Annotated in this window: 56 protein-coding genes and 6 tRNA genes (1 of these 62 only partly in view); 28 read left to right on the top strand and 34 right to left on the bottom strand. The window is 53.9% G+C overall.

The features are described from left to right. Positions 1-311 precede the first annotated feature (311 nt). The gene (locus QSK07_RS11080) at positions 312-1157 is read right to left on the bottom strand and encodes a substrate-binding domain-containing protein (RefSeq protein WP_285720694.1); all 846 of its coding nucleotides are present in this window, start codon (positions 1155-1157) and stop codon (positions 312-314) included. A gap of 164 nt (positions 1158-1321) precedes the next feature. Continuing rightward, positions 1322-1394: transfer RNA gene (locus tag QSK07_RS11075), tRNA-Lys, on the bottom strand. Positions 1395-1596: 202 nt separating this feature from the next. On the opposite strand from QSK07_RS11075, the gene QSK07_RS11070 reads away from it, so the two are divergent. Beyond that, positions 1597-1854 (top strand): hypothetical protein, encoded by a 258-nt coding sequence (locus QSK07_RS11070; RefSeq protein ID WP_098051006.1) that lies wholly within the window; start codon positions 1597-1599, stop codon positions 1852-1854. Between the two features lie 132 nt (positions 1855-1986). On the opposite strand, the gene QSK07_RS11065 is transcribed toward QSK07_RS11070, so the two are convergent. The 6 genes from QSK07_RS11065 to uvrY all read right to left on the bottom strand — a co-directional run bounded on the left by QSK07_RS11065 (position 1987) and on the right by uvrY (position 5528). Then, positions 1987-2073 (bottom strand) — tRNA-Leu (locus QSK07_RS11065). Positions 2074-2083: 10 nt separating this feature from the next. Continuing rightward, a tRNA-Cys gene (locus QSK07_RS11060) sits at positions 2084-2157 on the bottom strand. Between the two features lie 40 nt (positions 2158-2197). Next, a tRNA-Gly gene (locus QSK07_RS11055) sits at positions 2198-2273 on the bottom strand. A 152-nt stretch (positions 2274-2425) separates the two neighbouring features. Continuing rightward, positions 2426-2974, bottom strand: a complete 549-nt coding sequence (gene pgsA / locus QSK07_RS11050) for a CDP-diacylglycerol--glycerol-3-phosphate 3-phosphatidyltransferase (protein WP_098051007.1) — start codon at positions 2972-2974, stop codon at positions 2426-2428. Between the two features lie 69 nt (positions 2975-3043). After that, positions 3044-4876, bottom strand: coding sequence for an excinuclease ABC subunit UvrC (uvrC, locus tag QSK07_RS11045; protein ID WP_285720695.1), 1833 nt, complete (start codon positions 4874-4876; stop codon positions 3044-3046). After that, positions 4869-5528: a UvrY/SirA/GacA family response regulator transcription factor gene (uvrY, locus tag QSK07_RS11040; RefSeq protein WP_013357383.1), complete on the bottom strand. Its 660-nt coding sequence runs from the start codon at positions 5526-5528 to the stop codon at positions 4869-4871. Before uvrY ends, uvrC begins: the two co-directional genes overlap by 8 nt. A gap of 431 nt (positions 5529-5959) precedes the next feature. Here uvrY and QSK07_RS11035 point away from each other — a divergent pair, with 431 nt between their 5' ends. Further along, positions 5960-6184 (top strand): DUF2594 family protein, encoded by a 225-nt coding sequence (locus QSK07_RS11035; protein ID WP_003849983.1) that lies wholly within the window; start codon positions 5960-5962, stop codon positions 6182-6184. Positions 6185-6217: 33 nt separating this feature from the next. Here the strand turns inward: QSK07_RS11035 and QSK07_RS11030 are convergent, their stop codons facing one another. The 4 genes from QSK07_RS11030 to QSK07_RS11015 form a co-directional block, all read right to left on the bottom strand. Continuing rightward, complete coding sequence (locus tag QSK07_RS11030) at positions 6218-6829, bottom strand: acyl-homoserine-lactone synthase (protein ID WP_098051009.1); 612 nt, start codon at positions 6827-6829, stop codon at positions 6218-6220. A gap of 122 nt (positions 6830-6951) precedes the next feature. Next, complete coding sequence (locus QSK07_RS11025; RefSeq protein ID WP_285720696.1) at positions 6952-7674, bottom strand: autoinducer binding domain-containing protein; 723 nt, start codon at positions 7672-7674, stop codon at positions 6952-6954. A 138-nt stretch (positions 7675-7812) separates the two neighbouring features. Beyond that, entirely contained in the window at positions 7813-7947 is a 135-nt protein-coding gene (locus QSK07_RS11020) for a hypothetical protein (protein WP_275219742.1), read from the bottom strand. Positions 7948-8861: 914 nt separating this feature from the next. Beyond that, entirely contained in the window at positions 8862-9557 is a 696-nt protein-coding gene (locus QSK07_RS11015) for an extensin-like domain-containing protein (RefSeq protein ID WP_098053167.1), read from the bottom strand. A 286-nt stretch (positions 9558-9843) separates the two neighbouring features. Between QSK07_RS11015 and cycA the strand changes: the two genes are divergently transcribed. Then, a complete protein-coding gene (gene cycA / locus QSK07_RS11010) occupies positions 9844-11238 on the top strand; it encodes a D-serine/D-alanine/glycine transporter (protein WP_098051011.1) in 1395 nt (464 codons plus the stop codon). Between the two features lie 47 nt (positions 11239-11285). Here the strand turns inward: cycA and QSK07_RS11005 are convergent, their stop codons facing one another. Then, entirely contained in the window at positions 11286-12260 is a 975-nt protein-coding gene (locus QSK07_RS11005) for a metal-dependent hydrolase (RefSeq protein WP_285720697.1), read from the bottom strand. Positions 12261-12298: 38 nt separating this feature from the next. After that, positions 12299-12934: an HTH-type transcriptional regulator RutR gene (rutR, locus tag QSK07_RS11000; RefSeq protein WP_098051013.1), complete on the bottom strand. Its 636-nt coding sequence runs from the start codon at positions 12932-12934 to the stop codon at positions 12299-12301. Between the two features lie 306 nt (positions 12935-13240). Between rutR and rutA the strand changes: the two genes are divergently transcribed. From rutA to rutG, 6 genes are read left to right on the top strand one after another with little or no spacing between them, the layout of a single operon-like run. After that, positions 13241-14332: a pyrimidine utilization protein A gene (gene rutA / locus QSK07_RS10995; RefSeq protein WP_098051014.1), complete on the top strand. Its 1092-nt coding sequence runs from the start codon at positions 13241-13243 to the stop codon at positions 14330-14332. A gap of 38 nt (positions 14333-14370) precedes the next feature. Beyond that, on the top strand, positions 14371-15045 hold the full coding sequence (gene rutB / locus QSK07_RS10990) for a pyrimidine utilization protein B (protein ID WP_133116558.1): 675 nt from the start codon (positions 14371-14373) through the stop codon (positions 15043-15045). A gap of 20 nt (positions 15046-15065) precedes the next feature. Further along, positions 15066-15461 carry a pyrimidine utilization protein C gene (gene rutC / locus QSK07_RS10985; protein ID WP_285720698.1) on the top strand — a complete coding sequence of 132 codons (396 nt, stop codon included), beginning with the start codon at positions 15066-15068 and terminating at the stop codon, positions 15459-15461. Further along, positions 15461-16270, top strand: a complete 810-nt coding sequence (gene rutD, locus QSK07_RS10980; protein WP_285720699.1) for a pyrimidine utilization protein D — start codon at positions 15461-15463, stop codon at positions 16268-16270. Before rutC ends, rutD begins: the two co-directional genes overlap by 1 nt. Positions 16271-16289: 19 nt before the next feature. Then, a complete protein-coding gene (gene rutF / locus QSK07_RS10975; RefSeq protein WP_285720700.1) occupies positions 16290-16802 on the top strand; it encodes an NADH-dependent FMN reductase RutF in 513 nt (170 codons plus the stop codon). 49 nt (positions 16803-16851) lie between these two features. Continuing rightward, positions 16852-18180, top strand: coding sequence for a pyrimidine utilization transport protein G (gene rutG, locus QSK07_RS10970; RefSeq protein WP_061062101.1), 1329 nt, complete (start codon positions 16852-16854; stop codon positions 18178-18180). Here the strand turns inward: rutG and QSK07_RS10965 are convergent, their stop codons facing one another. Both QSK07_RS10965 and QSK07_RS10960 read right to left on the bottom strand, forming a co-directional pair. Next, on the bottom strand, positions 18181-19095 hold the full coding sequence (locus tag QSK07_RS10965) for a DMT family transporter (RefSeq protein ID WP_285720701.1): 915 nt from the start codon (positions 19093-19095) through the stop codon (positions 18181-18183). Positions 19096-19191: 96 nt separating this feature from the next. Continuing rightward, the gene (locus tag QSK07_RS10960) at positions 19192-19365 is read right to left on the bottom strand and encodes a con-10 family general stress protein (protein WP_013357370.1); all 174 of its coding nucleotides are present in this window, start codon (positions 19363-19365) and stop codon (positions 19192-19194) included. 301 nt (positions 19366-19666) lie between these two features. Between QSK07_RS10960 and wrbA the strand changes: the two genes are divergently transcribed. The 3 genes from wrbA to QSK07_RS10945 are packed head-to-tail and all read left to right on the top strand — an operon-like array spanning position 19667 to position 21944. Continuing rightward, positions 19667-20266, top strand: coding sequence for an NAD(P)H:quinone oxidoreductase (gene wrbA, locus QSK07_RS10955; protein ID WP_285720702.1), 600 nt, complete (start codon positions 19667-19669; stop codon positions 20264-20266). 20 nt (positions 20267-20286) lie between these two features. After that, complete coding sequence (locus tag QSK07_RS10950) at positions 20287-20517, top strand: YccJ family protein (RefSeq protein ID WP_285720703.1); 231 nt, start codon at positions 20287-20289, stop codon at positions 20515-20517. A 53-nt stretch (positions 20518-20570) separates the two neighbouring features. Continuing rightward, positions 20571-21944, top strand: a complete 1374-nt coding sequence (locus QSK07_RS10945; RefSeq protein ID WP_285720704.1) for an NAD-dependent succinate-semialdehyde dehydrogenase — start codon at positions 20571-20573, stop codon at positions 21942-21944. Between the two features lie 64 nt (positions 21945-22008). Here the strand turns inward: QSK07_RS10945 and agp are convergent, their stop codons facing one another. The 3 genes from agp to QSK07_RS10930 all read right to left on the bottom strand — a co-directional run bounded on the left by agp (position 22009) and on the right by QSK07_RS10930 (position 24238). Further along, on the bottom strand, positions 22009-23724 hold the full coding sequence (gene agp, locus QSK07_RS10940; protein WP_285720705.1) for a bifunctional glucose-1-phosphatase/inositol phosphatase: 1716 nt from the start codon (positions 23722-23724) through the stop codon (positions 22009-22011). A 272-nt stretch (positions 23725-23996) separates the two neighbouring features. After that, a tRNA-Ser gene (locus QSK07_RS10935) sits at positions 23997-24084 on the bottom strand. Positions 24085-24150: 66 nt separating this feature from the next. Next, positions 24151-24238 (bottom strand) — tRNA-Ser (locus tag QSK07_RS10930). Between the two features lie 235 nt (positions 24239-24473). Between QSK07_RS10930 and yccA the strand changes: the two genes are divergently transcribed. Together yccA and tusE are read left to right on the top strand one after the other, a co-directional pair. Beyond that, positions 24474-25127: an FtsH protease modulator YccA gene (gene yccA, locus QSK07_RS10925; RefSeq protein ID WP_285720706.1), complete on the top strand. Its 654-nt coding sequence runs from the start codon at positions 24474-24476 to the stop codon at positions 25125-25127. 105 nt (positions 25128-25232) lie between these two features. Further along, positions 25233-25559: a sulfurtransferase TusE gene (tusE, locus tag QSK07_RS10920; RefSeq protein ID WP_033732189.1), complete on the top strand. Its 327-nt coding sequence runs from the start codon at positions 25233-25235 to the stop codon at positions 25557-25559. Here tusE and yccX read toward each other — a convergent pair whose 3' ends face one another. Continuing rightward, a complete protein-coding gene (gene yccX, locus QSK07_RS10915; RefSeq protein ID WP_033732188.1) occupies positions 25560-25838 on the bottom strand; it encodes an acylphosphatase in 279 nt (92 codons plus the stop codon). It abuts the gene before it with no gap. 85 nt (positions 25839-25923) lie between these two features. On the opposite strand from yccX, the gene rlmI reads away from it, so the two are divergent. Then, positions 25924-27114 (top strand): 23S rRNA (cytosine(1962)-C(5))-methyltransferase RlmI, encoded by a 1191-nt coding sequence (rlmI, locus tag QSK07_RS10910; protein WP_285720707.1) that lies wholly within the window; start codon positions 25924-25926, stop codon positions 27112-27114. Between the two features lie 59 nt (positions 27115-27173). Next, positions 27174-27491 (top strand): heat shock protein HspQ, encoded by a 318-nt coding sequence (hspQ, locus tag QSK07_RS10905; protein ID WP_098051024.1) that lies wholly within the window; start codon positions 27174-27176, stop codon positions 27489-27491. Between the two features lie 34 nt (positions 27492-27525). Here hspQ and QSK07_RS10900 read toward each other — a convergent pair whose 3' ends face one another. Then, positions 27526-27939, bottom strand: coding sequence for a CoA-binding protein (locus QSK07_RS10900; RefSeq protein ID WP_098051025.1), 414 nt, complete (start codon positions 27937-27939; stop codon positions 27526-27528). 176 nt (positions 27940-28115) lie between these two features. Here QSK07_RS10900 and QSK07_RS10895 point away from each other — a divergent pair, with 176 nt between their 5' ends. Together QSK07_RS10895 and mgsA are read left to right on the top strand one after the other, a co-directional pair. Continuing rightward, positions 28116-28757, top strand: a complete 642-nt coding sequence (locus QSK07_RS10895) for a YccT family protein (RefSeq protein WP_285720708.1) — start codon at positions 28116-28118, stop codon at positions 28755-28757. A gap of 69 nt (positions 28758-28826) precedes the next feature. Continuing rightward, positions 28827-29285, top strand: a complete 459-nt coding sequence (mgsA, locus tag QSK07_RS10890; RefSeq protein WP_285720709.1) for a methylglyoxal synthase — start codon at positions 28827-28829, stop codon at positions 29283-29285. 1 nt (position 29286) lies between these two features. Here the strand turns inward: mgsA and helD are convergent, their stop codons facing one another. After that, positions 29287-31341 carry a DNA helicase IV gene (gene helD / locus QSK07_RS10885; protein WP_285720710.1) on the bottom strand — a complete coding sequence of 685 codons (2055 nt, stop codon included), beginning with the start codon at positions 31339-31341 and terminating at the stop codon, positions 29287-29289. Positions 31342-31464: 123 nt separating this feature from the next. Between helD and QSK07_RS10880 the strand changes: the two genes are divergently transcribed. Continuing rightward, entirely contained in the window at positions 31465-31905 is a 441-nt protein-coding gene (locus QSK07_RS10880; RefSeq protein WP_013357358.1) for a YccF domain-containing protein, read from the top strand. Continuing rightward, positions 31889-34048 (top strand): YccS family putative transporter, encoded by a 2160-nt coding sequence (gene yccS / locus QSK07_RS10875; protein WP_285720711.1) that lies wholly within the window; start codon positions 31889-31891, stop codon positions 34046-34048. Before QSK07_RS10880 ends, yccS begins: the two co-directional genes overlap by 17 nt. On the opposite strand, the gene QSK07_RS10870 is transcribed toward yccS, so the two are convergent. After that, complete coding sequence (locus QSK07_RS10870) at positions 34045-34674, bottom strand: TfoX/Sxy family DNA transformation protein (RefSeq protein ID WP_275219756.1); 630 nt, start codon at positions 34672-34674, stop codon at positions 34045-34047. The genes yccS and QSK07_RS10870 overlap by 4 nt on opposite strands. 210 nt (positions 34675-34884) lie before the next feature. Here QSK07_RS10870 and sulA point away from each other — a divergent pair, with 210 nt between their 5' ends. Then, positions 34885-35376, top strand: a complete 492-nt coding sequence (gene sulA / locus QSK07_RS10865; RefSeq protein ID WP_098051031.1) for an SOS-induced cell division inhibitor SulA — start codon at positions 34885-34887, stop codon at positions 35374-35376. 350 nt (positions 35377-35726) lie between these two features. Continuing rightward, on the top strand, positions 35727-36797 hold the full coding sequence (ompA, locus tag QSK07_RS10860; RefSeq protein ID WP_013357354.1) for a porin OmpA: 1071 nt from the start codon (positions 35727-35729) through the stop codon (positions 36795-36797). Positions 36798-36889: 92 nt separating this feature from the next. Here ompA and matP read toward each other — a convergent pair whose 3' ends face one another. Further along, positions 36890-37357, bottom strand: coding sequence for a macrodomain Ter protein MatP (gene matP, locus QSK07_RS10855; RefSeq protein ID WP_143813132.1), 468 nt, complete (start codon positions 37355-37357; stop codon positions 36890-36892). A 53-nt stretch (positions 37358-37410) separates the two neighbouring features. On the opposite strand from matP, the gene QSK07_RS10850 reads away from it, so the two are divergent. Both QSK07_RS10850 and fabA read left to right on the top strand, forming a co-directional pair. Next, positions 37411-39279, top strand: a complete 1869-nt coding sequence (locus QSK07_RS10850) for an AAA family ATPase (protein WP_285720712.1) — start codon at positions 37411-37413, stop codon at positions 39277-39279. Positions 39280-39347: 68 nt separating this feature from the next. Next, positions 39348-39866 (top strand): bifunctional 3-hydroxydecanoyl-ACP dehydratase/trans-2-decenoyl-ACP isomerase, encoded by a 519-nt coding sequence (gene fabA, locus QSK07_RS10845; RefSeq protein ID WP_008925876.1) that lies wholly within the window; start codon positions 39348-39350, stop codon positions 39864-39866. Between the two features lie 68 nt (positions 39867-39934). Here the strand turns inward: fabA and rmf are convergent, their stop codons facing one another. From rmf to rlmKL, 6 genes are all read right to left on the bottom strand, one after another. After that, a complete protein-coding gene (gene rmf, locus QSK07_RS10840) occupies positions 39935-40102 on the bottom strand; it encodes a ribosome modulation factor (protein WP_008925875.1) in 168 nt (55 codons plus the stop codon). A 279-nt stretch (positions 40103-40381) separates the two neighbouring features. After that, positions 40382-40951 (bottom strand): membrane integrity-associated transporter subunit PqiC, encoded by a 570-nt coding sequence (gene pqiC, locus QSK07_RS10835; RefSeq protein WP_013357351.1) that lies wholly within the window; start codon positions 40949-40951, stop codon positions 40382-40384. After that, positions 40948-42591, bottom strand: coding sequence for an intermembrane transport protein PqiB (gene pqiB / locus QSK07_RS10830; RefSeq protein ID WP_285720713.1), 1644 nt, complete (start codon positions 42589-42591; stop codon positions 40948-40950). Before pqiB ends, pqiC begins: the two co-directional genes overlap by 4 nt. Further along, the gene (gene pqiA, locus QSK07_RS10825; RefSeq protein WP_098051033.1) at positions 42578-43846 is read right to left on the bottom strand and encodes a membrane integrity-associated transporter subunit PqiA; all 1269 of its coding nucleotides are present in this window, start codon (positions 43844-43846) and stop codon (positions 42578-42580) included. The genes pqiB and pqiA overlap by 14 nt, the downstream gene beginning before the upstream one ends. Before the next feature lie 15 nt (positions 43847-43861). Further along, the gene (locus QSK07_RS10820; protein ID WP_098051034.1) at positions 43862-45778 is read right to left on the bottom strand and encodes an ABC transporter ATP-binding protein; all 1917 of its coding nucleotides are present in this window, start codon (positions 45776-45778) and stop codon (positions 43862-43864) included. A 6-nt stretch (positions 45779-45784) separates the two neighbouring features. Next, positions 45785-47899, bottom strand: coding sequence for a bifunctional 23S rRNA (guanine(2069)-N(7))-methyltransferase RlmK/23S rRNA (guanine(2445)-N(2))-methyltransferase RlmL (gene rlmKL, locus QSK07_RS10815; RefSeq protein ID WP_285720714.1), 2115 nt, complete (start codon positions 47897-47899; stop codon positions 45785-45787). Between the two features lie 110 nt (positions 47900-48009). Here rlmKL and QSK07_RS10810 point away from each other — a divergent pair, with 110 nt between their 5' ends. Further along, a complete protein-coding gene (locus QSK07_RS10810) occupies positions 48010-49119 on the top strand; it encodes a YcbX family protein (protein ID WP_285720715.1) in 1110 nt (369 codons plus the stop codon). Positions 49120-49129: 10 nt separating this feature from the next. Here the strand turns inward: QSK07_RS10810 and QSK07_RS10805 are convergent, their stop codons facing one another. The 4 genes from QSK07_RS10805 to QSK07_RS10790 form a co-directional block, all read right to left on the bottom strand. Continuing rightward, positions 49130-49669: a cell division protein ZapC gene (locus QSK07_RS10805; protein ID WP_285720716.1), complete on the bottom strand. Its 540-nt coding sequence runs from the start codon at positions 49667-49669 to the stop codon at positions 49130-49132. 153 nt (positions 49670-49822) lie between these two features. Beyond that, positions 49823-50833, bottom strand: coding sequence for a quinone-dependent dihydroorotate dehydrogenase (gene pyrD / locus QSK07_RS10800; protein WP_285720717.1), 1011 nt, complete (start codon positions 50831-50833; stop codon positions 49823-49825). A 134-nt stretch (positions 50834-50967) separates the two neighbouring features. After that, the gene (locus tag QSK07_RS10795; protein ID WP_285720718.1) at positions 50968-52269 is read right to left on the bottom strand and encodes a flippase; all 1302 of its coding nucleotides are present in this window, start codon (positions 52267-52269) and stop codon (positions 50968-50970) included. 101 nt (positions 52270-52370) lie between these two features. Next, positions 52371-53351: a glycosyltransferase gene (locus QSK07_RS10790; protein ID WP_275219765.1), complete on the bottom strand. Its 981-nt coding sequence runs from the start codon at positions 53349-53351 to the stop codon at positions 52371-52373. A gap of 749 nt (positions 53352-54100) precedes the next feature. On the opposite strand from QSK07_RS10790, the gene ssuE reads away from it, so the two are divergent. The 3 genes in view from ssuE to ssuD are tightly spaced (at most 11 nt apart) and all read left to right on the top strand, a layout consistent with a single transcriptional unit that may run on beyond the window. Beyond that, a complete protein-coding gene (gene ssuE / locus QSK07_RS10785; protein WP_098051040.1) occupies positions 54101-54652 on the top strand; it encodes an NADPH-dependent FMN reductase in 552 nt (183 codons plus the stop codon). An 11-nt stretch (positions 54653-54663) separates the two neighbouring features. Further along, positions 54664-55617, top strand: coding sequence for a sulfonate ABC transporter substrate-binding protein (locus QSK07_RS10780; protein ID WP_285720719.1), 954 nt, complete (start codon positions 54664-54666; stop codon positions 55615-55617). 9 nt (positions 55618-55626) lie between these two features. After that, a protein-coding gene (gene ssuD / locus QSK07_RS10775; protein WP_285720720.1) for an FMNH2-dependent alkanesulfonate monooxygenase crosses the window boundary here: on the top strand, positions 55627-55639 show its 5' end (the start). 1136 nt of this gene lie beyond the right edge of the window; 13 of the gene's 1149 nt are visible here — the first part of the coding sequence; the start codon lies at positions 55627-55629; its stop codon lies beyond the right edge, outside the window.

The following is a 55639-nucleotide window of genomic DNA, read 5'->3' as shown; positions in this document are numbered from 1 at the left end:
ATTCCCGGCTTACAGGAGTTGAGAGGCGTCTCAAATAATCGCCATTAATTTACGCTACGCCGCGGGCGCTCAATGCTGACTGCGCGATTTTTTGGCGATTCTCTATACTTTACGTTTCGCTTACCTGATCAGAGAATTACGATGAAACGTACGGCTTATCTGTTATCGACGCTGACTATTCTTGCTACCCTCACCGCCTGTGCCCCGCCACCGCCAGGCTGACAGCAGCCGGTTGGCGCGCCGGGAGGTGTCGATCCGGCAGGACAACCGCAGGGATAATAGGGTTCAGGCCAGCCTGTCTTGCAGACTGGCTAGTGCCGGAAGGCGCAGCCGCAGGCTGACATCTCACCCGGAATGACTTTGCCAGAATGAGAGTGACGCTGCTGTAATTGCCCCTCTTCACCGCTATTTTCTGCCTGCTGCCCCAGCCAGCGATCTAATGCGCGGCCAGTGATCTGTCTGACGTCAGGTGACCAGCTGGTAAGATGCCAGGTCGGACTGCGGGCTTCCTCACTGTCACCGAATCCTGCCACCGCCAGATGCGTACCCTGACCAAAATCGCGTACTGCCTGTATCGCACCAAACGCCAGCAGATCGCTTTCACAGAAAAGTGCCTGAATGCGCTCAGCAGCACGGGTCTTTTTCAGATACTGCATCATCGCCTGATAAGCGCCATCACGGTCGTCAGCGCCAGCAGTGAGTTCTGCATCCAGCGTCATGCCCGCCGCCTGTAATGTGGTGCAGTAGCTCTGCTTCTGCGCCATGTCACCGGGCTGGATCTGCAAAAAGCCAAACCGCTGATGCCCCTGCGCGAGCAGTAGCGCTGCGGTTACCTCGCCTGCCCGCAGCGCATCCGCCTGCCATTCAGGTTCTGCGTTTATCTCCAGCACCGGCAGATTACAGGCACTGATGGCCTTGTTTCCGGGTAATAGCAGCAAACCCCGCAGCGCAAGGGGTGTCGCCTGCTGGATAAGTGCTGTCAGCGCGACGTCGGTTTCGGCATTCAGCAGCACCGTGATAATCCCGCGCGCATTGAACTGGCGCGTGACCTCATCCAGTATTTTCTGTTGAAAGGGATTGTGCAGCTGGCTGGCGACAACGCCGATAATTGGGGGTAAAGCCGGTTCCGTTGAATCAGGAATAGAAGATGTACTCATTGGCGTTAACTTCTCTGAGACGGCAAACAATCCTCCACTTTACGATAAGCCAGGGCGTTTCAACAGGTTACAGAGTTCGATGCAGGCCGCAAAAATGAGTGAAATCAAATGTAATTGAGTTTGCGATATCAGAGCAGCAGGCGTCAGAAAGAGGCGAGAGAGGGACCGGGCAGCAGGAATTGAACCCGCATCGTCAACCCATTAAGAGTTGCAGTAATACCTTTATACCATGCCCGAAAAGTTTGCCAGGAAAGCGCGCAATGTGAACAAGGTTAGTACTCCTTTAAGAACTGACAAGCGCAAGCGGCATGTTTATTCAACAATCGGTGCATAAACCAGGCGCTGGCACCTGCAGACATTGATTATTCCGCTAACCTTAAATTTCAGGCAACCTGTCCCGCCCGGGACATATGGCCAACACGACACAGAGGTCAGGACCATGCCTTCAGGACAATTTTATGTGGTTGATCAGCCCGAACTGAGTTTTACCGCCAACTATCGTCTGGATAGAGTCAATGACAAACCCTTTGCCTCGCGGATGGTTCTGGAGATCCAGAAGCAGTCGCAGCCAACAGATGCATTCGATGCTATCAGCATCGGGCATGAAGTGACCTTTGTTTCATCCAGTGGAGAGGCGCAACGAATGGTGCTGGTAAGTGATACGGATGATGAACTGGTGTTCAGCTCGCGCGACTGACAGCGATTAATACCGCCAGCCGGATGTTTTCGTCACCGTCACGCCAGATAACAGATACAAAAAAACCGCCCCTGGGCGGTTACGACATTACTGCATATTACTTTGTTTTATTCTTTTTCTGCGGCAGAAATATGGTGCCCGGGGCGGGACTTGAACCCGCACAGCCTTACAGCCGAGGGATTTTAAATCCCTTGTGTCTACCGATTTCACCACCCGGGCAGGGTGTAACTGGAGGCGCGTCCCGGAGTCGAACCGAGGTACACGGATTTGCAATCCGCTGCATAGCCACTCTGCCAACGCGCCTTAAACTGATGTGCCGTCAGGCTAACCTGACCTGCGAATCTGGAGCGGGAAACGAGACTCGAACTCGCGACCCCGACCTTGGCAAGGTCGTGCTCTACCAACTGAGCTATTCCCGCAATTTTCAGCAATTTCGTCGAACCTGCTGATTTTATTTATCTTCTGGCAGCCTGGCTGCCGTTCGATGCGTTGCATTCTACTTAGATGACGCAATGAGTCAATAAAATTATCCTCACAGCGTATCCGTTTGCTGCTTTTTGAATCGTATCGATCACGGTTCGAGCAGATCGCCGCGCGCGGCGCTTAGATACTGGAACATAGACCAGAAAGTCAGTACTGCAGCAATGTACAACGCGACTACGCCAACCGCCACAACGGTGGCATCAGGACGCCACAGTAAGGCAAACAGTGAGAACATCTGAGCGGTGGTTTTCACTTTACCTATCCAGGAAACCGACACGCTGCTGCGTTTGCCAATCTCCGCCATCCATTCACGCAGCGCAGAGATAATGATCTCGCGGGCAATCATGGTGGCTGCAGGCAGTGTAATCCACCAGGCGTGGAAATATTCCGCCACCAGCACCAGCGCAATCGCCACCATCACTTTATCCGCTACCGGATCGAGAAACGCACCAAAGCGCGTTGTCTGCTTCCAGCGGCGTGCCAGAAAGCCATCAAACCAGTCGGTGATGGCAGCAATGACGAAAATCAGTGCGGTGGCCAGCGGCGCCCAGGTGAACGGCAGATAGAAAGCCAGCACAAAGAACGGAATGAGCACGACTCGAAACAGGGTGAGACACGTCGGGATGTTTAATTGCATATGCCGGTAACTGTCTGGATATAGGTAAAATTTAGCCTATGTTCCTACATTGCCCCCCCTGTTTCAATGCTAGTGTTTCAACGAGTAGTATATTTTTTCTGCCAGCGCGTGTGAGATGCCAGGGACATTGGCGATCTCCTCCACTGACGCATTCATCAGCGGCTGCAGGCCCCCCATGTACTTAAGCAGTTGCTGACGCCGTTTTGGCCCTACTCCTTCGATGCTTTCCAGTGCGCTGGTGTTTTTTACTTTGGCTCGTTTTTTACGATGACCTGAAATGGCATGATTGTGAGCGTCATCACGAATGTGCTGAATCACATGCAATGCTGGCGCATCCGGGGGCAGCGAAACACCCTCACCTTCCGCCTCAAAGAACAGCGTTTCCAGTCCGGCTTTACGGTCGCTGCCTTTGGCGACACCGAGTAAAATGGGCCGGTTTTTGTCCCAGGGCACATCCAGCTCCGCGAAAACCTGCTTCGCCTGAGAGAGCTGGCCTTTACCGCCATCGATCAGTATCACATCCGGGATTTTATCTTCTTCAATCGCTTTACCATACCGGCGTCGTAACACCTGATTCATGGCAGCGTAATCATCGCCCGGCGTAATGCCGGTGATGTTATAGCGGCGATAGTCAGCACGCAGCGGGCCATTCTGGTCGAACACCACACAGGAGGCGATGGTCTGCTCACCCATGGTATGGCTGATATCGAAACACTCCATGCGCGTGATCCGGTCAAGCTCAAGAAACTCTGCCAGCGCCATCAGCCGCTGATGAATCGTTGAGTGCTGCGACAGACGCGTGGTTAATGCCGTCGCGGCGTTAGTGCGCGCCAGCTTAAGATAGCGGGCGCGGTCACCGCGCGGCTTGCTCTGGATATTTACCCGGCGTCCTGCCAGTGTACTGAGCGACTCCGCCAGCAGCTCGCGTTCCGGCAGGATAAAGTCCAGCAGAATATCACCCGGCAGCGTGCGTGCCTCGCTGCCCTGCAGATAGAACTGCCCGACAAAGGTCTGAACCACTTCAGCCAGGTCGGTATCCACTGGCACTTTCGGGAAGTAGCTGCGGCTGCCCAACACTTTGCCCTGACGAATAAACAGCACGTGAAGACAGGCCATGCCTGCTTCATAAGCCACCCCCATCACATCCAGGTCATCACCCTGATTGGAGACAAACTGCTTTTCGGTGATGCGGCGTACAGCCTGAATCTGATCGCGCAGTCGTGCCGCTTCTTCGAAGCGCAGGCCAATGCTCGCCTCTTCCATGCGTTTGACCAGCTGATTGAGAACCTGATCGTCTTTCCCGGCTAAAAACAGGCGCACGTAATCAGTCTGCTGCGCATACTCCTCTTCACTGACCAGGCCCGCGACACAGGGACCAAGACAGCGACCAATCTGATATTGCAGACAGGGCCGGGAGCGATTGCGGTAGACACTGTTTTCACACTGACGAACAGGAAAGACTTTTTGTAGCAGGCCCAGCGTTTCCCGCACTGCATAACCGTTGGGGAATGGGCCAAAGTATTCGCCTTTGGCATGCTTTGCGCCACGGTGCATCGCCAGCCGCGGATGGGTATCGCTGCTAAGAAAAATGTAGGGATATGATTTATCGTCGCGCAGCAGTACGTTATAGCGCGGCTGATAGAGCTTAATGTAGTTATGCTCAAGCAGCAGCGCTTCGGTTTCGGTGTGGGTAACGGTGACATCGATGTGCTGGATATTGCTGACAAGCGCTTCGGTTTTGCGGCTGCCGACCTGGGTGCGGAAGTAGCTGGTGAGACGCTTCTTCAGGTCTTTGGCTTTGCCCACATAGATGACGGTGCCTGAGGCGTCATACATGCGGTAAACACCGGGTTTGCTGGTTACCGTACTCAGAAAGGCTTTAGAATTAAAAACGTCATTCACTACTGATTAACGGCTCCGCATTATAGAGGCCATGTCGAATGGCCAGATGCGTTAACTCTACATCGCCACTGATATTCAGCTTACTGAACATCCGGTAGCGGTAACTGTTAACGGTTTTAGGACTGAGATTCAACTGCTCGGAAATTTCCGTCACCTTTTGTCCCCGGGTGATCATCAGCATAATCTGCAATTCCCTTTCCGACAAACAGCTAAAGGGCGATTCCGCTTTTTGCGGCTCAATCTGGCTTAGCGCCATCTGCTGAGCGATGTCTGACGCAATGTAGCGCTGACCGGCATTTACCGAGCGAATCGCATTAATCACTTCCTGTGGCGCAGCCCCTTTACTAAGGTAACCTGCTGCACCCGCCTGCATAACCTTAGCAGGCAGCGGATTTTCCGTGTGAATGGTCAGCATGATAATTTTAATATCAGGATTATAACGCACGATTTTGCGCGTCGCCTCCAGTCCGCCGATCCCCGGCATATTCATGTCCATGAGGATCACATCAACCTGATTGGCACGGCACCATCTGGCGGCATCCTCTCCACAGTTGACCTCTCCGACCACGGCCAGACCTTTCACATCCTCCAGGATGCGCCGGATACCCGCACGGACAAGTTCATGGTCATCAACAAGAAGCACACTGATCAACGGGGAAACTCCAGAGGCTAAAAAAGAAGAAGTGATTCACGATTTCAGGCATCAATCATACCCGCTTTCACCTCAAAAGCACATCAACAAAGCAAAACAGTGTAAGCATTACATGACTGCTGTCACGCTCATCCGGGAGAGATCAACCGGCGTTTATGATAAAAGAATGGACCACGAAAGAACCAATAAATTATATTCTTTTCAGTTAATTAACCCCAAATCACCTTAAGGTTTAGTGCCGTATATCCTCAGGACTGCTGAGTCGGTGAAGCCGGTGATTACTTTCAGAGATTGATTAGTTGTACTGGACAAACCAGCCTTTGAAGGTGAAGCGAAGTGGCCGTCTCAGCAACTTACTGCCCCTGTGATATACTCACGCACTGCTGTTCGGACAAATTGCCGACACGTTTTCATTCACCAAGGAGAAACGCATGAGCGATGAAGATTTTGCAACTTCCCAGGAAGCCCGGAAATTAGCGGATGAAATCGCAGGCCTGAAGATGATGATCACCCTGATTCTGAAAGGTATGGGGCAGGCTGATGCCGGAAAAGTAATTATTAACATGGAACGCTATGTGCAGACACTGGGCGATAAGCCTCAGGCGGAAGTGTTCAGCAATACCATCAAACAGATCAAAACAGCCTACCGTCAGTAAGCTTTTTTGCCCCCAGCAGCGGGGGCAAATACGCTAACTGTGTGCCTGCCAGTTGACAGACACGCCCAGCGTTGGCAGCACCTCTTCCGGGCTGAAACGACGTGTTCCACGATATTTCTCTGCCAGAGCGGGCTGAATTACCGGAATACGGATCGCAAACAGATTATCTTCTGACAGAATGAGGCCCGGCGTAAGTGGCTCATACACCACACCATGCTCCTCAAACATCTTCTCCAGCATCGGCGTTGCCGAACTGATGATGTATTCCATGCCGTTCAGCTCTGCCAGCTGTACCGCGTGCCAGAGAATGTTCAGCGGGAGTTCCGCGTCGACTTCCAGCCGTGCCGAGAAGCGCGACATCTCCCACACTTTCTCATGGCTGAAAGGCAACACAATGCCTTCACTCTGCTCAGGTTCGAACCAGGGCATCAGACGCGCGCAACCACTGATGCCCTCGCGCGCATTCCATGCAATTAGCCAGGTGACATCTGAACGATCGTAGCGATCATATTCCTGGCCTGGCGTGCTCAGGCGTGGAGGTATTGACCACCCTTCGCCGCGCGCAAAAACGCTATAACGGTAGCTGCCGAGTTCGGCAAGCAAAGAGGATGGCATATCCTTTAATTGCGTTTGCACTATTTTCATCATGCGCCTCTGACATCCCCATGTTTGCAATGATTTCTTTGCGCCAGCCTGGCAAAGCCCCGGCGCAGGGTAGACAACAGACCTGAACAAAGGAACTGCCAAATGTAGCAGTTGTGTTATGTTCAAATCAGTCCGATTGCCGCTGCGTAGCAGGCAATCTGCGTTTTATTGGAAACATTGAAACGCTTTTGCATATTTTTCTGGTGAAAGTTAACGGTATGTTCAGAGATGGATAAAATAAGTGAAATTTCGACCGCCGTTTTTCCTTCGGCTGTCCATTTCAGAATTTCCAGCTCGCGCTGACTAAACGCTTTTTTTAGTACCATCATTGCATCATCACTAAAGCGCTCCAGCGTATCCAGGCTTAGTTCCGCTAAAAGGTGTAGTTTAACCTCCAGCTCAGCATGGCGGAGCTGGACAGAAATGGGCTGTTGCGACGATATAGATAATATACCAATGACGCGATTCGGTGCCATTGCGGAGCAAGAAAATCCGCTCTGCAGCCCATATTCTCTCGCCTCATGCCAAAGATTGCCGGCGTCAGCGAACTGTTCCTCAATCCATGCCATCCCTCTGCCCGGTCGCTGACACAATGTAAGCACCGGGTCGACAGCATAATAATTCTGCTTCTCATACCGTTTAACCCATAATTTGGGATAGGAGCTATGTAAATGAATACGCGGCCGGGTAAATGGCACCGGATGCTGAATCAAAAAGGCAAAATAATCGAAGCCTAATGATTCAGTAAACTGTTGCAATAACGTCTTCAACTCAGAAGAAGCCGTTAATGCCTGAAATTTTTCTTTCACCTCACTTCGCCAGGCGAAATAGTTTTCAGTACTCATATTGCCTCAGCGTTAATTTCACTCGTCCTTCCGGTAATATTCATTCGGATTCATCGGATAAATTAAATTAACAGCAGAAAATTAATTTATCGTTGAGGTGAACCCCTCACCCTCTGCAGCGCATAAAGTCCTTCACCGTTATGACGGAGTGAAAAAATGCCCCTGCCCCTGTAATGTGAGGCCGGCCACGGCAATTTCAATCACCTCAGGAGAATAAGATTTTTCTGATAGAAATTCAATACCTGCCGTTGAGTTGAATTTTATCTCAGCCATCGAAGAGCTGCTGGAAATATTGAATCGGTCTACAAGACATTCAGTAAATAATGCGTAAACAAAGCGTTAATTACGTCTCAATAAGCGAAGCGGCAGCCGAAAACTGCTAACATATTTTTTATCGGGAAATAAGATCGGCTCTTCAGGCGATGCCGCACTCCTGTGATGATTTCCTCTACACTGCAGCACGCGCCTCCCAATCCGGAAAAGGTAACCGGTTCACAGACTGCACCTGCGGCCTGTCGATGCTGATTCTGCTCCTCTTGCCGTTGCTGCCCGACTGGCGTAACGAAAGGCTTTGTAATAACAATATTCTGCGAAAATCCTGCCTGACTGCGTTGACTAGCGGACGAATCGAACCGCTCTGCCTCTAAGCAGTTTTTTGACTGCGATTAATCTGAACCAAAAGCGCCGCGTTAAAAAAAATCAGCTTTATTTATCTTCTGCCTGAAAGCAATATGTGGCATAGATCACTATTTATGCTGACAGTACGTTATGGCAGCAATACGCTCAACACTAACTCTATTTTAGTCATGAAAATCACTTTACCGATAGTCACGCAACCAAATCACTGAAAAAAATTGCAACGGGTAAATCCCCGATTGTTATTTGATGCTGCATGCTTTATCGATACAATTAATTTCCCTTAATTCACGTTGCAGCATCGTGAATTAATTTCATACTGACGTTGCTGGCACTGTTCAGATGAGATGACGAAATTTAAATTCTGACTGCATCGATGAGCACTTTCCTGTTGTAAATTATGGACCTGAAAAATACTGCCTGATTAGCCTTCTGATTTACTGCTGGTTCATTGCCAGGAGTGTCCGCGCTGACGATGATAACTGGATTAGTTTTTCCCTTACCGGCTGTTTAATTCTCAATCAAACATGGTATTAATCCTGCCTGATGATTTATCGGCAGTAGCCCGCGCCACGCATACCCAGATGAAAATGTGAGGCGTGCGCGGCGTTGTAGTCCGGCCCCAGCGCATTGCCGAATACGTCACAGCCACCACGCCACAGCGTGTGCAGCATAGCCGCTTTCTCTTCTGGCTGTTGCCAGTGACGACTGACCTCAAGCCGCTGGCCATCAGCCAGCTGGAAGCCAGTCACATCCCAGGCATCGGCGGTGGCATGCTCACTGAGCCGCCCCTCTGCGCGGTGATAAATATTACGACAGGCATAGCTGCCGACATGGGTAATTCGTACCAGTGGACTGTGCATATCCCGGGCGATCTGGTCCCGACTGCGCAGGGCATACATGGTGCTGGCGACCGCCATTGGACAGCTGGCGAGAAAGCTGCTGCTGAGGCTGACCGGGCCAAATTTCTGAATTCGCAGCGGGTGGCCGATCGGGCAGTTGCCCGTAACGGCCGGACGCTCGCTGAAACTGACCCAGCCCGCCTGTTGGGCACGACGCATCACCGCCAGACATTCGTCGGGATCCTGGGTCAGCCTTTTCATCTTTATCTGCGTCATCCAGCCTGGAGGATCGGTGACGGAGAGCGGTGTAAAGGGATTGAACTGCGGCGGGAGATGCTGCTTAAGCCAGGGTAAGCTGACCCATCCCAGCGCAATTAACAGCAGAAACAGGATAAGCGTGCGCATAATTCCCTTTGCAGCATAATGATTAATAAATAAAAAGTGTAGAAGCACATTCCGTTTCACGCCGTCTGCCTGACAGAACGTGATGAATAATTACCCATACTGACGCAGGATTGAACGAAACCGTCCGTGATTACGGCTTACGGAGCGTCAGGCTGCACAATTGATAAAAAAGCGTTACCCGATTCCGGCCCTCTTCCTCTATCTTATGCCCACCTGCCCCTTGGGCAGACGCGTTTACTAACAGCCAGCAGAGCTGACACAACATCAAGACAGGAAAGACGATTCTATGGTTGATCAATCTAAAGAAACCGCACGCGCTCACGACGCGCCCGACAAGCTACAGCGCAACCTGCATAATCGCCATATTCAGCTGATCGCCATAGGGGGTGCTATCGGTACCGGCCTCTTTATGGGTTCCGGTAAAACCATCAGTCTGGCTGGTCCCTCGATCATTTTCGTCTATATGATCATCGGCTTTATGCTGTTCTTCGTAATGCGTGCCATGGGAGAGCTGCTGCTCTCCAACCTTGAGTACAAGTCTTTCAGCGATTTTGCCGCGGATCTGCTTGGACCGTGGGCGGGCTATTTTACCGGCTGGACGTACTGGTTCTGCTGGGTGGTAACCGGCATCGCTGACGTCGTGGCTATCAGCGCCTATTTCCAGCTCTGGTTCCCGGGCTTCTCGGTCTGGATGAGCGCCCTGCTCTGCGTGGTGGTTTTTCTGGCGCTGAACATCGCTACGGTTAAGCTGTTCGGTGAGATGGAGTTCTGGTTCGCGATAATCAAAATCGTCGCCATTGTCGCGCTGATCGTCACCGGGATTGTACTGGTATCGATTCACTACCCTTCACCCGGCGGTGGCACCGCGGCGCTGAGCAACATCTGGGATCATGGCGGAATGTTCCCGAAAGGACTCAGCGGTTTCTTTGCCGGATTCCAGATTGCGGTGTTTGCCTTTGTCGGCATTGAACTGGTCGGAACGGCAGCGGCTGAAACCCACGATCCACATAAAGTCTTACCGCGCGCAATTAACGCGATTCCGCTGCGCGTCATTATGTTTTATGTGCTGGCGCTGATGGTGATCATGGCGGTGACGCCGTGGACCCAGGTCATGGCCGACCGCAGTCCGTTTGTCGAGATGTTCGTGCTGATTGGCCTGCCTGCTGCGGCGAGTATCGTTAACTTTGTCGTGCTGACCTCTGCCGCCTCTTCAGCCAACAGCGGCATCTTCTCCACCAGCCGTATGCTCTATGGCCTGTCGCAGCAGGGCGTCGCGAGTCGCGCGTTTGGTCGTCTCTCTGCCCGTGCGGTCCCGACTACCGGTCTGTTTTTCTCCTGCCTGTGTCTGCTGCTTGGTGTGGCGTTGATCTACCTGATCCCGGATGTGATGAAGGTCTTTACGCTGGTGACCACCGTTTCAGCTATTCTGTTTATGTTCGTCTGGACCATCATTCTGTGCAGCTATCTGGCTTACCGTAAAAAGCATCCTGAGCGCCATGCCAGATCGGCCTTTAAGATGCCACTGGGCAAATTCATGTGCTGGGTCTGCATGGCCTTCTTTGCGTTTGTGCTGGTGCTGCTGACGCTGCAGGAAGATACGCGCCAGGCGCTGATGGTCACGCCTCTCTGGTTTGTGCTGCTGGGTGTGGGCTGGACGTTGCGTTATCGCCGCAGCCGCTAATCGCTGACGGCATGTAAAAAGCCCGGTCACCTGACCGGGCTTTTTTTTTACAGCCGTTCACCCAGCGCAGAGAAAAGGGCGGACAACGTGGGGCGTTCATAAGGTAAGCGCTGCGGCCGCGAATCGGGCTGCTGAGGCGTGCCCAGGCCAAAGGTGAAGGTATAGTTATCGCCTTCGCCCATGCGCAGGTCGGCTACCGTGGTCTGCCCATCCTGCTCACGCAACGCGTAGAAGCCGTGGCTGAACCAGGCGACACGTTCTGCATACCAGCTGCCCCGGAAGGCGTCGAACAGTTCAGGATGTCGCGGATACCACGCCACCTGCAGCGGACGCGAGGGCGACAACAGCGACCAGTAGGCTTCGCCGTAGCGATCCGGCGTCATAATCACGCTGCGCCAGACCAGCGTATTAAAGGCTGTGGGTGTCACCAGGACTTTATTGGCCGCAATGCCCTGCGCCGTCAGCGAATCACGAATCTGCCAGCCTGCTACGCCCTGAATCACCACACTCCAGACCAGATAAAGCGTACTCAGCGCCAGGCCGATCCGGTTACCGCGCAGCCCCTTTTCGCCACGACGCCAGAGCGCCGCGCCCAGCCCTATCAGCAACGGCAGCGTATAGAGGGGATCGACGATATAAATACTGCCGATGGCATAGGGATAATCGGTGATCGGCAGCCCAAGCTGGGTCCCATACACCGTCATTAAATCAAGCAGCGGATGGGTAATCAGCGCCAGCCAGATCGCGGGCCACCACACCGCCCACTTCACCCGCTGACGAAAGAGTCCTGCAATCCCCCACGCCATCAGAGGTGAGATCAGCGTAAGCCAGAGCAGCGCATGTGTTTCCGTACGATGCAGCGTCATGTTGCGTATCGCATCACCATGGTCAATAAACACATCCAGATCGGGTAAGGTGCCGCAGACACCCCCCACCAGCGCAGCCTGCCAGATTGGTACCCGACGTCCCATCACCGCAACACTGACCGAAGCCCCCAACACCAACTGCGAAACAGAATCCATTGATTCACTCCGTCACCGAATTGTGAATGTGTGCTGAATTAGCGTACGCGAATCCCTTCAATGATCATGCGCTGGACGTTTTCGACGGTCTGATCGAAAAACGCCGGATCGCTGAGTGTCTGACCGGTCACGGCCTCAACCTGGGTGGCAAAGTCGGCGTAATGTTGCGTGGTAGCCCACAGCATAAAGATCAGGTGCTGTGGCTGTACGCCCGCCAGCCGTCCTTCATCAATCCAGCGTTCAATAATAGTCGCTTTCTCGTCCACCAGTTGCTTGAGGTCGCCTGCCAGTTCCCCTTTCAGCAAAGGTGCGCCCTGCAGCATCTCCAGGCAGAACAGACGAGAAGCCTGAGGATGATCGCGTGACACTTCCAGCTTTAGCCGGATGTAACGCCGGATGGCCACCAGCGGATCCTGATCGTGCGCCAGCGCGCGCAATGGTGCCAGCCAGACATCCAGAATCTGTTTCAGCACCGCCACATAGAGCACTTCTTTAGAGGGAAAATAGTAGAGCAGGTTGGTTTTTGAGACATCGGCCAGCTCGGCCACCTTATCGAGGCTGGTGCCGTGAATGCCAAATTGTGAGAAGAAGGTTAACGCCGCTTCCAGTATGGCAGCCCGCTTCGCTGCCACCGCACGCGAACGACGCGTTGGCTTTTTTTCATCGCTATTCACACATTTACCTCATCCTTCTGGTGTCAGCGCATCATAGCAAAGGGATGAGTCGCTGCCCAATCCGCGCCCTGCACCTTTTTTGCTCAGCTTGCATGCAAAATGTGCAGCGAATTTTGACCAGATGGTCCGAAATGGACCGGTTACTCCACTTACCTCTTCTGGGTTAATTTTAACTGTCTGTTATTTATAACAATAAAAAATGTGGCACACCATTTGCAAAATTGTGACTGAGCGCAGCTTATACGGACCTGGCAGGATGCAGTGCAGCGCGTGAAACACCTTCCCCCCATCGCAACGAGGTTTCACATGAAGATAGGCGTCTTTATTCCGATTGGTAACAATGGCTGGCTGATTTCGTCCAACGCGCCGCAGTACATGCCGACCTTTGAACTGAACAAAGCCATCGTGCTGAAAGCAGAGCATTACCACTTCGACTTTGCGCTCTCGATGATCAAACTGCGCGGCTTCGGCGGAAAAACAGAGTTCTGGGATCATAACCTGGAGTCATTTACCCTGATGGCGGGCCTGGCGGCCGTCACCTCACGTATCGAAATCTACGCCACCGCGGCCACCCTGACGCTGCCTCCGGCGATTGTGGCGCGCATGGCATCCACGATTGATTCCATTTCAGGCGGTCGTTTCGGCGTTAATCTGGTGACCGGCTGGCAGAAACCAGAATATGAACAGATGGGAATGTGGCCAGGCGATGAGTACTTTGGCAGCCGTTATTCTTATCTGACCGAGTACGTTACCGTGCTGCGCGACCTGTGGGGCACCGGAAAATCGGACTTCAAAGGTGAGTTCTTCACGATGAACGACTGCCGCGTCAGCCCACAGCCGCAGCGTCCGATGAAGGTGATCTGCGCCGGACAGAGCGATGCCGGTATGGCCTTCTCCGCTCAGCACGCCGATTACAACTTCTGCTTCGGCAAAGGTGTGAATACGCCAGCTGCGTTCAGTTCGACTTCAATTCGCATGAAGCAGGCCGCAGAAAAAGCAGGCCGCGATGTCGGCTCCTATGTGCTGTTTATGATCATTGCCGCCGAAACAGATGAAGAGGCACGGGCTAAGTGGGAACACTACAAAGCCGGTGCGGATGAAGAGGCGCTCTCGTGGCTCACTACCCAGAGTCAGCAGGATACCAAATCAGGCAGCGACACCAATGTGCGCCAGATGGCGGACCCGACCTCAGCCGTCAATATCAATATGGGCACGCTGGTGGGTTCATACGCAAACGTAGCGCGGATGCTGGATGAAGTGGCGCAGGTAGAGGGTACGCACGGCGTGCTGCTGACCTTTGATGATTTCCTGGAAGGTATTGAGAATTTCGGTCAGCACATTCAGCCGCTGATGGGCTGTCGCAGCGCCCTGCTCGACGCACAGCAGGAGGTGGCATGATGAATACCGTTTATTGTGCCCACACGCCGGATGTTCCGCTGGCTGAACTGCCTGCTCGTCCTGAGCCGATCGCCTTTCCGCCAGGCCAGACGGCGCTGATTGTGGTGGATATGCAGAACGCCTACGCCACTGAAGGGGGCTACCTGGATCTGGCGGGCTTTGATGTTTCCGCGACCAAGCCGGTGATTGCAAAGATCCATCAGGCTGTAACGGCGGCGCGTGCGGCCGGCATGCAGATCATCTGGTTTCAGAATGGCTGGGACAGTGACTACGTTGAAGCCGGTGATGCCGGTTCCCCCAACTTCCACAAATCGAATGCGCTGAAAACCATGCGTAAACGACCCGAACTTCAGGGCTCGCTGCTGTCGAAAGGCGGCTGGGATTACGCGCTGGTCGATGAGCTGGTGCCACAAGCCGGTGACATCGTACTGCCAAAATCGCGTTACAGCGGCTTCTTTAACACCCCGCTCGACAGCATGCTGCGCAGTCGCGGGATCCGTCATCTGATTTTCACCGGCATCGCCACCAACGTCTGTGTGGAATCGACCTTGCGTGATGGCTTCTTTCTGGAGTATTTCGGCGTGGTGCTGGAAGACGCCACCTATCAGGCTGGCCCGCCCTTTGCTCAGCAGGCGGCGTTGTTCAATATCGAAACCTTTTTTGGCTGGGTATCGGATGTCGATACCTTCTGCGAAAGCCTGAATGCCCGCTAACCCACCAGGAGGACGTCGCTATGCCGAAAAGTATTATTGTGCCGCCAGGCACCACCACACCCATCGCCCCGTTTGTCCCAGGCACGCTGGCGGATGGTGTGGTCTATGTCTCGGGTACGCTGCCGTTTGATGGTGACAACAACGTGGTCCATGTAGGTGATGCCGCCGCGCAGACCCGTCACGTGCTGGAAACGATTAAAAAGGTGATTGAGACCGCCGGTGGCACGATGGCCGATGTGACATTTAACTCGATCTTTATCACCGACTGGTCGAATTACGCCGCGGTAAATCAGGTTTACGCCGAATACTTTCCCGGTGAAAAGCCTGCCCGTTTCTGCATTCAGTGCGGACTGGTCAAGCCTGACGCGCTGATTGAAATCGCCAGCGTGGCGCATATCGGCAAGCCGGAGGCCTGATGCAGCTGGATATTCTGGGTCTTCAGAATCCTGAGGCACCGACGCTGGTGCTCTCTTCCGGTCTGGGCGGCGTGGCGGGTTTCTGGCAACCGCAGCTGGCGGCGCTGATGGCACGCTATCGGGTCGTACTCTATGACCAGCGCGGCACCGGTCGCAGTGCGGAAAGCTTACCGGAAGGCTATAGCATGGCGATGATGGCGGCAGAGCTGGCCGACGCGCTGGCGCAACACGGCATCCTGCGCTTCAGCCTGATCGGTCACGCGCTGGGCGGTCTGATGGGGATGCAGCTGGCGCTGGATTATCCGGATCGGCTCGAACGGATCGTGGTGATCAACGGCTGGCTGACGCTGCATCCGCATACCCATCGCTGCTTTCAGGTGCGGCAGGATCTGCTGCTCAATGTCGGCGTCGAGGCTTTCGTCCGTGCTCAGCCGTTGTTTCTCTATCCTGCTGAGTGGATGGCAGAGCATCAGATACGGCTGGAGCAGGAAGATAGCCATCACGTGACGCATTTTCAGGGGATGGAAAACCTGATGCGACGACTGCACGCCCTGATGAGCGCTGACTTCAGCGCACGGGCTGCCGCCATTCCACAACCAGTACTGGTCATCGCCAGCCAGGACGATCTGCTGGTGCCATGGCGCTGCTCAGTGGCGCTGGCCGGGGCGCTTCCGAACGCCACTGAAGAGATAATGGCCTGGGGTGGCCACGCCATGAGCGTCACCGACCCCGACAACTTTAATGCCCTGCTGCTGCAGTGGCTGGATCAGACGGATGACGTGCAGCCGCTGCAGCGCGTCGCAGGATAACCCTTTCGTGGAGAACACTATGAGCCTGGAAACCCTTACGCCCGCCGTCGAGAAAACTGAATTTCGTCATGCGATGTCGCGACTGGGTGCGGCGGTCAATATCATCACCACGGAAGGTCCGGCCGGACGTGCGGGCTTTACCGCTTCTGCGGTGTGCAGCGTCACCGATTCGCCGCCGACGCTGCTGATCTGCCTTAACCGTTCCGCCTCAGTTTATCCGGTGTTTCGCGACAACATGCAGCTTTGCGTCAATACGCTGGCAGCAGGTCATGAAACGCTCTCTACGCTGTTCGGCGGGAAAACGCCGATGGCCGAGCGATTTAGTGCCGCTGAGTGGTCAACGGCCGTGACCGGCTCGCCGGTACTGAGCGGCGCGGTTGCCTCCTTTGACTGCCGCATTACGCAGATTGTCAGCGTCGGTACGCATGACACCCTGTTCTGCGAAGTCGTGGGCATCGTGCGAAATGATGATACTCACGGCCTTATGTGGTTTGACCGGGGCTACCATCCCTTGTTGCGGCAGGATGCCTGATAACTCTTCCCTGAAACTTACCGGCATTTATCACGCTCTGGAGTAGACGATGGCACGATCCTGGTTTCCGCAATGGCAAAAGAAGTCGGCACTGACAGAAAACGGTATTATCGCTCCGGATGAGACGCTGCCGCTGGGGCAGACACTGGTGCTGGGTTTGCAGCATGCGGTGGCAATGTTTGGCGCAACGGTGCTGATGCCGCTGCTGATGGGGCTGGATCCCAATCTGGCGATTCTGGTCTCGGGTATTGGCACCCTGCTGTTCTTCTTTATAACCGGTGGTCGCGTACCCAGCTATCTCGGGTCGAGCGCCGCCTTTGTTGGCGTAGTGATTGCGGTGACCGGCTTCAGTGGTCAGGGACTGAATCCCAACCTCAGCGTGGCGCTGGGCGGCGTGATCGCCTGCGGCCTGCTCTATACGCTGATTGGACTGGTGGTCATGAAGTCAGGCACACGCTGGATTGAAAATCTGATGCCGCCGGTAGTGACCGGTGCGGTGGTGATGGCGATCGGGCTAAATCTGGCACCGATTGCGGTTCATAGCGTCTCCGCCTCTTCATTTGACAGCTGGGTCGCGGTGATGACCGTGCTCTGTATTGGTCTGGTTGCCGTGTTTACCCGCGGGATGGTACAGCGTCTGCTGATTCTGGTCGGACTGATTCTGGCCTGGGCGATCTATGCACTGCTGACCAACGTCCTGGGACTGGGCAAGCCGGTCGATTTTACCCTGCTGTCTCAGGCAGCCTGGTTTGGCCTGCCGCACACCACCGCACCGACCTTTGATCTGCAGGCGATGGTGCTGATCGCCCCGGTAGCGATCATTCTGGTGGCGGAAAATCTGGGACATCTGAAAGCCGTTGCAGGCATGACTGGCCGTAACCTCGACCCTTACATGGGACGTGCCTTTGTGGGCGATGGACTGGCTACAATGCTTTCCGGCTCGATGGGCGGTAGTGGCGTAACCACCTATGCTGAGAATATCGGGGTGATGGCCGTGACTAAGGTCTACTCCACACTGGCGTTTGTCGCTGCAGCCATCATCGCCATCCTCGCGGGTTTCTCACCGAAGTTTGGTGCGCTGATCCACACCATTCCGGCCCCGGTGATTGGCGGCGCATCCATTGTTGTGTTCGGCCTGATTGCGGTGGCGGGCGCACGCATCTGGGTGCAGAACCATGTCGATTTAGGTCAGAACAGTAATCTGATTATGGTCGCCACCACACTGGTGCTCGGCGCAGGGGATTTCGCGCTGAAGATCGGCTCTTTCACGCTGGGCGGGATCGGTACTGCCACCTTTGGCGCGATTATCCTCAATGCCATTCTGCGCCGACGCAGTGCGGCACAGCAGGACAAACCGCTGGCGCGACAGCAGGGTTAATTACTCCAGCGGTGTGGCAGCAGGCTGCACCGCTTTTTTCCGTTTCAGCCGCAGCTCACTGACGATCACACCGCAGACGATCAGCGCACCCCCCAGCAACGCCAGCGCAGGCAGGCGCTCACCGGCAATACGTCCTGCCACGCCCGCCCAGACCGGTTCCCCCGCATAAATCACCGTGGCACGGGTTGGCGAAACGCTGCGTTGCGCCCAGTTCATGGTGACCTGAATCAGTGCGCTGGCCGCACCCAGCCCCAGCGCGCTGAGCAGCAGCGGCGTTGAGATTACAGGCACCGTTTCCCCATTGGGGATCATCAGCACAAAGGCACTCAGCGATGCCACTGCCAGCTGGATCAGCGTCACGCGGCGTACATCAACCTGACCGGCATAGCGGCTGATTAAGATGATCTCGGCGGCAATCGCCAGGGTGCTGAGCAGCGTTGCTACTTCACCTGCATTCAGGCTGATGCGGCCATCCTGCGGCCCCGCCACCAGCAGCAGGCCGGTAAAAGCCAGCACAATCCCTAGCCACGACATTAATCCCGGCGGACGGCGTAAAAATAGCCACTGCAGCAGCGGCACAACCGGAACATACAGCGCAGTAAGAAACGCAGACTGGCTGCTGGAGATAGTCTGCATGCCCCAGGTCTGAAGACCATAACCCCCGGCGATAGACAGGCCAATCAGCGTGCCCGCTTTTACTTCCAGCCAGGTCATCCCAGCCAGATAGCGGCGGAAAAAGATCGCCAGCAGCAGCGCGGCGGTAGCAAAACGGAGGCCGACAAAAAAGAACGGGCCGGAATGCTGCATCGCACGATGCACCACCAGAAATGTGCCGCCCCAGATCATGGTGATGAAAAGTAATACCAGCTCCTGCCGCGTCAGGCGCAGGGTTAAACTGCGGAGTGTGTCCGACATAATTCACCTGATGATGTGTCCGGACGATATTGTGGGGAGAGTGAGGGGGAAAAGCAACGACGTCAACCGCCGACCTTAACCGGCGGCAGAGTGGAATTATGCGTCCGCTTTTTTTGGACTGCTTCGGCCGCCCTTCTCACCAGCGCGCGCGGCGCGCTGCGGATCGTTTTTGAAATTACCGCCGCTGTTTTTTCCCCCTTTACGTCCCGCTTCTGCGGCACGTTCACGGTTCTCAGCAAAATTTCCCGAACCTCCACGATGTGTTGTCATGATTTGCTCCTGTCGCGTAGTGCGATAAATAAGAATGAAATAGCTGAGAGCTGACGGCCTGAAGCCTTAATTCAACTCATGCTTAAATAATAGACAGATTCTTCTTTTACTCGCCCGACAGTCACATTTAGCAACAGAGTAATCACCAGCAATTTGATTAAACAACGAACATTCTGCGGACTTACAATCGATTAGGTGCGGTTTTATTGCCCGACTCGTTCGCCTCCGTTTCCGTATCGCCTGCGTAAAACGAAAGCTCTTCTATACTTTTTCTGGACGTCAAAACCACCTGGAGAGATTTATGGCCAAGATTCTGGTGCTCTATTACTCGATGTACGGACATATTGAAACGATGGCGAACGCGGTTGCAGAAGGTGCTCGTCGGGTTCCCGGCGTGGAAGTGGATATCCTGCGGGTACCAGAAACGATGGAGGCCGATCGCTTTGCACAGGTGGGCGGCAAAACCCATCAGCAGGCAGCAGAAGCGACGCCTGAGGCATTGCCGCAGTATGACGCGATTATCGTCGGCACCCCGACCCGCTTTGGCAACATGTCCGGACAGATGCGGACGTTCTGGGATCGCACCGGCGGTCTCTGGGCGTCAGGCGCGCTGTTTGGCAAGGTTGCCAGCGTCTTTACCTCAACCGGCACCGGCGGCGGTCAGGAACAGACCATCACCTCGGTCTGGACTACGCTGGCGCATCACGGCATGGTCATTGTGCCTATCGGTTACGGCACCAAAGAGCTGTTCGATATCTCACAGGTTCGCGGTGGCACGCCTTATGGTGCGACCACGCTGGCGGGCGGCGATGGCTCGCGTCAGCCGACTGAAGCGGAACTGAATATTGCCCGTTTCCAGGGTGAACATGTTGCCGGACTGACAGTAAAACTGCAGGACTGATTTAAACAAAGGAGAAAAGTATGTCTACTGAACAATCGAAAGCACACCACGTTGGCGAATGGGCCAGTCTGCGTCATACCTCCCCTGAAATTGCCGAGGCCATTTTCGAAGTGGCGAATTACGATGAGAGACTGGCAGAAGAGCTCTGGCGTCAGCAAGGCAGCGATGACGTGCTGATTCGTGCCTTTGAAAAAACCGATAAAGATCTCCTGACCTGGGATGACAAGCCCGTAGAACGTAAGAACGTCTGATTCAGAGGCGGGACCTTCCCGCCCTCATTTTTTAGCTCACCAAGGAGTACGCTATGTCTTCCTATCAAAGCATTAATCCCGCCAACAACCAGTTGCTGAAAAGCTGGCCGTCGCATGATGAGGCCGCTGTCAGCCATGCCCTGGACGTCGCCGATCGCCTGTTTCATTCATCATGGAGCAAAGGTGAGATCCAGCCACGTCTGCAGGTACTGAAAAAACTGGCTGACCTGATTGATAGCCGCGCGGAAGAACTGGCCACCATCGCCAGTAAAGAGATGGGGAAACTGATTGGTCAGAGCCGCGGCGAAGTGAAAATCTGTTCGCAGATTGCCCGCTACTACGCAGAGAATGCAGAACGTATTCTTCAGCCGCAGTCGTATCCCAGCGAGCTGGGCGAAGCCTGGGTTGAGTACCATCCGATTGGCGTGTTAGTCGCCGTCGAGCCGTGGAACTTCCCTTACTATCAGCTGATGCGCGTACTGGCCCCTAACCTGGCGCTGGGTAACCCGGTGCTGGCGAAACATGCCAATATCGTGCCGCACTGTGCCGATGTCTTTGAAAAGCTGGTGCGTGAAGCGGGTGCACCTGAAGGGGCCTGGACTAACCTGTTCATCTCAACCGATCAGGTTGCCGACCTGATCGCTGACGACCGGGTTCAGGGTGTTGCTCTGACTGGTTCCGAGCGCGCAGGCAGCGCCGTGGCTGAGCAGGCCGGTAAGCATCTGAAGAAATCGACGCTGGAACTGGGCGGCAATGACGTGTTTGTGGTGCTGGACGATGCCGATCTTAACGAAGCCGTCCGCCAGGGCGTGCAGGCGCGTCTCAGCAACTGCGGTCAGGTCTGTACCGCCGCAAAACGTTTTATTCTGCATGAGAAGATTGCCGATCGCTTTATCAGCCAGTTCAGTGCCGCGCTGAGTTCCGCCACGCTGGGCGATCCGCTGGATGAGAAAACCACGCTTGGCCCGCTCTCTTCCGCTGACGCGCGCGACCGCCTGGTGAAACAGGTAGACGAAGCGGTGGCTAATGGCGCAAAACTGGTGACAGGCGGTAAAGCCGTTGACGGTGCAGGTTGCTTCTATCAGCCCACCATTCTGACCAACATTACCCCGGATAATCCTGCCTATTATCAGGAGTTCTTCGGCCCGGTGGCGCAGGTTTATGTTGTGGGTGACGATCAGGCGGCTGTGGCGCTGGCAAACGATTCTAACTATGGTCTGGGTGGATCGGTCTGGACTCGCGACATTTCACGCGGTCGGAAACTGGCTTCCGCCATTGAAACCGGCATGGTGTTTATCAACTCCCAGAGCGATACCTCTGCTGAGCTGCCATTTGGTGGTGTGAAACGTTCAGGCTATGGTCGTGAGCTTTCTGATCTGGGCATCAAAGAGTTTGCTAACCAGAAACTGGTGGTCGTGGCGGGTTAATCGTCCTGCAGCCATAAAAAACCCCGTCGCGACGGGGTTTTTTATTATCGGCCGGAAAGCGCAATTACTGTGTGGCCACAGCCGCTGACGTTGAATTGTCATTGTGCGCCGTTGCAGGCACGTTCGCGGCGTCAGCTTTGTCAGTCGTGGCTTTATTGTCACTGGCTGATTCTGCTGCATTGTCGGCTTTCGCTTTCTCAGCGGCGGCTTTTTCTTCTGCTGCTTTGTCAGCTTTTGCCTTTTCAGCCGCGGCTTTCTCAGCTGCAGCCTTATCCGCTTTTGCCTTTTCTGCTTTTGCCTTTTCTGCAGCAGCTTTATCGGCTGCGGCTTTTTCCGCTTTCGCTTTTTCAGCTGCGGCTTTATCCGCCTCTGACTTCTCAGCGGCAGCTTTATCTGCGTCAGCTTTCTCTTTGGCTGCGGTCGCTTTGTCCGCTTCAGCTTTATCGGCTGCAGCATCCTGCGTCGCGGCGGATTTCGCACTGTCGTCGTCAGCCTGAGCTGCTGGTTGTGGTGCCGCAGCAGGCTGCATCGGTGTACCCTGCAGTGCCGCATTCAGCACCTGAGAGAACTGATCCCAACTGCAATAGCCATTTGCATCGGCCTCACAACCCGCCAGCTGCAGCGTCACGCGCTTCGGTGGGTTCTTCAGGCTCAGTACATCCGCATTGCGCAACTGATCGGCGGTCTGATAGACATATTCCACCTTGAGCAGGTCTTTATCGTTTTTCGCATCATGCCAGCGTTCGAACAGAACCTGACCGCCAATTGGCGTTTTTTCCCAGGTATCAGGCAGCTCATAAGGCTTGACCTGCAGCGCGCTCAGCAGTGAAGCGATATTAGAGTCATGACCAACCATCAGCGTAATTTTCGGCGCGCTGGCTTTGTCCTGATCCACTAACTGACTGCGGATGTAATCCACCAGCGGAGCCGCCACTTCACGGGAAACGTCCGGGCTGGTAAACAGCGCGTCCTGATAACCATTTTTAATCGCGGACAGCTCTTTCCACTGTTCAGGCGTTTTGATCTGGCCCCAGGCAACCTGCTCCAGCGGGAAACCTTCGTAATATTGCAGCGTAAAAGCATCCATCAGGGAGTTGCCCACTTTCAGCGGGCCACTGACCGTCGGCTCTTTCCCGTTTTCAGCGCTGAAAGTGTTCTGACCACTGCTGAGGTCGCACTGCTTTTTATTGTTACAGGCAGGCGAAGCTTTGTAGTCGACAATCTTTTCCAGCCGCTGGAAGGCAGGCTTCAGTGACAGTTTCTCATTGGCGGCGGCCATGGCGGCCAGCGCTTTTTTATTAAAGGCTTCACTGTCATCGGTGATGACGGGATTGAAGACGGGATCCATGGTGCCCATTTCATCCTGATGCGTGACGGCAACGTCACAGCCAGGGAAGGCACCATTGACAAAGAACTGCGCGGTAGCGACAGTGCGCTGCAGGCTGTTCGCGTAAACAAAGACATTATTGCTGTCAGGACAGGTGCCATTCTTCACCAGGCCCTGCTGTGCCAGCCACTGACGGGTGTAGTTACCCATGTAGACTTCCAGCACGCCACCTTTGGTGGTCAGCTGTCCGCCGGGAACATCCCACTGCGGCCAGCTCTTTTTGGTCGACTGCTCCAGCACGCTGCCATTATCGGCCAGCGGCGCACGCAGATTGTGACGGCTTAACATCAGCACCTGTTGCAGCTGCATATCGCCATCAGCAGCAAATGCTACCGTTCCGACCGGCAATGCAGCGAGCACTGACAATGCGCAAAGACTCAGTTTCTTGATCATTGTGCCTATTCCATTCATTCAGTAAAGAAACACTCTGGCTATCAACCGATTAGCTCGCCTCAGAGCGATGTATTTTACAGTGTAACTCAGCTCACCTCAGAAAAGCGCCAGATGTTTGCAAAAAACAGTGAGTGGACTATAGCAGAGATGCATCGGGCAGATGAATGCGCAGCCGCGCGTCATCGGAAGAAGCGTGCTTTTTTCGGACTGGAGGAAAAAACAGAGATGGCAGAAATGAAACAGGCCAGCACTATGTGCTGGCCTGTAAAATGTGGCGGAGGAGGAGAGATTCGAACTCTCGGATGGTTTCCCATCGGCGGTTTTCAAGACCGCTGCCTTAAGCCGCTCGGCCACCCCTCCGTTTTGAAACTGTACTGCTTCAGTAAACTTACTGGTTTACCGCTTTATTGCCTGTGGCAGATAAAGTGGCGGAGGAGGAGAGATTCGAACTCTCGGATGGTTTCCCATCGGCGGTTTTCAAGACCGCTGCCTTAAGCCGCTCGGCCACCCCTCCGCAATGACGCGCACTATAAACATCCCGTTTAGCGATGTAAAGCGTCTATCTGTCTATTCGCCTGAAAAACAGCCAGATTGTGATTTTTCGCTGTGAAAATCGCCATTCTGCTCAAACAAATAGCAGAATAGCGCGTAAAGAAGGGTAAAACGCCTTTTACCTCTTTAATAGCCTGCGTATTCTCGGCACATATTTAGTGTTCTGCTGATTAGTGTTCTGCTTAAAGGAGCGCAACATGGAAAGAATTGTCACCTCATCGCAGTCTTCACTGCTGTCAACGCACAGCGTTCTGCGTAATACCTATTTTCTGCTGGGACTGACCCTGGCCTTTTCTGCGGTGACGGCGACAGCCAGCACCCTGCTGGCGCTGCCTGCGCCGGGTCTGATCCTGATGCTGGTCGGCTTTTATGGCCTGATGTTTTTAACCTACCGTCTGGCGAACAGCCCGATGGGTATTCTGGCCGCGTTTGCGTTTACCGGCTTCCTGGGATATTGCCTGGGTCCTATCCTGAGCTCGTTCCTGACCGCAGGCATGGGCGACGTGATAGCGCTCGCGCTGGGCGGTACGGCGCTGGTGTTCTTCTGCTGTTCTGCCTACGTGCTGACGACCCGTCGTGATATGTCCTTCCTGGGCGGCATGATGATGGCGGGCTTTGTGGTGCTGCTGGTGGCGGTGGTCGCGAATATCTTCCTGCAGTTGCCTGCGTTGCATCTGGCTATCAGCGCCCTGTTCATTCTGTTCTCTGCCGGTGCCATTTTGTGGGAAACCAGCAACATCATTCATGGTGGCGAAACCAACTACATTCGGGCGACGGTCAGCCTCTATGTTTCGCTCTATAACATCTTCGTCAGCCTGCTGAGTCTGCTGGGTTTTGCCCGCAGCAATTAACCGGCAGTGACAGTCAGCCTGTGAAACCCCGCTTCGGCGGGGTTTTTGCTTTTACTGTCCGCCAGGTTTGCTAAACTGCGCCGTCATTTATAGAGAGGACGTCACGTGAATTTTAACGGTAACGAAATCGCCGTCGATGCCGAAGGCTATCTGAAGAGTATCGACGACTGGAGTGAGGCGCTGGCGGCGCACATCGCGGAACAGGAAGGGCTTACCATGACTGAAGCACACTGGGAAGTGGTCCATTTCGTGCGCGCCTTTTATCTGGAATTTAACACTTCACCTGCCGTGCGAATGCTGGTAAAGGCAATGGCGCAGAAGTATGGGGAAGAGAAAGGCAACAGCCGCTATCTGTTTCGCCTCTTCCCGGAAGGACCCGCTAAACAGGCGACGAAAATCGCCGGTCTGCCTAAACCGGCGAAATGCCTGTAGTTAACCGGTTTTAAAATCGCGGGGCGGTTCTGCGGGCTGGTGTGGCTCCACCAGCACCTTATCCACACGCGCACTGCGGGGGCCGCCCGCTTTAAGCCAGGCAATCAGCGCTTCAACCTGCTCCGCCTCGCCCCAGGCCAGCACCTCAACGCTGCCGTCATCCAGATTTCGCGCGTAGCCCAGTACACCCAGGGTTCTGGCTTCGGCCTGCGTACTGTAACGAAACCCAACGCCCTGGACGCGGCCATGAACCCATGCTTTAAAACAGGCTGCTGACATTGTTCTCTCCTGCTGCTGTTCGTTGCAATTTACCGTTATCCACCGGACAATGGCGCCTCATTTTTTCAGGTAAGCATAGCAAACTATGACAGTCAGATTGATTCTCGCAAAGGGACGTGAAAAGTCCCTGCTCCGTCGCCATCCATGGGTCTTTTCAGGTGCCATTGCACGTCTGGAAGGTAAAGCGCAACTGGGTGAAACCATTGACGTGTGTGACAGCAACGGTAAATGGCTGGCGCGTGCCGCTTATTCACCCGAGTCGCAGATCCGCGCCCGCGTCTGGAGCTGGCAGGCCGATGAATCCATCGATATCGCCTTCTTTGTGCGCCGTTTTGAGCAGGCGCAGCAGTGGCGAAAATGGCTGGCGACCCGCGATGGTCTGGATAGCTATCGACTGATCGCCGGTGAATCAGATGGTTTACCGGGCATCACCATCGATCGCTTTGGTAACTTTTTAGTGCTTCAGCTGCTCTCAGCTGGCGCGGAATATCAGCGCGCGGCGATCATCACTGCCCTGCAACAGTGCTTCCCTGACTGTGCTATCTATGACCGGTCTGACGTCGCTGTGCGTAAGAAAGAGGGGCTTGAGCTGACGCAGGGCACCGTCACCGGTGAACTGCCCCCGCCACTGCTGCCGATTACCGAACATGGCATGAAGCTGCTGGTTGATATTCAGGGCGGCCACAAAACCGGCTATTACCTTGATCAGCGTGACAGCCGTCTTGCCACGCGTCGTTACGCGCAGGATGCCCGCGTGCTCAACTGCTTCTCTTATACGGGCGGTTTCGCGGTTTCTGCACTGATGGGCGGCTGTAAAGAAGTGATCAGCGTGGATACCTCACAGGAAGCGCTGGATGTTGCCCGTCAGAACGTGGAACTGAATGGGCTGGATCTTTCCCGTGCACGCTTTGAGCGTGATGATGTGTTCAAACTGCTGCGCCGCTATCGTGACAACGGGGAGAAATTTGATCTGATCATCATGGATCCGCCAAAGTTTGTCGAAAACAAAAGCCAGCTAATGGGTGCCTGCCGCGGCTATAAAGACATTAATATGCTCGCCATTCAGCTACTGAACCCGGGCGGCGTGCTGCTGACTTTCTCCTGTTCCGGTCTGATGGCCACCGATCTGTTCCAGAAGATCATCGCCGACGCGGCGCTGGATGCGGGCCGCGAAGTGCAGTTTATTGAGCAGTTCCGGCAGGCAGCGGATCATCCGGTCATCGCCAGTTATCCGGAAGGACTCTATCTGAAAGGTTTCGCCTGCCGCGTGATATGACTTGAAAAATCAGCTCGTGCCCCCATATCGGAAGGAGAGCTTTTTTTTCGGAGGTCACTATGATTGCCAGTAAATTTGGTATTGGTCAGCAGGTCCGTCATCGTTTGTCCGGCGTTCTGGGCGTTATTGTAGATGTCGATCCTGAATACTCGTTAGATGAGCCTAAAATTGAAGAGGTTGGCGCGGAAGATAAGATGCGCACCGCGCCCTGGTATCATGTGGTGATGGAAGATGAGGAAGGCGATCAGGTTCATACCTATGTTGCCGAAATTCAGCTTTCCGGTGAAACCAGCATTGAGCATCCCGAGCAGCCATCAATGGATGAGCTGGCAGCGTCAGTACGTCAGCAATTGCAGGCACCACATCTGCGGCATTAATCTGTGGCGGCACGCTCTGCCGCCACGCTAATTTTTAACGCGTTATCCCCAGACGCGGAATCTCAATCTTCGGGCAGCGATCCATAATCACCGTCATGCCCGCATCCTGTGCCAGTACCGCCGCCTGCTCATTAATCACACCCAGCTGCAGCCACAATGTTTTTGCCCCTGCGGCAATAGCTTCCTGCGCCACGCCCCATGCGGCTTCTGAATTGCGAAAGACATCTACCATATCAATCCCGCCCGGTACTTCCGCCAGTCTGGCGTAAGCCTGCTGCCCCAGCAGGGTTTGACCGGCCAGTTTCGGGCTGACCGGGATCACCTCATAGCCCTGATCGAGCAGATATTTCATCACACCATAACTGGGACGGTCGGGACGATCGCTTGCCCCCACCAAGGCGATACGTTGGGTACGCGTCAGCACATCGCGAATTGTCTGGTCGTTCATCTTTATCTCCTTTCAGGTCAATGTTGAGTGTAGTTTGGCGCATGCATTAACAGTTAAGTCCCTGATGAAATTAATTGAGCCTGCGCACGAATAAATATGTTTAAATGTAAATTAACTGCCATAATGTAAGAATTTGCTACACGTTATCCTATGCGCCACTACTTACCGGAGTTGAAATGAAGCTGTCGCTGGCCGTAACGGGGTTACTTACACTCCTTGTTTCGGCATCCTGTTCTGCCATCACATTAAAGCTCGATCCCCAAATCGATCTGCTGGTGCTGGATGGTCGAAAAATTTCAGGCTCGCTTCTTAAAGGAGCAGACAGCTTAGAGCTGGATCGCGGTCAGCATCAGTTTCTGTTTCGGGTAGAGCTGCAGCACAAAGGGCAGAAAGAGAGTGTGATCGCTTATCAGTCTGCACCGATGATCGTTACCTTTACTGCCGTGGCCAAAACCATCACCATCCGGTTGCCGGCGCTGGAGACAAAACGTGAGCGTTATCATTTTGACCGCAGTCTGAATTTTCAGCTGGTGGATGAGAAAGGCAATGAGATCACCAGCGTGCGCGACCACCTGCCAGTCACCCCGACAGCGGATATGGAAAAAGCGATGCTGAATTACAATCGCACCCACAAGATTGCCTCTGTACCCCGGTTTGCAAATTCCGCTTCTTCTACGCCCTCTTCTTCCCGTCTCACCGCCGATCTGGACTGGACAACCCAGGCCGAACTGCCTTCGCTGCATCGCTGGTTTCACCGCTTCGACGAGGCTACGCGTCAGCAATTTCTGACACTGGTCAAAATGCTCCGTACAAGTTGATAGCATCAAAGGGCCAGAGGTAAACTCGTGCTTTCTCTAACTGCGCATGAGCCTTATCAGGACGCTTTTATGGAACAGACCTTTCGTACCCTTGGCACCACAAAACATATTGCGCTGGTCGCCCATGACCACTGCAAAGCTGCCCTGCTTGACTGGGTTAAACAAAACCAGCCCGCACTTGAACCACACATCCTCTATGCGACCGGCACCACCGGAAATCTCATCAATCGTCATACCGGTCTGAATGTGACAGCCATGCTGAGCGGCCCTATGGGTGGCGATCAGCAGGTTGGCGCGCTGATCTCGGAAGGAAAAATTGATACGCTGATTTTTTTCTGGGATCCGCTCAACGCCGTGCCGCACGATCCGGACGTTAAAGCTCTGTTGCGTCTGGCGACCGTCTGGAATATCCCGGTCGCCACGAACCGCTCCACAGCGGATTTTATTATTCAGTCATCCCTGTTTGCACAAAAGGTTGAGATTATGATCCCCGACTATCAGCGCTATCTGGCCGATCGTCTGAAATAACTCAGGCTTTACGCAGCACGGGAACGCCCAGTTCGCGGAAATGATCGACAAACGTTGACGGCGCGGCTTTATCAAACATCAGAAAGACCTGCTGGCACGCGCGCGTCAGCGCCACATAGGCCAGACGGCGATCCTCCGCATCCGGAAACGCTTCGGGCTGTGGTAACAGGCCCTGCTCAATAATCGACTCGCGTACTTCCGCCGGGAAGCCCTCTTTGCCCTGCTGCAATCCCAGCAGAATAACGTAATCCGCCTGCTGACCTTTGCTGGCATGGATTGTCATAAATTCAAGATTGAGTTTCGGCCAGCGGGTTCTGGCTTTATCAAGTAATTCCGGTCGCAGATAGTGATAGCGCGCCAGTAGCAGAATGCGCTCTTCAGGCTTCGCATAACCGCTGAGTTTGTTCAGCAGGGCTTCCAGCTGATCCTCCGCCAGCAGCGAAATCGACTTTTTATTGCCTTTGGTTACGCTGTTCAGCGGTTTTGCCAGCTGCTGCGGATTCTGCTGGATAAACCGGTTAGCAATGTCACCAATGCGGTCGTTAAAGCGGTAGGTGGTGTCAAGCACGCACCGATCGCCCTCACCAAAGTAGTGATGAAATGCGGTGGTCAGCGTCATCTCTGCACCGCTGAAGCGATAAATAGCCTGCCAGTCATCGCCGACAGCAAACAGCGCGGTGCGCTTATTCTGCTGGCGCAGTGCGCTGAGCAATGCGGCACGCTGAGGCGAGATATCCTGGAATTCATCCACCAGAATGTGTTTCCACGGACTGATAAACCGTCCTTTTTCCAGAATCGCAATGGCCTGGTGAATCAGTCCCGAAAAATCGACTGCGCCCTCCTCTTTCAGCGCGCTTTTCCACGCTTTCAGCAGGGGCGCCATCAGTTTGATGCGTTTACTGAAGCGATCCCGGATTTCTTCCGGCACATCCGCGATCATGGCCGCCTGTGCGCCGCCATGCATGCGCATCAGACCGAGCCAGCGCTCCAGACGTGACGCCAGCCGGTTTGCCAGCCTCTCGTCCTCCCAGAAAGGCCCTTCCGGTAACGCCCACTCCAGTTCGTCACGGAGCCACTGACGCCAGCCGTTTGCCATCGACTTTTTGTCATGGCACTGCTGCTGCCACTCCCTGAGTAGCAGCGTGCGACGCGCATCGGCATCGCTCTCGAGCTTGCTGATAACCGGCTGCTTATTACTGCCTTCACGGATAATATGCAGAGCCAGAGAATGGAAAGTCCGTGCCTGGATATCACCCACAGAGAGCCGGGACTGAATACGTGCGTTCATCTCTTCAGCAGCCTGGCGGCCAAACGCCAGCAACAGAATTTGATCGGCGCTGGCCAGTCTGCGCGCCATTAACCAGCCTGCACGGGCCACCAGCACCGAGGTTTTACCGCTGCCCGCACCGGCCAGTACCAGCAGGGAATCCTCGCCATTAACCACGGCCTCACACTGCGACTGATTGAGTGGGGTGCTTTCGACACTGGCGAAGAACGACTGATAGCGGGTCAGCATGGCGGCAGTCCAGTCGCGGTTTCGCTGCCGCAGGGCCGACTCACCCTGATCCAGCCAGTGCTGACAAAATGCCAGGTTATCACGGCAGTCAGGAAAATCGTTTAAGCGGGTGAGCGGCATCGGTAACGCGTCGAACTGTTTGAGAATCTTTGTCTTCAGCGCCTGCAGCTCATGGCGATTCAGCCAGCGATCCTGCGCGCTAAACGTTCCGATTTCGTCGCGCAGTGACTGGAGCACCTCGCGGCACACCGCACTCATCTCCAGACTCCAGTTCTGCCATGCCTGCATCAGATAGTGGTGAAAGCGCTGCGTCTCCTGCCATTCCGTTCCGTGCAGCCGGACCACTTTTTCATCGGCCAGCAAAAACTCCAGCTCGCCCCATACCAGCCCGCGCTTGCAGGCAATATCCAGTAACTGGTTAAAGGGGATCAGATACTCATGCTTATCGCCACTGACTTCGACACCCGCTGCCAGCAGACGAACACGGTTATAAGGATGCTGGGCAAGCCGTTTGCCCATTGAGGTTGCTTTCAGTTCCACGCCGACACCAATGTCAGATAACAGGATTAGGGGGAGTTTACCTGTCAGACCCTTGGCGCTCCAGCCTTAAAACAGGCTAAACTTGGCGTCACATCTTGCGGAATGCAAAAGGAAAAGTAGATCATGCGCACCGTTTTAAATATTCTTAACTTTGTCCTGGGCGGCTTTTTCACCACCCTGAGCTGGCTGTTTGCCACCTTAATCAGCATTGTGCTGGTTTTTACCCTGCCGCTGACCCGCTCCTGCTGGGAGATTACCAAACTTTCACTACTGCCATTTGGCAACGAGGCGGTACATGTTGATGTGCTGCGCCCTGAAAGTAAGAGCCACATTATGAATACCGGCGGGACCTTCCTGAATATCTTCTGGCTGATTTTCTTCGGCTGGTGGCTCTGCCTTTCGCATATCTCCGTCGGGATTGTGCAGTGCATCAGTATCATCGGTATTCCGGTGGGGATTGCGAACTTTAAGATCGCCGCCATCGCGCTCTGGCCGGTTGGACGCAGGGTGGTGTCAGTGGAAGAGGCGCGTGCTGCGCGCGAAGCCAATGCTCGTCGCTATTAATATGATGTCAGATGCCGTGCCAGGCTGGCGGAAATATCTGTTTAACAGTACCTGGCGCTACCTGCTGCGGATCCTGTTTGCACTGAGTGGCTGTGCCGCCATCCCCTGGTGGCTGCACCAGATTGAGTGGACTATACCCCTTACGCTGGGGGTGGTCGCAGCTGCGCTGGCCGATCTTGATGATCGCCTGGCTGGTCGTCTGAAGAATCTGCTGATTACCCTGCTCTGCTTTTGCTTCGCCTCGGTTTCCGTAGAGCTGCTGTTTCCCTGGCCGTTAGCTTTTATTATCGGGCTGGCGATTTCGACCTGGGGTTTTATTCTGCTGGGTGCCCTTGGGCAACGCTACGCCACTATCGCTTTTGGTGCGCTGCTGATTGCGGTCTATACCATGCTCGGCATCGGGCTGTTCAGCCAGTGGTACGTGCAGCCGATGCTGCTGCTGGTCGGCGCTCTCTGGTATAATCTGCTGACCCTGCTGGGTCATCTGATGTTCCCGGTCCGGCCGGTCCAGGAACAGCTGGCGGGAAGCTTTTCACAACTCGCGCGCTACCTTGATGCCAAGGCGAATCTGTTCGATCCCGATGCAGGCGAGCAGGATGATGCGGCATTTATCGATGCAGCGATGGTGAACAGCCAGTTAGTGGCGCAGCTCAATCTGACCAAAACCACGCTGCAAAGCCGTCTGCGCGGCGATCGCGGATCGCGTGGCACCCGCCGCAGTCTGCACTACTACTTTGTAGCGCAGGATATTCATGAACGCGCCAGCTCTTCTCATCTGCAATATCACCTGCTGCGCGGCGACTGGCGCTATAACGAAATTCTGTTTCGCTTTCAGCGACTGCTGAATATGCAGGCACAGGCCTGCCGCCAGCTGGCTCATTGCATCCTGATGCGTGAAAGATGGGTGCATGACAGCCGCTTTGAGCGCGCGCTTGAACGCCTGCAGAAAGCGATTGTACGGCTTGAGCAGCATGAGCCTGCGGCTCCGCATACCCGCGCGCTGTTCTGGCTGCTACGCAACCTGCGCGCTATTGACGCACAGCTTGCTTCCATTGAATCAGAGCAGACGCTGGCCGGGGACGATCCACAGCACAGTGACAATTTGCTGTCGCGCGAAGGGTTAAGTGGCTGGAGTGATATCCGGCTGCGCTTCGGCCGTCACCTCTCTCCCGCGTCGGCGCTGTTCCGGCATGCGGTTCGCATGTCAGTGGTGCTCTGTATTGGATACGGCTTCATTCAGATAACCGGACTGGAGCGGGGATACTGGATTTTGCTGACCAGCCTGTTTGTCTGCCAGCCCAACTATAGCGCAACGCAGCGACGTCTTGCCTTGCGCATCGGCGGAACGCTGGCGGGGATTATGATTGGTTTACCCGTTTTATGGCTGGTACCCTCCATTGAAGGGCAGTTAATCCTGATTGTGATTACCGGCGTGCTGTTTTTCGCTTTCAGGCAGGTGCAGTATGCACAGGCGACGCTGTTTATCACTCTGCTGGTGCTGCTTTGCTTTAACCTGTTAGGTGAAGGGTTTGAAGTTGCCCTGCCCCGTGTCGTGGATACCTTAATCGGTTGTGGTCTGGCCTGGCTGGCTGTCGCCTTTATCTGGCCTGACTGGCGCTTTCGTCAACTGCCAGCGGTGGCAGAGCGAACTCTGAAAGCGAACTGTCGCTATCTGGATGCGATCATGGAGCAATATCACCAGGGTAAAGATAACCGGCTTGCCTATCGTATCGCCCGCCGTGATGCGCATAATGCGGATGCTGAACTGGCCTCTGTCGTCTCAAACATGAATAGTGAAAGTCGCACCAGCCAGAAGCGGCGTGAGTCAGCTTTTCAATTGCTCTGCTCCAATCACTCATTTCTGAGCTACATTTCCGCGCTGGGCGCTCACCGCGATAAAATTACTGCCCCGGACCTGCTCACCTTACTGGACGATACGGTTTGCTTTGTCGAAGATGTGCTTCAGACAGACGTGGTCAGCGAGGAACATGTTGAAGCGATGCGCCACCAACTGGCTCAGCGAATCAGCCAGCTGGCTGCAGATGCAGATACGCGTGCGCCGCTGGTGCTCCAGCAACTCGGTCTGCTGGTGGCATTAATGCCCGATGTGGCTCGCCTGCGCCGCACGCTTGTTACTGACTAGCCTTCACTGCTTCTGAGGTTCGGGTTGGATAAAAGCGTGCGTTGAAACCATGCATTCAGCTCCGCCCGGGTTGCCTGCGGCAGCGCAGCCGCATGGTGGCCCGTAATAGCCCCCTGCAGCGCCAGTAATGTCTGAAATCCCACATGCTGGTTAATTGCTTTTAACTTCAGCCAGCACTGTTTGGCTCCTATCTGATAGAGATGATTGACGCTCATCACGCCCGCCTCAAAGAGCATCATCTCCATGCGTACGCTGAGATTAGGCAAATCTTTCAGCCGTGGAGAGGCTTGCCTGTCCTGCAACTCAAGTTGCGCCGTCTCTAAAGAGGCCGCAGAGAGCGCCAGCAGATGCTCAGAATCGCGCCATAATGCCTCATCAACCCGAAAGTAATTGAGGCTGACCAGTTTTCCCCGCTTGCGAAAAATTAAGGGTTGCAGCGGGCGAGCGGCAATGTACTCGCGCAGGGGTTCACTGGCCCGCAGATAGAGTTCGTCTTTATTAATTAACGCAAAAACCACACTTTCGACAGCCAGAGCGTACCCCCCAAACTGGGTGCGGGACTCTATCGGTCCCAATGGGGCCAGACGCGTTCTGGAGCACTCTACGACTGGGTTCACCTTTTTCATTGCACCACCTCCATGTAAGAAATTTTTCTTAAATTGCCTTGGGTATCAGGCAATTAGAAGATAGGAAAAAGTGTCAGCTGATTCAATGAATAAATAGTGCTTCAACTAATCTTGTCGCGTTTTTGCGAGGCGTTTTCAGAAATTTGGGTTGATCTTTATCCAGGATGACAGTACTGTATATTCATACAGTCAACTGCTGGTGATTAACTTATGCGAACCCAACATCCTGATAATGCACGCTATGCTCATCATTACGCGTCCTCTTCCGTTCCGGCCTCTCAGCGCGGTGGAATTACTGAGTTACGCTGCAGCGAGCAGCCCGGTATGATGCAGATGCTGTTGTTGCCATTATTACAGCAGCTGAGTCAGCAATCACGCTGGCAGTTGTGGCTCACACCGGCACATAAACTGAATCGCACCTGGATGCAGGAGTCGGGATTACCGCTGGATAAGAGTATGCATATCGCCGATTCTGAACGTCTGAATGCGGTGGAAGCGATGGTCAAGGCCCTGCGCACAGGAAATTACAGTGTCGTTCTGGCATGGATTCCTTATGACCTCGACGAAGATGAGCGCCGTCAACTTGAAAATGCGGCGGCTGAGGGTGAAGCGCTGGGTTTGATTTTACGGGCAAGCGGGACATCGGAAGCGCCTCTCAGACCGCAAAGTGCGATAAAAATTCAGTCGGATTTGTTTCATTAAGTAAAAATCAGAAGTTTCCCAAGCTATTTTTCTTATCTGTCGTCGCTAAACCACTGATTCTGTTAGTTCGAGCTGTGACAATGGTTTAGCAGGTTTTTAAGGCTTTTTGCCGCGACAATACTACCAGGCTAATTGTTAGAAATTGTGTATAAATCGCTGTTTTTTTACAGAAGCGCCTCACATCATACTTGTAAGTTTCCAATCTCGTTGTAGACTTTATCTCGCCAGGGTGCTCAATAACCTCCGTTTTTTGCGGTAGAGTCATAAGCGAGCGTTTTGACCCGGCGAAGGATTTAAACCAAGAGCAACCTTTTTGCTCATTGCCTATTTGGATGATAACGAGGCGCAAAATGAAAAAGACAGCTATCGCAATTGCAGTGGCACTGGCTGGCTTCGCTACCGTAGCGCAGGCCGCTCCGAAAGATGACACCTGGTACACCGGTGCTAAACTGGGCTGGTCTCAGTATCACGACACTGGTTACTACGGTAACGGTTACGAGAACAACAACGGTCCAACTCATGAAAGCCAGCTGGGCGCAGGTGCGTTCGTTGGTTATCAGGCAAACCCATATCTGGGCTTCGAGCTGGGCTATGACTGGCTGGGCCGCATGCCTAACAAAGGCACTGTGACTAACGGCGCATTCAAAGCACAAGGCGTTCAGCTGGCTGCTAAACTGAGCTACCCAATCTATGACGATCTGGACGTGTATACTCGTCTGGGCGGCATGGTATGGCGTGCAGATGCAACGCAGACTAACCCAACTACTGGCCGCATCAGCGACCACGACACCGGCGTATCTCCGCTGGCTGCAGTTGGTGTTGAATATGCACTGACCAAAAACTGGGCTACCCGTCTTGATTATCAGTGGGTTAACAACATCGGTGATGCACAGACCGTTGGTACCCGTCCAGACAATGGCATGCTGAGCGTAGGCGTTTCATACCGCTTCGGTCAGGATGACGTCGCTGCTCCGGCTCCGGCTCCGGCTCCAGCACCAGCTCCAGTTGTTGAAACCAAGCGTTTCACTCTGAAGTCTGACGTTCTGTTCACCTTCAACAAATCTACCCTGAAGCCAGAAGGCCAGCAGGCTCTGGATCAGCTGTACAGCCAGCTGAGCTCAATGGATCCTAAAGATGGTTCCGTTGTCGTACTGGGCTTCACCGACCGCATCGGTTCAGAGCAGTACAACCAGAAACTGTCTGAGAAACGTGCTCAGTCAGTCGTAGATTACCTGGTATCTAAAGGTATCCCTTCTAACAAGATCTCTGCACGTGGCATGGGTAAATCTAACCCAGTTACCGGCAATACCTGTGACAGCGTGAAAGGCCGCAATGCCCTGATCGATTGCCTGTCTCCGGACCGCCGTGTAGAAATCGATGTTAAAGGCATCAAAGACGTTGTAACTCAGCCACAGGCTTAAGCTCACACGTCATAAAAAACCCCGCTAAGGCGGGGTTTTTTTATGCCGGTAATCATTCTGTCAGCGCACACACTCTGAATTCCCCTGCCCGCTTACTCGCTCTCTGAACCCGATTTACCCAGAATCGCCTGCAAATCCTGCTTCAGACTCGACATCTGAGTAGCATATTTCTCTTTGCGTTCCGCATCTTCTATCAGCTGAACAATCGTTTCTGAAAGCGTGCAGCCGCGCCGCTGAGCCAGACCTGCCAGCCGCTGCCAGACCAGATACTCAAGGTCTATCGATTTTTTTCGGGTATGCTGATGTTCAGCGTTGAAATGGCGTTTCCGCCGGGCACGGATGGTCTGCTTCAGTCGGTTGTCCAGATCAGAGTGGATATGCTCCGCAATCCACTCATTCACCGTCACCGGATTGTTTTCCATCGCCAGCAGTTTATCCACTGCCGCCTGCGCCGCGCTTAACTCAAGGTGACGCGTGATCAGTTCACCTTCCCGATGTTTTTTCACCAGGTATTTCCACTTCCATCCACATTCAAGATTTTCGAGTTGCTGGTATTTCATCGGAATCTCATCGTGATCACGTAACGGGCTAAGAATAACAGCTTTTTTCCCGGATGCAGCAACGAAAAACATGCTGCCATCATCACATCTTCAACAGGAAGTCTGCAGTGCTTAACAAGGGTGAATCCTGTATAATCTCGCTTTTCTTAAAACAGACAAATGCGATTATTTTGACCAGCACTCAACTTACGTGGCAGACCTTACAGCCGGATAGCGCGCAATACCAATCCGTTTTCTCCCGAATTGCTGATGAAGAAACTGATGCTCTGGCAACGGTACAGCCCCGGTTGCTGAATGCGCTGGCACATTTACATCACCAGACGCAGGGATTCCCGTTACTGCTGGTTCGAAGCCAGGACAATCGCGATTATCTGACATTCATTGTTCAGGCCGCGCAGCGGGTCATGGCTGACAGTACCACTCTGTCCGGCGGTGATTACCATATCATGGCTGACAACGTCACGCTTCAGCCCCCTTCCGATCCGCAACGCCCGTTCACCAGTGAGGGGGGTATTCACTTTGCTGAATGGATTGAGATGGAGCAGTTATTTGGCTGCGTGCGCCAGTTTAAAGATCGCATCCAGCTTGAGCCAGGGCTTATCCATCGCGCCAATGGCGGCACGCTGGTGCTGTCACTGCGTAGCCTGCTGACGCAGCCGATTCTCTGGCTGCGCCTGAAAAAGTGTATTGAGCAAGGCTATGTTGAGTGGACATCTCAGGATGAACGCCGCCCTCTTCCTGTCTCGATTCCTTCATTGCCACTCAGTCTTGACCTGGTCCTGTGTGGTGACCGGGAAGCGCTGGCGGATTTTCAGGAACTCGATCCAGAAGCGCATGAAATGGCCATCTATACTGAATTTGAAGAGAACATTCAGATTCTGGATGAAGATGACATGCTGGCCTGGTGTCGCTGGAGTGCTGAGCTGGCGCAACAGGCGGGCCTGCCCCTGCCGGAAGCGGACTTCTGGCCAGAGCTGATCAAAGAAGGGGTCCGTTACAGCGGCGATCAGGATACGCTGCCACTCTGCCCGCGCTGGCTGCAGCGTCAGATGCGCGAGTCGGCCCTGATGGGCGATGCACTTGATGCCGAAGCGCTGCGTGATGCGCTTGAAGCGCGCTTGTGGCGCGAGAATTATCTCAATGAACGGATGCGTGATGAGATCCTGCTGCGACAGATTCTGATTGAAACCGAAGGCGAAGTGGTCGGTCAGATTAACGGCCTGTCAGTGGTGGAATATCCTGGCCATCCCCGTACCTGGGGCGATCCCTCTCGTATTACCTGTGTGGTTCATCCCGGCGATGGCGAGTTCATGGATATTGAGCGCAAAGCGGAGCTGGGCGGAAATATTCATGCAAAAGGCATGATGATCATGCAGGCATTTCTGATCGCCGAGCTGGAGCTCGATCAGCAACTGCCCTTCTCAGCCTCAATGGTCTTTGAGCAATCTTATTCCGAGGTGGACGGTGACAGCGCTTCGCTGGCTGAACTCTGTGCCTTAATTAGCGCACTGGCGAATCAGCCGATCAATCAGCAAATTGCCGTGACTGGCTCGGTCGATCAATTCGGCAACGTACAACCGGTAGGCGGACTGAATGAGAAGATCGAAGGCTTCTTTGATATCTGTCATCAGCGTGAACTGACGGGTCAGCAGGGTGTGATTATTCCTGCCTGCAACGTGCGTCATCTCAGTCTTAGCCAGGCCGTTGTAACAGCGGTTGAACAGGGTCGCTTCCATATCTGGGCGATCGACCGTGCTGATGAAGCGCTGCCGCTCCTGACCGGTAAAATCTGGAGTACTGAAGATGGTCAGGGCGACTGCCTGCTGAATACCATCCAGGAACGCATTAGCCTGTTTAACCAGCCGGACGTGCCGCAACGTCCCTGGGCGCTCCGCTGGCTTAACTGGTTCAACCACCGTTAATCCGATTTGCTCAGCGTACAACTGTTCGCTAATATTCGTGATTCACTAAAACAAGGCTTATTGAAAACATGGTAGATAAACGCGAATCCTATACCAAAGAAGATCTGATTCTGTCAGGTCGTGGTGAACTGTTTGGCGAAAATGGTCCGCCGCTTCCATCTGGCAACATGCTGATGATGGACCGCGTGGTCAAAATGACCGAAGACGGCGGCAAATATGATAAAGGCTTTGTTGAAGCGGAGCTGGATATCAATCCTGATCTCTGGTTCTTCGGCTGTCACTTTATTGGCGATCCGGTGATGCCGGGCTGTCTGGGCCTGGATGCCATGTGGCAGCTGGTCGGTTTCTATCTGGGCTGGCTGGGCGGCGAAGGTAAAGGTCGTGCGCTAGGCGTGGGTGAAGTGAAATTTACCGGACAGGTCCTGCCAGAAGCGAAGAAAGTGACTTACCGCATTCACTTCAAACGCGTAATCAATCGCAAACTGGTAATGGGCGTGGCTGATGGTGAAGTGCTGGTTGACGGTAATCTGATCTACACCGCCAGCGATCTGAAAGTCGGCCTGTTTAAAGATACCGCTGCTTTCTAAGCGTTTCCCCCGGAAACAAAAACCTCCGCGCATGGCGGAGGTTATATTCCCTTTTCAGTGACATCCGGTTATGCAGCTACCGACCTGTCTTCCATGGCTTGTCGCCAACCTCCCAACCAGTGAGACTTAGCGTCAATCAACTGATACGGACACATCTCTTTTGAGCGTCCAGTAATGCCTGCCTGATAACCACGTGAATGGGCGCGTTCGAGGCGGTCTCGTTTCTGTCTCTTCATACTCCGTGTCCCTCATGTAAGGTCTGTGGAATCTGGTGGAAAGAAAAGTGGTGAATTAATGTTCAACCACCCTTATGTTCTACCTTCTGCGCACCCAAAGATCAATGCTCAATCTTCATGCCAGTGTCATAAATGTGACCTTAATCGGTAAAATTAAGGACGTTTTGTGATGCATACGTCAGCACTATCTTTCTGAATAAGCTAATAAAAAAGCCCCGGAACAATGTTGATAAAACACGACAATCGTTCTGGGGCTTAGCTTATTTATTCACATCAATCTTAATTTAACGCAACCACACTATTAGCAATCTTCTGTGCGGTCTGCTGCCAGCCCGCCGCCAGCGTTCTGACCATTGCATCGTAGCCATCTTCAGTCTGCGGCAGCACGAGGTTAAACGCCTGTTTGGTCAGGCGACCCTGATGTTCCAGCGTCCATTCGCCACTGACAATCGCTTTGCCATCGTAGCGTCCCTGAAAACCTGTAATGGTTACATTCAGCGTGTCGTGCTGCGCGCCTAATGGTGATCCCGCCACTAATCGGCCAGGCAGCGCCTTACTCAGATTAGTAATCAGCGTTTGCTGCAACTGCTGATCAAGCGGGCTGGCCCAGAGATTATTCGCGGCGATAACATATTTGACATCGCTGGTCTGGTAAACCAGTCCATTGCCTGCCAGATAGTCCGGCACCGTCACCTGCTGCACCCATAACATCGGCTGCGCTTCATTCAGCTGACTGCTGGTGACCTGCATGGATGCCGCCCCGGAGGGCAGCTGATACCAGGTATTGTCAACGCTGCTGCTGCACGCACTCAACACCAGCGCGGCACAAAGTATCAATCCTTTTTTCACTGTTTCGCCCTCTTCGGCTGGGGATCCTGTCCCGGTTTCGCCTCAAATACCAGCGCATTGCTCTTGGTGTTTAGCGTTCTCAACACTGGCTGGAGTTCACGTAACACCTGATCCAGCCGCTGCATATCGCCGACCAGCTTGCTGTAGGCAGGCGAACCTGGCTGCAGGCCCTTCATGCTACGGTTCAGCTCGCGCAAGGTCTGCTGCAGATCTTCCGGCAGCGTTTTCATAGCCGGGCTGGCGGTGACTTTGTTGATGTTGTCGATGGTGCGCTGCAGATCACGCATCGTTTTCTGGCTCTCTTTCAGCGTACCCGTCGCTTCATTGACCATACCGTTCAGTGGCAGACTATTAATCTTATCCAGCGCCGCCATCAGCTTCTGCTGAATCTGACTCAGGCCACCGCTGACCGTTGGGATCACTTCATAGCCAGAAACTTTCTGTGGCCCTTTGTAAGCTGGCACATTGTCATAGAAGTCGAGATCGACATAGAGCGCGCCTGACAACAGGTTGCCGGTTTTCAGCGTTGCGCGCAGACCACGTTTCTTACCATCCTGCAGATGCTGCTCCAGATCGAAGTTTTCACCCAGTCGGCTGATAAAGCGATCCGGCTCGATGCGGATCAGCACCGGCACGCGGTAATCGTTATTCAGTGCCTGATCCAGGCCCGCTTTCATCAGTGGCGCTTCGGAGACGGTACCCAGACGAATGCCACGGAACTCAACCGGCGCACCCGCCTGCAGACCGCGAATCGAGTCAGAGAAGAACATCACGTAGTCGATATGGTTGGTGTAGAGCGAGTCCTGAATGCTGCGCTGATCGTCAAACAGATGGTAGTCAGACTTGTTCTGCGCGGGCTCGCCCAGCTCCCAGCCATCCGGCACGTCAAAACTGACACCGCCGCTGAATAAGGTAGTAAGCGATCCCATCTCCACCCGCATCCCTGAGGCGGACATATCCACGGCGATGCCGCTGTCCTTCCAGAAACGTACGTTGGTGGTAATCAGGCGATCGTAGGGTGCGGCCACAAACAGCTGATAGGTCATCATACGTTTGTCAGTATCAAAAACGCTGGTCTCAACCGTACCGACGCGGTAGCCACGGAACAGTACCGGATCACCCGGATTAAGCTGACCTGCCTTTTTGCTGTCCAGTACGATACGAATACCTTTGGCATCCGGTGGCGCTAACGGCGGCGCATCCAGCAGCTTAAATTGCTCGGGTGGCTGTTTTTTTGTGCCGGGCTGCAGTTCGATATACGCACCCGACAGCAACGTGCCAAGTCCGCTGATCCCTTCACGTCCCACCTGCGGTTTCACTACCCAGAACACACTGTCGCTGTGCAGCAGTTTTTCCATCCCCGCATTCAGACGCGCTTTGATTTCCACATGGTGAAGATCGTCGCTTAATACCGCACTCTCCACCACGCCGACGTCGACGCTGCGACTTTTAATCGTGGTTTTACCGGCAACAATACCTTCGGCATTTTCGGTGATTAACGTGACTTCCGGCCCCTGATGGCTGAAGTGATAAAAGAGGATCCATCCGCCGATTAACAGCGTAACGATGGGGACAATCCAGACCGGCGACCAGCGCTTAATCTGTTCCACCTTTGCATGGCCGTGGTTAGTTTCCGTCAAGGCGCGACTCCTTCATATTGTTTTCGCGTACACGATCCCAGGTTAATCGCGGGTCAAAGGTCATGGCAGCGATCATGGTAATAATCACCACCATCGCAAACAATACTGCCCCCCACGCGGGATAAACATTCATTAATTGCCCCATACGCACCAGCGCAGAGAGCACGGCAATCACAAACACGTCGATCATTGACCAGCGGCCAACAAACTCGACCACTTCATAAATTTTATGCATCTTATGACTGTCACGCCGCCCGCGTCCGCTGGCATCCCAGCAGAGCCAGCCGATTGCCAGCATCTTCAGCGTCGGCACCATGATACTGGCGATAAAGATCACCAGCGCCACCGGATAGGATCCATCGCCCCACAGCACAATGACCCCCGCCATAATATTGGAGGGATAAGCCGTGCCAAGGGTTTCCGTCACCATGATCGGCAACAGGTTAGCCGGGATATAAAGCAGTATTGAGGTGAACAGCAGCGCCAGCGTCCATTGCAGGCTGTGCTTACGTCGCGCATGGGCGGTAACGCCGCAGCGCGGACAGGTGTGCTCAGCTTCCGGCAGGATGGCGGTACAGCAGGGGCAGGAACGCAGGCCCTGCTCTAAACCACTGATGCCCACTTCAGGTGGATGAGGCAAGGCGGGTCGCGGGGAAAGACTGTCCCACAAGCCCCGCCGATCAACGCACTGAAAGGCGCGCAGCTGCAGCAGGCAGAACAGCACCCACGGCCAGAAGCTGGTTTCCAGTCCGATATCACCATAGGCCATCAGCTTGACGAAGCTGACTAAAACGCCCGCCATAAAAATTTCTGCCATGCCCCAGTTACGCAGCTGAAACAGGATACGTGCCAGACCAGTTTTGAGGCGGACGGGCAGAGGGACCGGATTAACCAGCAGGATAATGGTGACCATGCAGAAGGCCGGAACCGCCTGCACAAACAGCAGAAACAGCGTTGCCAGGCTGCTGTAATCTTCCGTCACCATGACCTGGGGGATCTGCGACAGCGTAATCTGGCTGGTCAGCCCCGCCACTTTCATGGAGACAAAAGGAAACAGATTCGCCAGCAGCAGCATAAACAGCGCCGCCAGCGCATAGCCCGTTGGCCGTTTACGGGGTTCGTGCCAGTTGGCCGTCAGGGAGGTATGGCAGCGTGGGCATGACGCACGGCTGCCAACGGGAATGTCCGGCAGCTTAATCATTAAATCGCATTGTGGACAGAGCATCCACGCGTTACTTTTCACTGCTGAACACATCCGTTAGCCCCTGCCCTACGCGCCGTTTTTCAGTGACTCAAGCTCTTCCCAGCGCGCAAAAGCGGTTTCCAGCTCCTGCTCAGCCTGCGCCAGATTATCCAGCACCGGTTGCGTCTGATCGTGTGCCTGACTGAAGAAGTCCGGGTGACTCATCTTCGCCTGTAACTCACCGATGCGCGCTTCCAGCTGCTCCAGTTTTTGCGGCAGCTGTTCCAGCTCTCGCGCCAGATTGTAGCTGAGCTTATTCACGTTACGCTTCGCTTCACTCTTTTCGGCGGCGGGCTTAGCTGTAGTCGCTGTCGCTTTAGACGGTGCAGCAGATCTGTGCTGCCGGTAGGCGGCGCGCTGCTGCTGAGCATCGTGATAACCGCCCACAAAGGTACCGATTTCGCCGTTGCCTTCAAAAATCCAGCACTCGGTGACCGTATTGTCGACGAACTGACGATCGTGGCTCACCAGTAAAACGGTGCCCTGATAACCATCAATCAGTTCCTCCAGCAGTTCCAGCGTTTCGACGTCGAGGTCGTTTGTCGGTTCATCCAGAATCATCAGGTTGCTGGGACGCAGGAACAGACGCGCCAGCAGCAGACGGTTACGTTCCCCGCCGGAAAGTGCACGTACCGGCGTCATGGCACGTTTTGGATGGAACAGGAAGTCCTGCAGATAGCCCAGCACATGGCGCGGTTTGCCATTGACCAGCACTTCCTGTTTGCCTTCGGCCAGGTTGTCCATCACGGTACGATCCGGATCCAGTTCAGCGCGGTGCTGGTCAAAGTAGGCCACTTCCAGCTTGGTACCGGAATGCACGCGGCCGTGATCGGCTTTCAGCTGCTGCAGCATCAGGCGCAGTAAGGTCGTTTTACCGCAGCCGTTCGGCCCGATCAGCGCAATTTTATCGCCACGCTGAACCTGGGTAGAGAAATCCTTCACCAGCGTTTTGCCGCCCACCGCGTAGTCAACATTTTCCAGTTCAAACACAATCTTGCCGGAACGGGACGCTTCACCGACCTGCATATTGGCTTTGCCCATCACTTCACGACGTTCTGAGTGTTCGCGACGCAACGCTTTCAGCGCGCGCACACGACCTTCGTTACGGGTGCGGCGAGCTTTAATGCCCTGACGGATCCACACCTCTTCCTGCGCCAGCTTGCGATCAAATTCCGCGTTCTGCATCTCTTCAACGCGCAGCGCTTCTTCTTTGCCTTCCAGATAGAGATCGTAATTTCCTGGCCAGGAGACCAGCTTGCCACGGTCAAGATCGACAATACGCGTCGCCATGTTGCGGATAAACGAACGGTCATGCGAGATAAAGACGATGCTGCCGCTGAAGTTCTTCAGGAAAGTTTCCAGCCAGTCGATGGTTTCGATATCGAGGTGGTTGGTTGGCTCATCCAGCATCAGGACGCGCGGGTTACTCACCAGCGCACGGCCCAGCGCGGCTTTACGCAGCCAGCCGCCAGAGAGCGATGACAGCTCGGTATCGGGCTGCAGACCAATCTGTTCCAGCACGTCATGGATGCGGCTTTCCAGCTGCCACAAATTCTGATGGTCGAGAATGCTCTGCAGTCGCGCCATCTCATTGAGGTTTTTATCGCTGGGATCGTCCATCACAACATGGGAAATGGCGTGATAGGCTTTCAGATGCTCAGCCTGCTCTTCAACGCCCTCAGCCACGAAGTCGTAGACCGAACCGGTAATATTGCGCGGTGGATCCTGTTGCAGACGCGCCACCACCAGGTCAGTTTCATAAATAATGCGACCATCATCCAGTGGCTGTTCGCCATTGATGATTTTCATCAGCGTGGATTTACCCGCTCCGTTACGGCCCACCAGACAGACGCGTTCGTTCTCTTCGATGTGCAGCTCGGTATTGTCTAACAGCGGCGCATCGCTGAAGGAGAGATAAGCGCCGTGGATACTGATTAATGACATGTAATCTTATTCCTTACCGGCATGAGTGATCAGCCAGCAGTTGTGAATCTGACGGTTACGCGCGAAGTCCTGCGACTGCGTTTTCTGGGTAATATCCTGCGCCTGCAGGCCCAGTGCTTTCAGACCATCCATGTCCATTTTGAAACCACGTTTGTTGTTGGAGAACATGATGGTGCCTCCGCGACGCAGCAGGCGTTTCAGGTTACGCATCAGCATCATATGATCGCGCTGAACGTCGAAGCTCTCTTCCATACGTTTTGAGTTGGAGAAAGTTGGCGGATCGATAAAGATCAGGTCAAAATTCTCGTCACTCTCATTCAGCCAGCTCAGGCAATCCGCCTGCATCAGACGGTGCTGACGCCCGGTCAGTCCGTTGAGACGCAGGTTGCGCTCCGCCCACTCCAGATAAGTACGCGACATATCTACCGTGGTAGTTGAACGCGCCCCACCCAGACCGGCGTGCACACTGGCGGTGCCGGTATAGGCAAACAGGTTCAGGAAATCTTTGCCCTGACTCATCTGACCAAGCATTTTACGGGCAATGCGGTGATCGAGGAACAGGCCGGTGTCGAGATAGTCGGTCAGGTTCACCCAGAAACGCGCATTAGACTCTTTAACCTCAAAATAGTCGCCCTTCTCGCTGAGCTTCTGATACTGTGCTTTGCCTTTCTGACGCTCACGCGTTTTCATAATCAGACGATCAGCAGGCAGCTGCAGTACGCTCAGTGTCGCGCTGATGACATCGAACAGGCGCTGACGCGCTTTATTCGGATCGATGGTTTTCGGTGGCGCGTATTCCTGAATAATGACCCAGTCACCATAGCGATCGACAGCAACGTTGTAGTCTGGCAGATCGGCGTCATAAATGCGGTAGCATTCAATGCCTTCCTGACGCGCCCACTTTTCCAGCTTCTTCACATTTTTGCGCAGACGGTTTGCGTAATCTTCCGCAATCTGTCCCGCGCTTTCATGGCTGTTAACCGCCAGCTGATAGTTTTTCTGCACGCAATCCAGCGGACCATTCTTCGCTTTGAACTGGCGATCGGCTCGCAGTTGCAGGCAGCTCAGCAGTTCAGGCGAGGCGCTGAAAAGCGACAGGTTCCAGCCGCCAAAATGCTGCTTCATCAGACGTCCGAGCTGGCTGTGCAGCGCAATCAGCGCCGGTTCGCTCTCCAGACGTTCACCGTACGGCGGGTTACTCAGCACTGTGCCGTGAACCGCCGAATCGAGCGGATTGGTCAGTTGCAGCAGGTCCTGCTGCGCAAACGTAAAGTGTTCAAAGACACCAGCACGACGGGCATTCGCCTGCGCCCACTCCAGCACCCGGCCATTGATGTCATAACCAAAGAAGCGCGCCTGAGTCGCGGCCGTGCCCGCGCGGGCACGGTTCTGCGCCTCGGTTTTCACGTCCTGCCACAGCGCAGCATCAAACTTTTTCCAGGCAGTGAAGCCCCAGTGTTTACGCAGCAGGCCCGGCGCCCGATCGCAGGCGATCAGCGCCGCTTCAATCAGCAGCGTACCCGAACCACACATCGGGTCGATCAGCGGCGTGGTCGGCTCCCAGCCAGAACGCAGCACGATCGCCGCCGCCAGGGTCTCTTTTAACGGAGCCTGACCGGTTTGCTGACGATAGCCACGCTGATGCAGCGAACTGCCGCTAAGATCCAGCGCGATACTGGCGCGATCGTCATTCAGCCAGACGTTGATACGGATATCCGCCTGCTCACGATCGACATTTGGCCGCTCGAAATTCTGACGGGTAAAGCTGTCCACGATAGCATCTTTCACTTTCAGCGCGCCGAACTGGCTGTTTCGGATCGCGTCGTTGGTGCCGCTGAAGTGAACGACAAAGGTTTTATCGCTGCCGAACATCGTCGGCCAGTCCACGCTCTGTACACCCAGATAGAGATCGAGATCGCTGTAGACGCCAAACTCTCCCAGCGGCAACAGGATGCGTGATGCTAAACGACTCCACATCAGGCTTTGGTACATGGCGCGATCGTCGGCTTCGTAGTGAACGCCTCCCTGCACCACGTGCAAATCCTGCGCGCCCAGCGCGTCCAGCTCACTTTTTAACAGCTCTTCGAGCCCACGCGCCGTGCTGGCAAACAGAGAATTCATATCGTCACTTTTTAACTCTTGAGAAAATTGTCGCGCATTATAGCGAATCGGAGACCTATGTCATAAAGTTAGCTTCTTTTGTGTCGCGCGTCGGGTTCAAGGAGAACACCATGATCACGCTTTCCCGCTTATTCATTCATCCTGTGAAGTCAATGCGGGGATTAGCGTTGTCACATGCGCTGGTCACTGACAGCGGACTGGCATTTGATCGGCTGTTTATGGTGACCGAACCCGATGGCACCTTTATTACTGCACGTCAGCACCCGGAGATGGTGCGCTTTACGCCCGCGATCCTGCCAGATGGCCTGCTGCTGGCCGCGCCGGATGGCAGCCAGTCCCTGATCCGCTTCAGCGATTTTAGCGAACAGGATCATCCCACCGAAGCCTGGGGCAGCCACTTTACTGCGCGTATTGCCCCCCAGCCGATTAATCAGTGGCTGAGCCAGTTCTTCCCGCGCGACGTTCAGCTGCGCTGGGTCGGGCCGCAACCGACTCGCCGGGTCAAAAAGTTTGATCATATTCCGCTGAGCTTTGCCGATGGCTTTCCGTTTTTGCTGATCAACAATGCGTCGCTGCACGATCTGCAACAGCGCTGCCCGGCCAGCGTCCGTGCCGAACAGTTTCGCCCGAATCTGATCGTCAGCGGCGCGGCCGCCTGGGATGAGGATAGCTGGGCAGAGGTTCAGATTGGCGACGTCATCTTTATGGCTCCCAAGCCATGCAGTCGCTGTGTGCTAACCACGGTCAGCACCGAGACCGGACTTAAGCATCCCACCGGTCATCCGCTGGCCACACTGCAGACGTTCCGCACTGCTCAGGATGGCAGTGGTGACATCGATTTCGGTCTGAACTTAGTGGCGCGTAACAGTGGGGTGGTGCGTGCAGGTGATGAAATGATCGTCCTGAAACGTCATGCGCCGCGCATCTATGGTGCCGGCGAAGTGGTAAAAACGCTGAAACCACAGCAGCAGGCACCGGATGCCGTGACCATCACATTTCAGGGCAAGACCTTTACCGGGGATAATCAGCAGATATTACTGGATCAGCTGGAGATGCAGGGCTTTCGCATTCCTTACTCCTGTCGGGCAGGTCTGTGTGGTAGCTGCAAGCTGAGTCTGATTGCTGGTGAAGTAAAGGCGCTTAAACAGAGTACCCTGCGTCAGGACGGCACCCTCTTAAGCTGCAGCTGTATTCCGGCAGGTGATGTAGAAGTGAAGTGAAGTGAAGTGATCAGACCGCGCGGGCGTAGTGCGCGACATCCTGGTACCAGGGTAGCAGGCGGTCGTTCATCACCTTGATGGCATCACCAAGCACCATATTTTTACCGGCCAGGGTCAACCCTGGCTGCGCCAGCAGGCAAAGCGCCGCATTGTCACCACTTTCAACCACCAGCAGACGTGCCTGTGTGCCCTCTTCTGCCAGCGTAACCTGCACCATTTCACCGGGACGGGGCTGCATCGCCGGGGCATAAGCGGCGAAATGCCAGCTTTTTGGCATCAGAGGTTTGAGGAAGCGCGCGGCGACCAGCGCATTCAGCACCAGTTCAGCGCAATGGCTACCACTGAGTTTGCACTGACGACAGGTTTCTTCAAAGGTGTAATACAGAGCGGCATCATCGACACAGAAACCCGATTCAGTGAACGCGTCCGGCGTGAGCATTTTGCGGGAAAAGCGAGAACGGAAAAGCATCCCGTCAGCCAGGTCGAGCATCATTCGGTCGTGGCTGCTATCAAAATACCAGCGCCAGTTATCATCGGGTTTAATTTTCATCGTGTGCCCTGTCTTTACCGCTGCGCCAAAAATCGCGCAGAATTCAGCGAAAAAAGAAACATAAGGAAAAGCTGAAAAAGCGTGTAACAGGACAAAATATAAACGAGCCGAGGGGATAAATAAACCCCCCGGTTAATCATTGTGAGAATTGTCTTAGAGATGCGTGACGATATCTTTAATTAATCCTGGCCCCTGATAAATAAAGCCTGAATAAATCTGAACCAGCGTTGCACCTGCGTCGATTTTTTCACGCGCGGCGGTCAAAGAATCGATGCCGCCAACACCGATAATGGGAAGACGCCCCTGCAGCTCCTGAGAGAGGCGCTGGATCACCGCCGTACTGCGCGACTGCACTGGCCGTCCACTCAATCCCCCCGCTTCTTCAGCATGCTTAAGACCGCTTACCAGCGAACGATCGAGCGTGGTATTACTGGCAATAACGCCATCAATCTGATGACGAATCAAACTGTCCGCGACCTGAATTAACTCCTCTTCAGAGAGATCGGGCGCGATTTTTACGGCCAGCGGAACATATTTCAGATGACGCTTTTCCAGATCTTTTTGTTTCTGTTTGATGGAAGAGAGCAAATCATCCAGCGCTTCACCATATTGCAGTGAACGCAAACCTGGCGTGTTAGGCGAGGAAATATTGATGGCGATATAACCGGCATGGGCATAGACCTTTTCCATGCAGATCAGATAATCTTCTTTGCCCTGCTCAACCGGCGTATCTTTATTTTTACCGATATTGATCCCGAGCACGCCGTTAAAACGCGCTTTTTTTACATTCTCAACCAGGTGGTCAACACCGAGATTATTAAACCCCATTCGGTTGATAATGCCGCCCGCTTCCACCAGACGAAACATCCGCGGCTTGTCATTACCTGCCTGGGCGCGCGGCGTGACGGTGCCGACTTCAACAAAACCAAAGCCCATCGCCGCAAACGCATCAATGCACTCTGCGTTCTTATCCAGACCCGCAGCCAGGCCCAGGGCATTCTTAAAGGTCAGTCCCATGCAGGTGACCGGACGCGACGGCAGATTCTGGCGATAAAACAGCTCCAGCGGCGTGCCTTTCATAAAACGCAGTTGCTGAAAGGTGAGTTCGTGCGCGCGTTCGGGGTCGAGTTTAAACAGCGCCGGTCGGACGATAGGATAAAACATGCACTCTCCTGAAGGACGGAAGCAATCGTGAAAGTCGGTGCACGGGAAAATGTGCGCCAGAATGGTAAAGTGCTCTGGCGCAAAAGTAAATCGAACGGCGGGGATGCAGAAAACTATATGAAAATGCTTTGATCTTAAACGGCGGAATCGTTTACGGGCTGGTTTTTCACCTCGGAAGGAAACAGATACTCCCGCAGGATGCCGTGACGCTGCATGATGCCAAAGATACCGAGACAAACAAACGCTTCAGCTCCCACCATCGACCATGCGGCACCGATTGCGCCAAACTTCCAGGCCAGGAAACAGCATAGCGGCACGTTTATCACGCCAGCGGCCATCATGACCCACATGCGCTGACGTGCCAGACCGTGCGGGATAAGAATCTGTAATCCAGCCGGATAGGCAATGTTGCCAAACAGGAAACAGAGCACGAAGACGCGCAGCACATCCGCCGACGGAATAAAGTCTTTACCCAGTAAAATAGAGACCACCAGGTCAGCAAAGAACCAGGTAAAGATGACAATCGACAGACTCAGGGAAAACGACAGCAGCAGGCTTTTGCGCGTCGCCGCAATGGCGGCACGTTTATCCCGGCCAAACAGGTGGCTGACGCGCGGGAAGAAAGCACTGCCGATCTGCTCAGGTACAGAGTTGGCGGCTTTACGCAGACGATCTGCACCGTTGTAAATCCCGACCATATAGGTAGAGGTAAAGGAGGCCAGGATCACCACGTTGACGCTGTTAAACAGATTGGCACCCGCGATAGCAATAAACACATCCAGACTGTCGGTGATGCGCTGTTTGATTTCGCGCGGTTCAAAGCGATAACGACCAATGACGTTCATCTCCAGCACAAACTTCAGCGTAATCGCTGCGCTGATGATGGAGACAGTGCCAGGGATCAGTGCCGCCAGCCAGGTATCCTGTGGGGACTTAACCAGCAAAAAGGTCAGCGGAATGGCACAGAAGTTACCGAAGGTGGCGATCATCGCCGTTTTACCGAGCTTCTCAAAACCCTGCATCAGCCAGCCAAATGAAAACAGCGAGCCTATCAGCGTGGTGCAGTTTGCCAGAATGATAAAGAACAGCGGATGCCAGGCAGGATTAAACCAGGTCGCCGTCAGTAACGTGCCGCTGGTCAACACCAGCAGCATCAGCTTGGCGTTAAAGGTTGACCAGAAGAGCTGACTGACGCGTTCCTTGTCATCACGATGGTGAGCAATGTCTTTGGTGGTAAAGACGTTGAATCCCCAGTCAGAGATGGTGCTGCAATAGAGCACGCAGGCGATGGCCAGCGCCAGCGTACCCATCTGCTCTACACCCAGAACGCGGGCAAGATAGGGCAGCGTGGCCAGCGGAAACAAAAACGATGCGCCGCGGTAGGCCAGCAGCGAGAAAATATTAATAACCAGACTTTTATCGAGTACTTTTGCCATGACGCAACAACCTTATACACATTGCATGTCTCACCTTCTCATTTCGCTAAGGCATAAACAATATCGCTTAACATTTTTCAGAATCAGGCTGCTTTTCAGAATCAGGCGGCGTTCTTCAGCTCTTTTTTGACCTTGTAATGCTGAAGTGCAATAAACAGTTCAGGCCGATTGAACAATAACCACTCTTTAAAGCTTTCTGTTTTCACATTGCGGCCCATAAAGCGAATAGCGTTAAGCACATATTCCGGAACAGGCGTACGATTATAGAGTGATAAATAGATCATCAGACGAAATGAGTGAATTAAATAGGCTTTTTCAAGCGTATCGCGCCACGCTGATTTAATCAGAGAACCGGTTAACGTATTGCAGGCGTGCATAAAGGCATCATAACGCTGATAGAAAAACTCATTACTTTTGGAACTGTTCGTCAGTGAGCCGTTGCGAATACGCTGTTTATAATAAACCTGATGACTCACCCACGCCTGCTGGCTATTCATAAAGCAGGAGAGCGTAAAATTGTGGTCTTCATGAACGCGTTTAACAAAGCGTAATTTATGCTGTTCAATAACGCGTTTGCTGATGACGTAGCTCCACGCTGCCGACGTATAGCTGCCGTTACGCAGCAGGCCCAATAAGACTTCCTGCGGCTTTTGCTGCCCAAAGAGTTCGTGTCTGACTTTTGGCGAGGTGATATCAATCTGGCCATCGCGATAGACGCACGATTTAAAACAGAACAGGTCCGTTTCAGGATGTTTTTCCGCTACCATACCCAGTTCAACGACCAGCCCATCCACGACGACGTCATCCGGATCGCAGAAAAAGAGAAACTGACCCTGCGCCTGGTCAATACCGACATCGCGTGCATGACCAGCACCACCATTCTTAGTAGTAATTATTTTTACCTGAGAAAGATGCGCATAATTCTGTTCAATTAAGGCTAATGTTCCGTCGGTGGAGCCATCATTCACAATGATTATTTCATTGGGCGCTTTAACCTGTCGTAATAATGAATCGACGCATTCTACAATATATTTCTCTACATTGTAGGTTGGAATAATAACGGATAACAGGATGTCAGACATATGCAATTCTCTGCTGTTAGAAAATGACAATACGATTCACCTGCCAGATGCAGGGACTGACCAGAGGCGAAACGTCGAAAAGAGTAATACGCTACTATTATGATGACTTAGATTTAGCCTGCTTATCTTAAACCGGTTATGCGAAAAAAGACCAGTTGTAAAAATTATCTTAACGTTTCACCTGATTATCACTGTTAAAAAAAGTGCATCTATAGCCCGCTGTAATGTTAAAACCGTTGAGGAACGATTTAAATTACCCCCACCAGGCAGGCGTAACCAGAATCAGGAATATGTAAGCGAACATCTGAAATCGTGAATAACTTCAGCATTCCTTCATTTTTATTACAGTTTACGCTCTGCAATTAATCCTAATATCATGCCGGAACACCACTAAAATACGCTGATGTCAGGCTGCTTTACCCTCCGCTTTCAGGCTACCGCTGCGCTTCAACATGGTTCAGCCACAAGCAGAATGGTTAAGCAATCAGAAGAAAGATAATTTTTTTCACCATATGTCCTGTTTTAACCTTCTTGCATCACTGCTCTTAATGAATGGTTTCGCTGCTCGCCTTTATTTTAAGAATTATCGGAAGCGATGTTTTCATTATCTGCCACCGGTACGTCTATTTGCAGTTTTTACCCTTGCTTTGCCGGATAAATCATTTAAGCCCAATCCCCTGCTCTGACAGTATGAAGACATAAGTTCTCAACTTTTGATAATCAATAACTTTTAGTTATAAGGAGTGATGATGCGAGTTATTACGCTGGCAGGTAGCCCACGATTCCCCTCCCGCTCAACCTCGCTACTGACGTTGTGTCAGCACAAGCTGGAGGCACGTGGCATTGAAGTCATTCCCTGGAATATTCACAACTTTCAGCCTGACGATCTGATTAACGCGCGCTTTGATGCACCCGCGCTGCTGGCCCTGCGTGACGATCTGGCCGCGGCTGATGGCCTGATTGTGGCGACACCGATTTATAAAGCGTCGTTTTCGGGCGCTCTGAAGACTCTGCTCGACCTGCTGCCTGAGCGCGCACTTGAGCACAAAGTTGTGTTGCCACTCGCCAGCGGCGGCAGTGTCGGCCATATGCTGGCACTGGACTACGCGCTGAAGCCGGTTCTCAACGCTTTAAAAGCACAGGAAATTCTGCATGGGATCTACGCCGAAGATAGCCAGGTCACACATTACGATCGTCAGCCTGTACTGGAAGATTCACTGGCAGAGCGTCTTGATGAAGCCGTCTCCGCGTTCTGGCTGGCGCTGACCCGCCATCACCATCCTGTTGCGCAGGCAGTATAAGGAAGCGATCGATGAAGCAGAGATTAGGAAAGTGGCTGGTGGCAGGACTGTTACTGGCTGGCCTTCAGGTGCAGGCCGCAGAATCGGATCCGGCTGAGATTCGCATCGGCTATCAGAAAGGTTCAGTCAGCATGGTGCTGGCGAAGTCACATCAGTTGCTGGAGAAGCGTTTTCCCCATACTCACATTAAGTGGATTGAGTTCCCGGCTGGCCCGCAAATGCTGGAAGCGCTGAACATTAACAGTATTGATCTCGGCAGTACCGGTGACCTTCCGCCGCTGTTTGCCCAGGCCGCAGGCGCCGATCTGCTCTATGTCGGTTCGGAGCCGCCAAAACCGAAATCAGAAGTGATTCTGGTCCCGAAAAACAGCGCTCTGAAACAGGTTGCCGATCTGAAAGGCAAAAAAGTCGCTTTCCAGAAGGGTTCCAGTTCACACAATTTATTGCTGCGCGCCTTACAGCAGGCGAGCCTCACGTTTAAAGACATCACACCCGTCTATCTGACGCCAGCCGATGCGCGCGCCGCCTTCCAGCAGGGTGACGTGGATGCCTGGGCAATCTGGGATCCCTACTACTCTTCGGTACTGCTGCAGGGTAATTCGCGCCTGCTGATTGATGGCAGCTCACTGAATCTGACCGGATCCTTCTATCTGGCGACGCGCAGCTATGCCGAAGCCCACGGCGCGTTTATCCAGCAGGTGCTCGACACCTTCAGCAGTGCCGATGCGCTGACTATCAGCCAGCCTCAGCAGAGCACCACGCTTCTGGCACAGGCGATGGGCCTGCCTGAACCGGTTATTGCCAGCTATCTCAGCCATCGTCCACCCACCCGGATTTCGCCGGTCAGTGCTGAAACCGCAGCCGCACAGCAGCGTACCGCTGACCTGTTTTATGCCAATCATCTGTTGCCAGTCAAAGTGACGATCCAGGATCGCATCTGGCAACCGCATACCGTAACGCAGTAAGGAGCAATAATGAGCGTATCCA

Origin of the sequence: Pantoea sp. QMID4 (genome assembly GCF_030270445.1) — a bacterium.
GTDB lineage: Bacteria > Pseudomonadota > Gammaproteobacteria > Enterobacterales > Enterobacteriaceae > Pantoea > Pantoea vagans.
The sequence above is the reverse complement of the archived record's forward strand: the minus strand, read 5'-3'. Positions and strand labels throughout refer to the sequence as shown.

What these genes read in the sequence shown, in the direction of transcription:
- QSK07_RS10820 (WP_098051034.1), bottom strand. Translation starts at nt 45,778, where the DNA reads ATGTCATTAATCAGTATCCACGGCGCTTATCTCTCCTTCAGCGATGCG.
- rutA (WP_098051014.1), top strand. Translation starts at nt 13,241, where the DNA reads ATGAAGATAGGCGTCTTTATTCCGATTGGTAACAATGGCTGGCTGATT.
- QSK07_RS10945 (WP_285720704.1), top strand. Translation starts at nt 20,571, where the DNA reads ATGTCTTCCTATCAAAGCATTAATCCCGCCAACAACCAGTTGCTGAAA.
- yccX (WP_033732188.1), bottom strand. Translation starts at nt 25,838, where the DNA reads ATGTCAGCAGCCTGTTTTAAAGCATGGGTTCATGGCCGCGTCCAGGGC.
- ompA (WP_013357354.1), top strand. Translation starts at nt 35,727, where the DNA reads ATGAAAAAGACAGCTATCGCAATTGCAGTGGCACTGGCTGGCTTCGCT.
- hspQ (WP_098051024.1), top strand. Translation starts at nt 27,174, where the DNA reads ATGATTGCCAGTAAATTTGGTATTGGTCAGCAGGTCCGTCATCGTTTG.
- yccA (WP_285720706.1), top strand. Translation starts at nt 24,474, where the DNA reads ATGGAAAGAATTGTCACCTCATCGCAGTCTTCACTGCTGTCAACGCAC.
- QSK07_RS11025 (WP_285720696.1), bottom strand. Translation starts at nt 7,674, where the DNA reads ATGAGTACTGAAAACTATTTCGCCTGGCGAAGTGAGGTGAAAGAAAAA.
- rlmI (WP_285720707.1), top strand. Translation starts at nt 25,924, where the DNA reads ATGACAGTCAGATTGATTCTCGCAAAGGGACGTGAAAAGTCCCTGCTC.
- cycA (WP_098051011.1), top strand. Translation starts at nt 9,844, where the DNA reads ATGGTTGATCAATCTAAAGAAACCGCACGCGCTCACGACGCGCCCGAC.
- pqiA (WP_098051033.1), bottom strand. Translation starts at nt 43,846, where the DNA reads ATGTGTTCAGCAGTGAAAAGTAACGCGTGGATGCTCTGTCCACAATGC.
- rlmKL (WP_285720714.1), bottom strand. Translation starts at nt 47,899, where the DNA reads ATGAATTCTCTGTTTGCCAGCACGGCGCGTGGGCTCGAAGAGCTGTTA.
- QSK07_RS11080 (WP_285720694.1), bottom strand. Translation starts at nt 1,157, where the DNA reads ATGAGTACATCTTCTATTCCTGATTCAACGGAACCGGCTTTACCCCCA.
- pgsA (WP_098051007.1), bottom strand. Translation starts at nt 2,974, where the DNA reads ATGCAATTAAACATCCCGACGTGTCTCACCCTGTTTCGAGTCGTGCTC.
- QSK07_RS10900 (WP_098051025.1), bottom strand. Translation starts at nt 27,939, where the DNA reads ATGAACGACCAGACAATTCGCGATGTGCTGACGCGTACCCAACGTATC.
- QSK07_RS10895 (WP_285720708.1), top strand. Translation starts at nt 28,116, where the DNA reads ATGAAGCTGTCGCTGGCCGTAACGGGGTTACTTACACTCCTTGTTTCG.
- QSK07_RS10880 (WP_013357358.1), top strand. Translation starts at nt 31,465, where the DNA reads ATGCGCACCGTTTTAAATATTCTTAACTTTGTCCTGGGCGGCTTTTTC.
- QSK07_RS10805 (WP_285720716.1), bottom strand. Translation starts at nt 49,669, where the DNA reads ATGAAAATTAAACCCGATGATAACTGGCGCTGGTATTTTGATAGCAGC.
- fabA (WP_008925876.1), top strand. Translation starts at nt 39,348, where the DNA reads ATGGTAGATAAACGCGAATCCTATACCAAAGAAGATCTGATTCTGTCA.
- wrbA (WP_285720702.1), top strand. Translation starts at nt 19,667, where the DNA reads ATGGCCAAGATTCTGGTGCTCTATTACTCGATGTACGGACATATTGAA.
- rutF (WP_285720700.1), top strand. Translation starts at nt 16,290, where the DNA reads ATGAGCCTGGAAACCCTTACGCCCGCCGTCGAGAAAACTGAATTTCGT.
- QSK07_RS11035 (WP_003849983.1), top strand. Translation starts at nt 5,960, where the DNA reads ATGAGCGATGAAGATTTTGCAACTTCCCAGGAAGCCCGGAAATTAGCG.
- mgsA (WP_285720709.1), top strand. Translation starts at nt 28,827, where the DNA reads ATGGAACAGACCTTTCGTACCCTTGGCACCACAAAACATATTGCGCTG.
- QSK07_RS11015 (WP_098053167.1), bottom strand. Translation starts at nt 9,557, where the DNA reads ATGCGCACGCTTATCCTGTTTCTGCTGTTAATTGCGCTGGGATGGGTC.
- sulA (WP_098051031.1), top strand. Translation starts at nt 34,885, where the DNA reads ATGCGAACCCAACATCCTGATAATGCACGCTATGCTCATCATTACGCG.
- QSK07_RS11030 (WP_098051009.1), bottom strand. Translation starts at nt 6,829, where the DNA reads ATGAAAATAGTGCAAACGCAATTAAAGGATATGCCATCCTCTTTGCTT.
- rutD (WP_285720699.1), top strand. Translation starts at nt 15,461, where the DNA reads ATGCAGCTGGATATTCTGGGTCTTCAGAATCCTGAGGCACCGACGCTG.
- QSK07_RS10780 (WP_285720719.1), top strand. Translation starts at nt 54,664, where the DNA reads ATGAAGCAGAGATTAGGAAAGTGGCTGGTGGCAGGACTGTTACTGGCT.
- matP (WP_143813132.1), bottom strand. Translation starts at nt 37,357, where the DNA reads ATGAAATACCAGCAACTCGAAAATCTTGAATGTGGATGGAAGTGGAAA.
- QSK07_RS11070 (WP_098051006.1), top strand. Translation starts at nt 1,597, where the DNA reads ATGCCTTCAGGACAATTTTATGTGGTTGATCAGCCCGAACTGAGTTTT.
- rmf (WP_008925875.1), bottom strand. Translation starts at nt 40,102, where the DNA reads ATGAAGAGACAGAAACGAGACCGCCTCGAACGCGCCCATTCACGTGGT.
- QSK07_RS10965 (WP_285720701.1), bottom strand. Translation starts at nt 19,095, where the DNA reads ATGTCGGACACACTCCGCAGTTTAACCCTGCGCCTGACGCGGCAGGAG.
- ssuE (WP_098051040.1), top strand. Translation starts at nt 54,101, where the DNA reads ATGCGAGTTATTACGCTGGCAGGTAGCCCACGATTCCCCTCCCGCTCA.
- QSK07_RS10795 (WP_285720718.1), bottom strand. Translation starts at nt 52,269, where the DNA reads ATGGCAAAAGTACTCGATAAAAGTCTGGTTATTAATATTTTCTCGCTG.
- QSK07_RS11005 (WP_285720697.1), bottom strand. Translation starts at nt 12,260, where the DNA reads ATGGATTCTGTTTCGCAGTTGGTGTTGGGGGCTTCGGTCAGTGTTGCG.
- QSK07_RS10850 (WP_285720712.1), top strand. Translation starts at nt 37,411, where the DNA reads ATGCAGCAACGAAAAACATGCTGCCATCATCACATCTTCAACAGGAAG.
- rutC (WP_285720698.1), top strand. Translation starts at nt 15,066, where the DNA reads ATGCCGAAAAGTATTATTGTGCCGCCAGGCACCACCACACCCATCGCC.
- pyrD (WP_285720717.1), bottom strand. Translation starts at nt 50,833, where the DNA reads ATGTTTTATCCTATCGTCCGACCGGCGCTGTTTAAACTCGACCCCGAA.
- agp (WP_285720705.1), bottom strand. Translation starts at nt 23,724, where the DNA reads ATGATCAAGAAACTGAGTCTTTGCGCATTGTCAGTGCTCGCTGCATTG.
- rutG (WP_061062101.1), top strand. Translation starts at nt 16,852, where the DNA reads ATGGCACGATCCTGGTTTCCGCAATGGCAAAAGAAGTCGGCACTGACA.
- QSK07_RS10870 (WP_275219756.1), bottom strand. Translation starts at nt 34,674, where the DNA reads ATGAAAAAGGTGAACCCAGTCGTAGAGTGCTCCAGAACGCGTCTGGCC.
- yccS (WP_285720711.1), top strand. Translation starts at nt 31,889, where the DNA reads ATGCTCGTCGCTATTAATATGATGTCAGATGCCGTGCCAGGCTGGCGG.
- QSK07_RS10790 (WP_275219765.1), bottom strand. Translation starts at nt 53,351, where the DNA reads ATGTCTGACATCCTGTTATCCGTTATTATTCCAACCTACAATGTAGAG.
- QSK07_RS10810 (WP_285720715.1), top strand. Translation starts at nt 48,010, where the DNA reads ATGATCACGCTTTCCCGCTTATTCATTCATCCTGTGAAGTCAATGCGG.
- QSK07_RS11020 (WP_275219742.1), bottom strand. Translation starts at nt 7,947, where the DNA reads ATGGCTGAGATAAAATTCAACTCAACGGCAGGTATTGAATTTCTATCA.
- QSK07_RS10950 (WP_285720703.1), top strand. Translation starts at nt 20,287, where the DNA reads ATGTCTACTGAACAATCGAAAGCACACCACGTTGGCGAATGGGCCAGT.
- QSK07_RS10960 (WP_013357370.1), bottom strand. Translation starts at nt 19,365, where the DNA reads ATGACAACACATCGTGGAGGTTCGGGAAATTTTGCTGAGAACCGTGAA.